Raw genomic sequence first — 50076 nt, 5'->3', positions numbered from 1 at the left:
GCTATTTTCCATTTCCGAAGTGTTTCATAAGACGGTATATTGAAAAGTGCTGCTGTTTCTCTGATAGATGTCCCGTGTTCATTCATATAATAAAGTACATCTAGTTTATACTGGGCTGGGTAGAATGTATAGCACTTTTCAAAGGCCTTTTCACCTGAAGACTCATATCGTCTAATCCACTCACGAAGTACGCTAGGGTTAACTCCTATAGATTTAGCAATTATTTTTCCACTTTCTGTACCATCTAAATATCGTTTCACCGCTTGGGTTTTTTCTTTTGAAGAAAATTTAGCCATAAAAAATGCACCTCCAATTGTTAGACTGTGTCTAACAATTGGGGTGCACTTCATCCTTAAAGAATGGCTTTTTTTATTATTGATAAATCTCTTTATATTTCTTATACTCTGCTTCAGAACATAGTACGAAATGCCCTGGGCGAATTTCACGCATTGTTGGCACTTCGCTACCGTAATCATGCTGCGATGGATCGTATACGATACGTTTACGATTGCGCTCATAATCTGGATCTGGTAGCGGAATTGCTGATAATAGTGATTTCGTATATGGATGAACTGGATTCGCATATAACTCTTCACTTGTTGTTAGCTCAACGATTTGACCACGGTACATTACACCGATGCGGTCACTAATGTATTTTACCATTGATAAATCATGGGCAATAAATAAGTATGTTAGACCTTTTTCTTTTTGTAGCTTTTTCAGTAAGTTTACAACTTGCGCCTGAATCGATACGTCAAGTGCTGAGATCGGCTCATCCGCAATGATAAATTCTGGTTCTACAGCAAGCGCTCGAGCGATACCGATACGCTGACGTTGTCCACCTGAGAATTCGTGCGGGAAACGGTTTGCGTGCTCTTTATTTAAACCAACTGTGTTTAATAGTTCATGAACACGGTCCATGCGCTCTTTTTTACTTTTCACTAATCCGTGAATATCAATACCTTCTGCGATAATATCCCCTACTGTCATACGAGGATTTAATGATGCGTATGGATCTTGGAAAATCATTTGCATTTTACGGTTGAATTTCTTCAATTCTGCGCGTGATTTCTTACCATGTACGTTTTCACCATCGAACAATACTTCACCAGCAGTTGCATCATATAAACGAATAATCGTTCTTCCAGTTGTTGATTTACCACAACCTGATTCTCCTACAAGACCAAATGTTTCTCCGCGGTAAATATCAAATGAAATATCATTAACCGCTTTGACAACACCACCACTCACGTCGAAGTGCTGCTTTACATTTTTTACTTCAATTAATTTCTCACGTTGTTTAGTCATGTTGTTCACCTGCTTTCATTTGAAGAATGCGTTTTTCAACGACTGCCGGTGGTTTTACTTCTGGAGCTTGCTCGTGAAGTAACCAAGTTGCCGCATAGTGTGTATCACTTACTTTAAATAAAGGTGGGTCCATTTCAAAATCAATTTTTAATGCCTGTGGGTTACGTGGTGCAAAAGCATCACCCTTCGGCGGCTTCAATAAATCCGGAGGCGTTCCAGGAATTGCGTATAACTCTTCCTCTGAGCCATCTAAACTTGGCATAGATGCGATTAAGCCCCAAGTATATGGATGTTTCGGATTATAGAAAATTTCATCTACAGTTCCAATTTCAACAACTTTACCAGCGTACATAACTGCCACTCGGTCAGCAACGTTTGCTACTACACCTAAGTCATGCGTAATGAAAATAATTGCCGCTTCTGTTTTTTGCTGAATGTCTTTCATAAGTTCTAAAATTTGTGCCTGAATCGTAACGTCTAGCGCTGTTGTCGGCTCATCGGCAATTAATAATTTCGGGTTACAAGCTAACGCCATCGCAATAACTACACGCTGTCTCATACCACCTGAGAACTGGTGAGGATATTGTTTTAAACGAGCTTCTGGATTTGGAATACCTACAAGGTCGATTAATTCTAAAGCAACTTTACGTGCGTCTGCTTTACTCATCCCTTGGTGTTTAATAAGGCCTTCCATAATTTGATTTCCAATTGTCATCGTTGGGTTTAATGATGTCATTGGATCTTGGAAAATCATCGCGATATCTTTACCACGTACTTGCTGCATTTCTTTTTCTGTTAATTTCGTTAAGTCACGACCTTCAAATACGATCTCACCATTTTTAATGCGTCCAGGAGGATTCGGAATTAATCCCATTAACGCTTTAGAAGTAACTGATTTCCCTGAACCAGATTCTCCTACAATCGCCAATGTCTCTCCTTTTTTCAAATCAAAAGTAACGCCGCGTACAGCTTGCACTTCACCTGCATGTGTATCAAAGGAGACTTGTAAATCTTTTACCTCTAACAATGTTTTCATCTTTGCCTCTCCCCTCTTTTACTTACGCATTTTTGGATCTAACGCGTCGCGTAATCCGTCTGCCATTAAGTTAAACGCTAAAATTAATATACTGATGACAACCGCAGGGATGAACATCATATGCGGATACGTTTGAATAGATTTATAACCATCATTTACAAGAGAACCTAGTGACGCAAATGGTGGCTGAATTCCTAAACCGATGAAACTTAAGAACGCTTCACCAAACACCGCTGATGGAATTGTAAACATTGTCATTACGATAATAGGTCCCATTACGTTTGGAATTAAATGTTTCACAATTAATTGTGTATTTGTTGCACCTAATGTACGAGATGCTAATACATATTCTTGGTTTTTTAATTTCAGGATTTGCCCACGAACGATACGCGACATCCCTATCCAACCTGTAATTGCCATTGCGAGTGTAATTGACCATATACCAGATCCCATAATGATTACCATTAAGATAACGATGATTAAGTATGGAATACCGTTAATAATCTCCATAATACGTTGCATAATATTATCTACTCTGCCGCCATAAAACGCCGAAATACCTCCGTATGCAACCCCAATTACTAAGTCAATTGCTGCTGCTAAAAGAGCGATATATAATGATACGCGTGTACCTTCCCATGTTCTTGTCCATAAATCACGACCAAGATCATCTGTACCAAACCAGAAGTACTCTTTAATATCACGTTTTTCATATTGGTCAACACCATATTGATCTGTACCGTCAAATGGTAACCAATGAACATTTTCAATAACTGGAATTTTGGGTGGCATTTTCGCACGACCTAAATCTTGCTCTTTATACGAGTGTTTACTTACCATCGGTCCAAAAATCGCTAGTAATATAATAAGGCTTAATAATACGAAACCAATCATCGCACCTTTATGTTGGAATAAACGTCTTCTTACATCTTGCCAAAACGTTAAGCTTGGACGGGCAATGACTTCATTATCAACATTATTTTGATTGGCTTGTTGAAATAAATCTGGAGATAATTTTTGTACATCTTTCATCATTTTTTCCCTCCCGCTAAACGAATACGAGGATCAATAATTCCGTATAAAATATCGACAATGAAAATAACTAAAATGAAGATAGCACTATAGAAAATCGTAGTTCCCATAATAACTGTATAGTCATTCACTGTAATAGATTTAACGAATTGTTCCCCAAGCCCTGGTACAGCATAAATTTGCTCGATAACAAGTGTTCCTGTAATTAATGCCGCAACCATTGGTCCTAAAATTGTTACTACTGGAATTAATGCGTTACGAAGTGCGTGTTTGACAATGATAACGCCTTGGCTAATTCCTTTTGCTTTTGCTGTTAAAATGTAATCGGCTTGCATAACTTCAATTAATTCTGCACGAGAGAAACGTGCGATTGTTGCGATAACTGCCATCGATAAAGCAATTGTAGGCATTACTGTAAACTCTGGTCCTTTCCAGAACGCTACTGGGAACCAACCAAGTTTTACCCCTACGAAATATTGTAGTAAAGCGGCGAATACGAATGATGGTACCGACATCCCGAGTACGGAAATAATTGTCGCTCCATAATCGACCCACGTATTGTTACGAAGTGCCGCAACGATTCCTAAAATTAAACCAATAAATGTTCCTAATATAATCGCTTGTAAACCAAGTTGTGCTGATGGTCCAATGCGATCCACAATCATATCTGTTACTGGACGGTTATCATATTGGAATGATACCCCTAAATCACCTTTTGCTAAGTTACCTAAGTAACGCGCATATTGAACTGGTACTGGATCATTTAAACCATATTTTTCAAGAATGATTTCTTTTTGTGCCGGTGATAGCTTCTCCTGGTTTTTAAGCGGAGAACCCGGAAGTAATTTCATCAAAAAGAAAGTCAGCGTAGTAATTAAAAATAATGTCAAAGCCATGTACACGAAACGTTTTAATACATAACGTCCCATAGTCAAGCACCTCCCCGTTTTTCTCAAAAGCAATAAGATAGTTTGAAATATTCTTACTTTTATTTTTTTAAAATAAGAGCATATGCCCATCATAGGCATATACCCCTGTAAACGATGGAAAAAAAGATTATTTTTGTTCAACAGATGCCCATTTGTAAGTTAATCTACCACCATAGTTGATTGGTATAATATCTTTTACAGCATCTTTTACTATATATGCTGAACCTTTTTGGAAGATTGGAGTGATAACTGCATCCTCTTTAATTAACATCTTCTCTACTTCTAAAAGGTTGTTCCAGCGTGCTTGTAAATCTTTTGTATCTGTTTTAGCTTTTAGAATTAACTCATCATATTTCTGATTAGAATACCCTGTTTTATTTTGAGAACCATTTGTAACAAACATATCTAAATATGAGATTGGATCTGGGAAATCTGGGCCCCAAATACCAAACGCAATATCATATTGCTGAGAATCTTCTAATTTATTTTTTTGTGCAAATGGCTGCTGTTTAATTTTAATTGATAAACCAGGTAAGTTTTTTTCCATCTCACCTTTTAAGAATTCACCAACCTTTTTTGCATCTTCATTATCAAAGTTTAAGAATTCTAGTTCGATTTTATCAGTGCCAAGCTCTTTCTTCGCTGTTTCCCAAAGCTTTTTCGCTTCTTTTGGATTCGTTTCAACTAGCTTTCCATTTTCAGATCGGAAATCTTTTTTATTCGGACCTTCAGCGAAATCTTTTCCAACAAATCCATAAGCTCCAATCGCACCATTATTTAAAATAACTTTCGCAATGTTATCACGATCAAAGGACATTGAAATTGCTTTTCTTAAGTTTTTATTACTTAAGTATTGATTACTTTGATTAAATCTTAGGTAAGCAACCCCTGCTTCTTTTCTTGTGTGGAATTCTGAGCTTTGTCTAAACTTATCAACAAATTCTGAAGTTAGAGCCGCACGATCAATCGAGTTTGTCTCATATAAATTTACATCAGTTGACGTATTTTTTACAATATTAAAGTTAATCTCTTCGATTTTAACCGTTTTATTATCCCAATATGATGGGTTCTTCTTAAACTGGAAGCTTTGCTCATGTTTCCAATCACTCATAACAAATGGCCCATTATATAATGTTGTATTTGCCTCTAACCCAAACTTATCACCTTGTGCTTTTACAAAGTTTTCATTTAGTGGGTAAAATACCGGATAAACTGTTAAATCAACAAAGTAAGGAACGGGATTGTCTAATTCCACTTCTAATGTATAATCATCAATCGCTTTTAAACCTAATTGGTCAGCAGGTAATTCTTTTTTATGAATTTTCTCTGCATTTTTAATATCAAACATAATGTACGAATACGTCGCTTTTGTATCTGGATTTACTGCTCTTTTCCATGAATACACAAAGTCTTTTGCTGTTACAGGCTCCCCATTCGACCATTTTGCATCTTTTCTTAATTTAAATATGTATTTCTTTCCGTCATCTAGCTTTTGAACATCTTCTGCAATTCCAGGCACTCTCTTTTGATCTTTGCCGATACGATATAAACCTTCCATCGTATTATTTAATGCTGTAGAAGATGCAGAGTCAGATGCTAGCGATGCATCCATTGACGGAATTTCAGATAACTCTGTTAAATTAAGAACCTGCTTTCCGTTACTACTACTCGTAGTTTTTTCTTTCCCTTTTGCTTTTGCGTCATCTTTTTGGTAGCTACACGCACCCAGCAACATACTTGCAGTTAAAGTCGATGCAAGTAATAACGGTATCTTTTTCTTCATGTTGTGTTGCCTCCCCTAATTGCACTTCCTGTACCCTCACTTGTTAAAAAGTAGAATTGAAAGAATAATCTCCAAGTTTCTACAATTTTCATTATACATATAATATAACAATTGTGAATATAGTTTTTTGTTTTTTTGTTAAAATTTTTAATAAAATGTTTATATTTTTATTTTTTTTGTAAAGGGATACGTTAACATTGATACCATCATCTTGAAATCAGACCTTTAATTGCGTATAATTTTCAAAAAATTAATTCTAGTACATATTATAGCTTTTATAGTATAATAATTCTAGTAATATTTTGACGGAGGGGAACATTTTGAATAAAGTTTTTTTTCATACTTGTATACTAATTTTCATAGCGATAATCGCTTCTAGTATTGGCGCATTCCTCATTTCATCGCAATTTTTGTTGAATTTTGTCAACATCTTGTTTTATATTGCACTGTTTTTTATTCTTATCGGCGGTTTTTTATACATATTTCAAAATGGTTTTTTCAATGTAACCATTTACGCATTCCAAAGAGTATTTGGTACGAACAAAAAGATTGACTCTTTAATTGAAGAAGTCGAGGAACCTACAGATAAGAAAGAACATATTTATAAAACATATTCATTCAAATGGACATATCCAATTTGTATTACAGGTATCGTTCTTGGGTTGTTCTCGACCCTTATTAGCTTTACTATTTTGATGTAGTTTGCAAACACTATCCCATATGATATAATAATCAGCAAAACATTTTGTTATAAAACTTTAGTTCTTTCATATTAAAAGAGCTCAAGTAACAATAAATAAATTTATATGTATGCGATGATAAAGAAGAGTACATATTGAGGCAATTTCAGAGAGCTTGTGGTCGGTGTGAACAAGTAATTGTACAGTATGGAATGGGCTTTTGAGCACCAAACCGAACCGAAAGTAGTAGGCTTTGGCGTTATATCCAAACGTTATTATGGATTAGAGAGACTTCACAGTGGTGAAATAATTAGGGTGGTACCGCGGTCCATTCGTCCCTATAGTTTTTGGGATGAATGGGCTTTTTTGTTTGCCTTCTCTTCCCCCATCACGCATTCAATTTTAGGAGGAATTACTTATGTCAGTTATCTTTTCTGGTATTCAGCCAAGTGGAACGATTACACTTGGAAACTATTTAGGAGCCATGAAGCAGTTTACAGAGCTTCAAAATGAACACGACTGTTATTTCTGTATTGTAAACCAACATGCGATTACAGTACCTCAAGATCCCGTACAACTTCGTAAAAACATCCGCAGTCTTGCTGCACTTTATGTGGCATGTGGCATTGACCCTGAAAAAGCTACTTTATTTGTACAATCAGAAGTACCAGCACACGCTCAACTAGGTTGGATCATGCAATCTGTTGCTTACGTTGGAGAATTAGAGCGTATGACGCAATATAAAGATAAAGCTTCTGGTAGAGATTCAGTTCCAGCTGGATTACTTACGTATCCACCACTAATGGCTGCTGATATTTTACTATACAATACTGAAATCGTGCCGGTTGGTGATGATCAAAAGCAACATATCGAATTAACACGTGACCTAGCAGAGCGTTTCAACAAACGTTACCGTGAAATCTTCACAATGCCTGAAATTCGTATTCCAAAAGTAGGAGCTCGCGTTATGTCCTTAACAGAACCTACGAAAAAAATGAGCAAATCTGATCCGAATCCAAAATCAATGATCAGTATGCTTGATGAGCCAAAAACAATTGAAAAGAAAATTAAGAGTGCTGTTACTGACTCTGAAGGTATTGTGAAATTTGATAAAGAAAACAAACCTGGTATCTCTAACTTATTAACAATCTACTCTTCATTCTCTGGAAAAACAGTTGAAGAAATTGAAGCAATGTACGAAGGAAAAGGATACGGTGACTTCAAAGGCGACCTAGCGCAAGTAGTCGTAGATGCAATTCGTCCAATCCAAGACAAATACAACGAACTAATCAGCTCACCAGAACTAGACGAAATTCTAGACAAAGGTGCCGAAAAAGCAAACCGTGTTGCATTCAAACAACTACGCAAAGTAGAAAATGCAATGGGGTTAAGTAGAAAACGTAGGTAACATATAAAGCGAAGGGCTAGGAGCCGGAGCTGGATTTCATATAAAGCGGAGGGCTTGCTACCGGAGCTAGGTTACTACAAAATTAAAAAACCGCCAATTGGCGGTTTTTTAATTTACCTTTTGCTCATTTTCCATTTCCCATAACTTTTCAAAAAATGGCTGTCCTTTTACGAGACGCTCGCATAATTGTTCATGTTTCTCAGACCAGCCAGCTTTCGCTTCATCATACAGTCTAGCCCAAATATCCTCGAACTCCATATGTTGAACCGTTCCATATGCTGATGGATCCCACTCTGTGTACCAATAGCGAATCTCTGCTGTATTTTTCGTTGTATGTAATTGATCTAACGCCATAAATAATAATTGTTTTAGCTGTCTTTCTTTACGAGTCAAGCCATTCATAATGAAAGGCGATGGTGATAAAATGTGGTGTTCTTTTTCTGTTTCTTCTACTTGGAACTCATACTTTTCTGCTTGTACGTTTTCTACCATCTCATATACCATCTGCTCTTGGCGTGGTATAAGTCTGCTTTTGCGAATTGGTACATTGTAACCAATTGTGTCAATCGCAATAATTCCTTTTCCATCTGTAACAACAAAGCAATACTCTTGCTGCAAACGTTCATGATTTTTACGAATATAAGCCTTATGATGTACGTCTTCCAGCATTTTTTGCGGAAGCTCTAACAATTCGTTCTCGATGTAATGATATAATGTGGCATCTACTTTTAATAATGGCACTTGATCTAATAGCTCAATCGTATCATCTTTCCGCCATTCGTAAAAATGACAAACGTTATACCCATTCTCTTCACCTTCAAACCAATTTACCCATACATCATGTAGATATAACATTCACTACCCCTCACTTCACTACTGTTTGTACCAATCATTATGTTCATTTTTGCTTAACTTTATTCCACTTGAGGAAATATATTCTAATTATTATTTTTTCTTCTATTAATACTAAAAAAAACAGGAAATAGAGCCCCTGTTTTTTTATATATGAAATGTATTTGCTTTATTCAATATTTCTTTTGCATCTATAGATAATAAAGAAAGTGTATCTCCTCCTTCCAAAGTTACACAATCTTTGACAATATGAAATCCAAGCGCATAGCCAAGCATCTTCGGATAAAAGTGAAAGCCATTTAATAAGATGTCATGTTCCCTTGTTCCTCGTTTTATACTTATTCTTTCATGTACAACATTTTTCCAATAATAAATAGCCTCTTCTTTTGAAAGATACTCCGTCCACGGTGCATTATTTTTTTCTGTATACCTTTCTGTTACTGCTTGCTCAGCTAGCCCTTCCATAATCATTGTATCAAGTAATGTATATTCTGTTTCTTTCGTCTCAATTTGATGTAACCTGCATATGTGATGGTATTCATGCGCCAATAACACTTTTAATTCTTCTACCGAATTCCGTCCACATACGAATAAGAAAATAACATGACGCATAGATAATCCAGCCCTACCGTTATACTCTTCTTGCACAGTTCGATTATAAGAATCTGATAATAAAATAAAGACAGGGACATCCGGACCTTTCAACCAATTTTTCAATTTATCATACTCCAGGCTCAACTCTTTCCAAATTTCCTTTTCCTCTAATTCTTTAATTTCCTTTTCCCCGCGCATGATCGGGCGATACATCCCTTTTGAAATTAAAAAGCGATACAACCTTTCTTTTGGCAACGGAATATACTTCGTAAATTTCTCACAAAGTTTCTCTGGCCGTCCATAATATAAATGTAGCCATTCAGCTGTTTCAACAATCCCCATCTTTATCCCTCCTTTTTCTTATGTATATGCTACAGGAGAAAAAGACGTAAAAATAAATAAGGAGTTTTTTCGCAATATCTTGCGGAAAAACTCCTTATTTTATCTATTATTTATACGATTTAAATACTAACACTGCGTTATGACCACCGAATCCTAATGAGTTACTTAATACTGCATTTACTTCTTGGTGTCTCGCTTGATTCGGTACGTAATCTAAGTCACATTCTGGATCTGGTGTCTCATAGTTAATTGTTGGAGGAATTACTCCGTCTGTAATTGATTTAATAGAGAAAATCGCTTCAACAGCACCAGCTGCTCCTAATAAGTGACCTGTCATTGATTTCGTTGAGCTAATTGCTACTTTATACGCATGCTCACCGAAAGTTTCTTTAATTGCCATCGTTTCATATTTTTCATTCGCATCCGTACTTGTACCATGCGCATTAATGTAATCAATATCTTCTGGCTGTAGGCCTGCATCAGCTAAAGCTTGACGCATTGCACGCACTCCGCCTTCACCACCAGGAGCAGGCATTGTAATATGGAATGCATCACCAGTTGCACCGTAACCAGCGATTTCCGCGTAAATGTGAGCACCACGAGCTAATGCGTGCTCTAATTCTTCAAGAATTAAAATACCTGAACCTTCACCCATTACGAAACCGCTACGGTTTTTATCAAACGGACGGCAAGCCGTTGCTGGGTCTTCATTAAATGTTAATGCTTTCGCTGAGCTAAATCCTGCGAATGCCATACTTGTTAGCGGCGCTTCTGCTCCACCTGTAATCATTGCATCAGCATCACCACGCTGAATTGCTTTAAATGCATCACCAATTGAGTTTGCACCAGATGCACAGGCCGTTACAGAACAAGTGTTAATTCCTTTTGCTCCTGTTGCGATTGATACTTGACCTGCTGCCATATCTGGAATCATCATCGGCACGAAGAATGGGCTCACGCGGCGTGGGCCTTTCTCAGTAAAAATCTTAAATTGTTCTTCGTATGTTTCCATACCACCAATACCAGATCCAATCCATACACCAATTCGAGGTCCGTTTTCTTCTGTAATTTCAAGCTTTGCATCTGCAACTGCCATTTTCGCTGCTGCTACTGCATATTGTGTAAAGCGATCCATACGGCGCGCTTCTTTTTTATCAATATATTTCTCGACTTCAAAGTCGTTAATTTCCGCTGCTACTTTTGCTGGAAATAGTTCTGGATCAATTCTTGTAAGTCGCCCGATTCCAGATACACCCTTTTTAATGTTTTCCCATGCTGTTTCAACATCTGTTCCGACCGGTGTAACAGCTCCTAGTCCTGTAATTACGACCCTCTTTTTTTCCATACAAAATACACTCCTTTTTTTCTCTCAGTCCTTATTTACCCCAACGAAGAGCAACTGCTCCCCATGTTAATCCGCCGCCAAAACCAACAAGTATAATTAAATCACCGTCTTGAATACGTCCGTTTTGCAATTCCTCTACCATTGCAATCGGAATGGAAGAAGCTGATGTATTACCGAACTTCTCAATTGTCATACTCATTTTTTCTTGTGGTAAATTTAACCTTTCTCTTGCAGATTCCATAATACGAATATTCGCTTGATGCGGTACTAAGAAATCCACATCTTCTTTCGTAAGACCAGCTTTATCTAAAACACGAAGACAAGATTCACCAAGTTGACGAACGGCAAATTTAAAGACTTCTCTGCCATTCATCATAACATACTCGTCTTGATATAGATGCTTGCCGCCGCTTCCGTCTGCTCCTAATTCGAAAGATAGAACGCCTCTTCCTTCTGAAACTGCTCCCATTACGATAGCACCGGCTCCGTCTCCAAATAATACCGCTGTATTTCGATCATTCCAGTCTACAATTTTAGATAGCTTATCACTACCAACTACTAATACGTTTTTATAAGTCCCCGTTTGAATAAATTGCTGCGCTGTAATCATTCCGTACATAAAACCAGCGCATGCTGCACCTACATCCATTGCAGCTGCATGTTTCGCTCCAATCGCTTCTTGAATGACACAAGCTACTGCTGGAAACGCACGATCTGGTGTTACTGTCGCTACTAAAATAAGATCGATATCTTCTCCGCTAATCCCTGCATCTTCAAGTGCTTTTTTTGCAGCCTCTACGGCCATATATGAAGTATCTATTGTATCATCGGCAATGCGTCTTTCTGCAATTCCCGTTCTCGTACGAATCCATTCATCGGATGTATCCATTATTTTTTCTAAATCGTGATTTGTGACTACTTTTTCTGGCACATATCTTCCGATCCCTAAAATGCCCACGTTCACATCGCAGCCCTCCGTTTTATATCAATTATTATGACTTGGTACTAATTTTAAAACATAAATGTATTTTTGTCTAGAATATATTTCGCATAAAACAGAAAGCTAACACATTATCCACTTTATTTTTCATTAAAAGAAACAGAATCATACCTTTTCGTGTTTCATTCCAAATAAAAAGGCCCGAACCGCTTCTACTCACGATTCGAGCCTCCCCTCCATCAAAAAAGAAGGATTTTATTCTTGATCTGCTTTTCTTCTAAACTAGAGAGTTCTCTTCACTACTTTTCCTTTATCCTATTCATATCTCTAGTTTTCCCCCAGGCGAGAATAAAAAAGGCCCTGACCGCTTCTATCCACGGTTCGGGCCTCTCTTCCATCTTAAAAAGATGCTTTTTATTCTTTATCTGCTTTCCCAAGCTCATAAGCTTCGTTCATAACTTTCATTAACAACTCTAACACCGGCTGTGCCTTCTCCATATCAATTGCAATTCCGTTATCATCTAAAATTGCCTTCGCTTCCGGTAAATGCTTCATTGCGATTTGTAAAAACTGCATGCTTTTTTCGTTCATATTATACTCTTCCTCTCCATTAAAACTTTCACATACAATAGTGTAACACGCGTGCTACTCTTCGTATAACTCTTTATATTTTTTCATGTGTGCCAGTTGCTTATTTAAACCGTATTCTAACGGAGTATTTCTTTTTATCGAAATGACTTCAATAGCCTCATCTCTTATTTCATTATTATTTTTATTTACTTTATCATCCGCGCGTAAAAGATTCATACCTTTTTCCCATAATGACTGTTTACCACTAAGTAAATTGTATATACCAAGATGCGCCCCGTTCGTTCCATTTTCCCATAAGTATTCACATACATCTTCAATGTAAAGCAAATCACTTCCTTTTTCCTCACTCGTACAACGGCACTCTTTTTCGTCTAATTCTGATAAAATGAGCTGATGATACATCATAAAGGATGGTTGCCACGGTCCATATAATGTAGGAACTCGAAATACACTATATTTTAAATTCCCTTTTTTCAATCCTTCTTCTACTTTCAAAAATAGGCGCTTATTTTCGGATTCACCTGTACTACTTACTTCAATAGAAGAAATTAAATTTAACTTCACTTTTTGTTCTTCACACATTCTTATAATTCGCTTTAAATATTGTAATATGACTCTTTCATTCCGAAATCCACATTGCTGATTTGGCTCATATAAGCAAAAGTAGACAGTATCGAATCTCTCTTCCTCTACCGATCTCCATCCATCTTCATCTCTTATCGAATAATACGTAAATAACGCATTTCGCCCAATTAACAATAACTTCTCTTCATTAATTTTGGTCATACTATCGAATTCATCAAAATCAAGACCATACACTTCTACTTCTTCTGCGATCATTTTATTCACAAGGTGATAACCTACAAACGTAAGTGCACCTATTATCAGCACGCGTTCCATACCACCAACCCTTTCCCTTTGAAACAAATAGCTCCTCATTTATGTATATGGGAGCTTCACAATTCTTCTTCATATTTTTTAAAGAAATCGGTCGTTTGCCTAACCATTTTATATTTCACATCTTGCAGATGGAATAAGACAGAAGTATCACATTGATTTAATTGCCTCATTTTCTCATATCTCCGCAACTGCTGTTTTCTTCCTCTTTTTTCTTGTGTTGATACGAAAATTTTAACAGGTACACAAGATGGAAGAAGCGTAAATGATTTCTTATTTATTTTTAAATCTAATTCTTCTTCTTTGGAATCATACGCCAAACTTAATTCCTTCACGAGTCTCTTGTAAAAAAACTTATGCTCTTTCTCAAAACCCACATATTCTGGTAAATCTAAACACGGATTTAACATAACAACAGAACGAATACATTCAGGATATTTGTTCATCATTTCAAGTGCCACAAGCGCTCCCATACCATCTGCCATAATGTGCATCTTCGCATTTAACGTCTCTTTTCTCAAAACAACATCATATAAACGTTTTGCCAGACGAACAGATTGATCGTTCCCCCAATGTCTTCCGTATAAATTAGAGGAAAAGACCGTGTAGCCTTGCTCAATAAGACCATGTAAGAAATAAGATTTACCCGCATGTTGTGTCCATAAACTTGTACCATTCTCAATAAAGTAGTTATAATCACCGAGGAGCATAACAGAAAATCCATTTGGCTTCTCCGGTAAATAAATGACACATGGTTCTTTTTCTAAGTAAAAAAAACGTTCCGTAATACTCATTTTTCCCCCGCCTTATTTTCTAAACATATAAAACCACTCTTTTATAATGTATGAACGGAATGCAAATTTGCGTTGAAAAATCTACAAATATTTTTCTATATTCTTTTTTCAATTGTGTTACAATAAGGACAGATTGAACGAATAGAGGTGTAAAATATGCGTTTCATTTGGGCATTAATTTGGTCGTTCTTACTTGTACATATGATGAGCTACGTAATTGGCTCTATGACTGGCGGTACATACGACTTTAACCAAGCGTCTATTTTCTCAGTTGTTCTTGCTGTATTAGTACTCGCAATTTCAGCTGCAATTCCAAACGAGCCAGTAGAACAACACTAAAAAAAGAGTCCGGATTTTATCCGAACTCTTTTTTATTTTCATTTCACATGAACGACTAATTCGTTATTTTCTACATCAACAACTACGTGACTATTGTCTGTAATTATTCCTGCAATTAATTCTCTTGCTAATTTCGTTTCCACTTGACGTTGTACGTATCGTTTTAATGGACGAGCTCCGTACATTGGGTCGAAACCAGCTTCTACAACAAATTCTTTTGCTGCATCTGTTAATTCTACTGTAATGTGACGGTCAGCTAGACGGCCTTGTAGTTCTTTTACAATTTTATCAACAATGCCTTTAATTTCATTCGTTGTAAGAGGTTTGAATAAAATAATTTCATCAACACGGTTTAAAAATTCAGGGCGGAAATGTCCTCTTAATTGCCCCATTACAAGGTCTCTTGATTCCTCTTTAATCGAACCATCTTCTTCTAATCCCTCTAGTAAATGAGCAGATCCAATATTTGAAGTCATAATAATAACTGTGTTTTTAAAGTCCACTGTTCTTCCTTGTGAATCTGTAATACGTCCATCATCTAACATTTGTAATAAAATGTTGAATACTTCTGGATGTGCTTTTTCGATTTCGTCTAACAAAATAACTGAATATGGTTTACGTCTTACCGCTTCTGTTAATTGACCGCCCTCTTCATATCCTACATATCCAGGAGGCGCACCAATTAAGCGTGACACAGCGTGTTTCTCCATATACTCAGACATGTCAATACGAATCATTTGCTCTTCACTATCGAATAAAGACTGCGCTAACGTTTTTGCAAGTTCTGTTTTACCAACACCCGTAGGGCCTAAGAAAATGAAGGAACCAATTGGACGATTCGGGTCTTTAATACCAGCGCGTGCACGAAGAACCGCGTCTGATACTAGGCTTACTGCTTCCTCTTGTCCGATGACACGCTCTGATAAGATTTGCTCTAAGCGTAATAATTTCTCGCGTTCACCTTCCACGAGTTTCGCAACAGGAATACCCGTCCAGCGTGAAACAATATCTGCAATTTCTTCTTCACTTACTTCCTCACGTAATAAACGATTTTCTTGTTTATTATGCGCGCCCATTTCTTCCGCTTCTTTTAACTCTTTTTCAATTGCTGGAATTTTCCCGTGACGAAGTTCGGCTGCTTTATTTAAATCGTAATTACCTTCTGCTTCTTCTAATTCACGACGCAGACGTTCTAAATGTTCACGTAAGTCACGAACTTTGTGAATGTCTTCTTTTTCTTTCTCCCACTTTGCTCTCATACCACTTGCAACTTCTTTTAAATCCGATAATTCACGTTGCAATGTTTTTAGACGCTCTTGGCTACCACGATCCGTTTCTTTTCCAAGAGCCGCTTCTTCAATTTCCAGCTGCATAATGCGGCGCGTTACTTCATCTAATTCTGTTGGCATAGAATCGATTTCTGTACGAATTGTTGCACACGCTTCATCAACAAGGTCAATTGCTTTATCAGGTAAGAATCGATCTGAAATATATCGATCTGATAAAACTGACGCTGCTACAATCGCACGGTCATGAATATTTACACCGTGATAAATTTCAAAGCGTTCTTTTAATCCACGTAAAATTGAAATTGTATCTTCAACAGTTGGTTCTTCTGCTAATACTTGTTGGAAACGTCTTTCTAGCGCTGGATCTTTCTCAATATATTTGCGATATTCATCGAGCGTCGTCGCCCCGATACAATGCAGTTCACCACGCGCAAGCATCGGTTTTAACATATTTCCTGCATCCATGGCTCCTTCTGTTTTACCAGCTCCAACTATTGTATGAAGTTCATCAATGAATAATAAAATGCGTCCTTCACTCTTTTTAATTTCATTTAATACAGCTTGCAGACGCTCTTCGAACTCACCACGGAATTTCGCACCAGCTACGAGTGCACTCATATCTAACGCAAAAATCGTTCTATCTTTCAATCCTTCAGGTACATCCTTTTTCACAATACGCTGGGCTAGCCCTTCAACAATTGCTGTTTTACCAACACCTGGCTCCCCAATTAAAACCGGATTGTTTTTCGTTTTACGTGAAAGAATACGGATTACACGTCGTATTTCACTATCACGGCCGATTACAGGATCGATTTTCCCTGCTCTCACTTCCGCCACTAAATCACGACCATATTTTTCTAACGCTTCATAAGTTGCTTCTGGATTTTGACTCGTCACTCTTTGATTCCCCCGAACTGTCATTAAAGACTGTAATAAGTTATCTTTCGTAATATGCAATCTTGTAAATAATTGATTTATATCGCCTTTTTCTTCAGAAAAAGCAAGCAACACATGTTCTACTGAAATGTAATCATCCTGCAGTTTTTCTGCTTCTTTCCCTGCTCTTACAAGCAGTTGTTGCAGAGCGCTCGTTACATACAATTTTCCAACTTCTGCACCGCTCCCCGTTACAGAAGGTTTCTTTTTAATTAAACTTTCAGCACCTTGCTTTAATGCTTCTATATCAACATTCATTTTTTGAAATATACGTACTGCTAATCCATCTTGCTCTTCTAATAATGCAAGTAATAGATGAACAGTATCCACCTCTTGGTGATGATGAGATACCGCTAAAGATTGGGCACTCATAATCGCCTCTTGTGTTTTTGTTGTCATTTGATTTAAGTCCATCTTTACAGCCCTCCAAAAGTTTGACTTTCTTTGACCTTTGATTTGATTATACGCCAACTGACTTTTTTATACAATAATTTTGCCTATGTATTTTCAAACTTATTATTGGAAAAAGAAAACAGGAACATTCATTACGCTGCTCAAAACAGTACGGTAAATGAAATTATAATGTGTCATGACAAAAAAGCCGCAATAAAGATTGCGGCTTCTGTTACGGTTTTCTTTTATATGTCCACTGACGGTTATGATTCGTATTATCTGGAAACTTTTCACCGGCAGTTAATTGTACCATTTGCGGATTTTTCACCATACTTCCCGTTTCACCAATTTCTACATAAACCCCATCATTTGGCGCTTTTTGTCCAGAACGAAACCTGCGATTTTGTCCCATTTTCATTCTCCTTCCATGACGTCTTTGCCTCATTAGTATATCCATTTTAAAAGAAAGCTTTTCTGTCATGTTTAGGAAACAGTACTACATCTCGTTCTTGTACATATATATGAATGACACAAGCGTAAGCAGGGATTTCTTTCCTACTTGTAGAAAAAAAAGAAACCAACCTACTCTAGGCTAGTTTCAAAGGAGAGTCAAACATATACGAGAAGATTACATGTTCATTATAAGTCTCATCACACGGGCAATGTAACCCTTTTCACAATTTGTACATAATGAAAGAAACATTGTTTGAACTTTCTAAAAAGATGTTGACTTTTCTTAATTTCCAACGAGAAATAGTAGACACCGCAGCACTTTGAGACGTAAGATGGATATATAGTGAAATTTTCATCTATGGTCATTTCACCAGGTCTAACCTCTTATTTCTGCATATTAAAAACGGAAATACAGATAGATACAAAAAAATTATTATAAGAGGTGAAATTATGAACAAACAACATTTAATCGCATTAGACTTAGACGGTACTTTATTAACAGACAACAAAATAATTTCCACTCGAACGAAACATACAATTGCAAAAGCAAAGGAACAGGGACATATTGTTGTTATTTCAACAGGACGTCCATTCCGTGCTAGTTATGATTACTATAAAGAACTTGCTCTTAACACACCTATCGTAAACTTTAACGGTGCTTACGTACATCATCCTCTTGATTCAAGCTGGGGAACACATCACTCTCCTCTTGAGCTAGCAACAGCGCAAGAAATTGTACGAGCTTGCTTTGATTTCGGCGTAAAAAATATATACGCGGAAGTAATGGACGATGTGTATGTTCGTGAAATTGATGAAGATAAAAAACATATTTTCGAATTCGGCTCTCCTAAGATTTTTACGGGAGACTTATTAAATATTTTAAACGATCATCCAACTTGCTTATTAATTGATGCACATGACGAGCATTCCACTGCAATTCGTCAACATTTAACGGATATGCACGCGGAAGTAATCGATCATAGAAAATGGGGCGCACCTTGGCCGATTATTGAGATTGTGAAAAGCGGATTAAATAAAGCGGTTGGATTACAAAAAATTTCTAGTCATTACAACATTCCACAAGAGCGAATTATCGCTTTCGGTGACGAAGATAATGATTTTGAAATGATTGAATTTGCTGGTCACGGCATCGCAATGGGGAATGCCATCCCTGAATTAAAATCACTCGCAAACCATACGACGTTAACGAACGAAGAAGATGGTATCGCTTTATATTTAGAAGAGGTTCTTGGGTTGTAATCTAAAAATTCCCTACTTATAGTTTCCTGCCAAATGTCCATACTATAAGTAGACGCAAGAGACATCGCGTCGATTGTTTTCAGCTAAATAAAGGGGGTTTTTCGAATGGGTAAAAAGAACAAATCAAAACGTTTTATCCAACAAGGAGCCGATGCTGTTATGAAGCATGATGCAAGATTCCCGTACAGAGGTACATTAGCTGAGGCAGAAAAAGCAAGAAGTAACTCTTCTTTTGGAGGGGTTTAAATGGGGAACTTACTATTCCAACAAGCTAGAGATGCTGTTGAAAATGCCGTATCTTGTTCAAGCGGTACTGAGCAACAAGATCTCGTGTATAGAGCAAAAAATGCTTTGCAATCCGCTTACGCAAACTCTTCAACTGCTGAAAAAGTTCAGCTCCGTGAAATGCAAGAGCAATTGCAAAACATTACGAATTTACATTAAAAAAGAGGACCAACTTTGGTCCTCTTTAATCTTTCCGAAACAATCCGAACACCCCAACTGTTTGCAATATATTTGTAAATGCACCTGGGTCCACTTGTCTAATAATCCTCTCTAATTCGTATAACTCGTAACGGGTAATAACCATCATTAACATTTCTTTATTTTCATTCGTATAAGCACCTGTTGCTGGTATCGTTGTAATCCCTCTTACTAATCGCGAGTGAATCGCCTTTCTTACGTCTGCCCCATTCTTCGTAACAATTAATGCTGTAATCTTTACATGACGAGTATGAATTGCATCAATAATTCTCGTCGATACATATAAAGTCACTAACGTATATAACGCTTTTTCCCATCCATATACATAGCCAGCAGCGATAATGATAATTGCATTAAAAAAGAAAAAGTATGTACCAACAGGCTTATCTTTTATTTTTGATAAAATCATAGCGATAATATCTAATCCACCTGTAGAAGCACCCCACTTTAAAGCAATCCCTACTCCAATTGCCGAAATAATCCCGCCAAAAATCGCATTTAATATGATATCATTCGAAACCGCTCTAACAGGGATGATTTCTAGAAACAAAGTCATAAATATAACACAAAGAAAACTAAAAAAGGTGAAGGCCTTTCCAACCTTTTTCCACGCTAAAATAACGACAGGAATATTAAATAAGCTAAACAATACTCCCGTAGATATGTGAATCGATAAAAAATCACCTAATATTTGTGATAATAATTGAGACAATCCAGCAAAGCCGCTCGCATACACTTTCGCTGGCGTTAAAAATAAATTCATCCCAATCGCGTTTAATAAACCTGCGATGATTACAACGATTAACTTCTTTATAAGTTCAGTATAATTCAACTTCAAATCCATTTCGAATCCACCTTTACCCTTCATAAATGCACCGCTATACATAGTCTTTACGAAAAAGGAAATGATAAACGTACAACGTTTAGAAATGGAGTTGATACATATGCCACATACGAGTGATAACGACAAAAAAGCACGCGATAATAATGCAAAACGCACACAAAAAAATGAGCAAGAGCAAAAAAATATTCAGCAAGGTAAACGTGCATACTCTAAAAAGACCGATCACCTTTGATTCCATCGTACATCAACAATTATGTTGATGTACTTTTTTACATTTTAAAGGAAAAAACATTAAAAATTCACTTCATGTTCACTTCTATATTCTACAATAGCGATAACATATTCGGATGAGGTGTTGGCATGAGAGGGAAACATATTTTCATTATTACTGCACTAATAAGTATATTGATGCTATCTGCTTGCGGACAAAAAAACGGCTCAGCTACAGTCGCCACAGCAACAGACTCGACTGTTACGAAGGACGACTTCGAAAAACAATTGAAAGATCGTTACGGAAAAGACATGCTATACGAAATGATGGCACAAGACGTCATCACAAAAAAATATAAAGTACCTGATGAAGAGGTAAATAAAGAAGTAGAAAAAGTAAAAAAACAATATGGAGATCAATTCAAAAAAGTATTAGAAAATTATGGTTTAAAAGATGAAGAGGATTTCAAAAATCAAATTAAGTTCAAACTTGCTATGAATGAAGCGATTAAGAAAAGCATTACAGAGAAAGACGTAAAAGACCACTATAAGCCAGAAATTAAAGCGAGTCACATTTTAGTAAGTGACGAAAATGAAGCGAAAGAAATAAAGAGTAAACTAGATGCTGGTGCTTCATTTGAAGAATTAGCAAAACAAGAATCACAAGATCTGCTATCAAAAGATAAAGGTGGAGACCTTGGATACTTCAATTCAGGTACAATGGCTCCTGAATTCGAAACCGCTGCCTACAAACTAAATGTTGGACAAATTAGCAATCCCGTAAAATCATCAAACGGTTATCACGTTATTAAATTAACTGATAAAAAAGCTTTAAAGCCTTATGATGAAGTGAAAGACTCTATTCGCAAAAACTTAGAGGAAGAACGTACTGCTGATCCTGTATTCAGCAAAAAATTGTTACAAGAGGAATTAAAAAAGGCAAATATTAAAATAAATGATAGTGATTTGAAAGATACGTTTACTCTTGTTTCACCGCAAGGAAATTAAAAAAGCACAACCTTATCTTTTTAAATAAGGTTGTGCTTTTTAATCTTCTATCTTATTTCTTAAAGTAAGTCCAACCTTCTTCTTGGTAAACTTTTTCTTCTTTCATCAATTTACCAAGTGCGCGCTTAAATGCAGCTTTACTCATGTTAAAGCGTTCTTTAATATCTTCCGGATGGCTCTTATCCCAAAACGGCATTGCTCCGCCTCGTTCTTCCATATATGCATAAATTACTGCCGCATCGTCTTCCATTCCTTCTTCTTTACGAGGAAGAAGTGAAATGTTAATTGTACCATCATCTTTCACGTCAATAATACGGCCCGTTACACGCTCACCGATGCGAACTTGTTCTTTTCTTTCTGTATGGTGTAAGAAAGCACGGAAATGCTCATCAGTTAGTATGAATGAACCAACTTGAAGCGAACGATATACACGTCCATTTACGTTTTTATTACGCATAGATGGCGTTGCATCTACGATAATTTCTTGCATATCACTGTCTCTTGCCGGAAGAGCAATTAAACGATCACGATTCGTTAATTTTAACGTACAATATAATTCGTCGCCTACTTCTGGCCATACCGGCATATAAATTGGGAATTCATCAGCTGGAATTAGTATATCTTTTGATACACCAATATCAACAAACACACCTAAACTAGGAATGACTTCTACAACCTTTACCCAGTTCCAATCATAAGTTGTAATAATCGGTTCCTTCATTGTTGCTGAAATACGATTTTGGTGATCAAGGTATAAGAATACATCAATCGTATCACCTTCTTCAATTTCTCCAGCTACTTCGTTTTTATGTAGGAAAATTTCTTCTTCTTCATTCCCAACCATATATCCGATTTCCGTTTCGCGTAAAACAGTTACCTGTTCAATCGATCCTATTTGCAAATACATATTTTTTAATTCCCTTCTATATATATAAAATTATCTTTTTTATCATTCCAAACAAAAGTTAATTATAACATGATTTTTCCTGTATTTGTCCAACTGCCCAAAATTCACTATAATAAAATGAGGTTCCATGAATATAAGTACGAAAACACTTAAGTCTAGACTCGTTTTCAGCTATACTTTAGTATGTACAGTACATAACAAGATTAGAAATTTATTTGGAGGTGCTAACTATGGCAAAAGATAGTTCTTTTGACATCGTTTCGAAAGTAGAATTACCTGAAGTAACAAATGCAATTAATATCGCATTAAAAGAAATCCAAAACCGATATGACTTTAAAGGAAGTAAAAGTGATATTAAATTAGAAAAAGAAGTACTAGTTTTAACTTCTGACGACGAGTTCAAATTAGACCAAGTAAAAGACGTTTTAATTTCTAAACTTGTAAAACGTAACGTTCCAATTAAGAACTTAGATTACGGAAAAGTTGAAGCTGCAACTGGCAACACAGTTCGCCAACGCGCAACACTCCAACAAGGTATCGATAAAGATAACGCTAAAAAAATTAACAACATCATTAAAGAAATGAAATTAAAAGTAAAAACACAAGTACAAGACGATCAAGTACGTGTTACAGCGAAAAGCCGTGATGACTTACAAGCCGTAATCGCAGCTGTTCGTAGCGCTGATTTACCAATCGACGTACAGTTCATTAACTACCGCTAAAAAAACTCCTCTTAATTAGAGGAGTTTTCTTTTTAGCCCTGCAGAGACAATATTACAAGAACAAACCATAGAAAAAGGGTATGTGCGGTAAAAATCGCTAAGTAAATTGAAAATAAGGAAAAGACACCTTAAGACGTTTTCCCTTCGATTTGAATTACTTTTCTTAGTAATTACATCCTAGGCCAAAGTCATCTTAAAAATTGCTATAACTCATAATTCCTCTCCTCGCCAAAACGTAACAATTTATGAGTATAAGAATATTTTCCAACCTTTAATGTAATGTAAAATTAATAAGTATTTTAAAAAATGTTAATTAAAAAAGAGTTAGAAGTGGTTATTTGAAGAAATTAATATTATGGTTTTTATTAGCCACATTCTCCCTAAATACTGTAGGATGTTCTAATAATACGAATACACTAACGGATAAGTCTAACTGTATCAACAAAGCTTGGTACAAAAAAAATATGTCATGTAATCATTTAAAAAAACATTAAATAGTTAATGATAAAGGTCATAAAAAAAGACACCTCAAAGTGCCTTCCTCCGACTTGAATCATCTCAATTTTAACAATATTTGGTTGTAATTAAAAAGAAGCATAAATTGTTAATAAAGATGCAGACTTCAAAATAAAAAGTACACTAAGTAAACTCTTATTCAAAAATTTATATTAAACACTAATATTTTAGAAGCAAGTTTATAAGTGTAAAACCTACAGGGATTTCCCCTGTAGGCTTTATTATATTTCAAGTGATTTCCAAATGTATTATGAGTGGCTTTTTTCAGTTTGGTTTTCAAAATATTTTTCTTTAACCATTTTTATCAGATTTTCTTTTTCTGTTAGTTCAAATATAAATAATGCTTTTTTCATGTTATTTGCAATATCTTCTTCATTCTGTTGTTTAAATCTTAATAAATTCCATCCTTTTAAATAGTAAAGTTCACCTAATAAGTATAGAGTATTTAGATTAATAGCTAATTTGATGCCCTTATCAATGTATTTTACCGCTTCTTCATATTGATAGGTCATACCTAAACATTTCGCTAAATTAAAAATGATTTTTAATTTAATCGCTTTATCTCTCGGAAAATCTAACTTATTAAAATTAGTTAAACATCTTCCTAATATAGTAATACTTTTATCATATTCTTTATTTTCCGCATAAAATATAGACATTGTCTGCATAATATCTATTTCTCTTTCTGATAAAAAATCAACATTGGTTAAAGTTAGTTTTAATGCATTATTTAAAAGCTTTAAAGCAGTTTTTATGGATCTGTTCACCTCAAATACAGCAATTGCTTCATGCCATAGGAGAAATTGTTTATCTTCTTTTGCCTGAAAATTTTTTTCATCTTTCTCTTTTTTCACGATTTCATAAAGTTCTTTATATTGTTTTTGCTTTAAGCAATCTTTTATTACACATTTTACATTTTCTACATATTTTAACTTTTTGTTTTGAGTTAATGCAAATATATTATTTGGGTCAATACCAAGTCTTTCTGATAATTGATATAACAATATACTAGATGGATAAATCATACCTTTTTCTATTTTGCTAATTTGACTTTGCGAACATATTCCATGACATAATTCGGATTGTGATATATTTTTTTTAATTCTAAGCTCTTTAATGGTAATACCCAAATCGTAAAATTCCATTTTCCCACCTACTATTTAGTACTATATTAGTATAAGAGTATTCTCTAACTTTTAATGTAATGTAAAATTAATATAGTTGCAATTATTGTTTGTTTCAAAGGTCTTTCTCTATCCGTATTGACACAAAAACAGGCTAGGAAGAAGACTTTCTCCCTAACCTGGCCCCACCGAACAAACTTACAAATCCAATAAGAAGACATGAACATAGAGTGCGTAACTTCTCATCTCATCTACGTTTCCTTTTAACTGCAATTAAAAACGCAATAAATAATACATTCACACCAACGATTAAGGAGATAAATAACCAATTCACACCTGTTTCTCTGTTAACTTTATACACGTTTGATTCTTCACGCTTTAAAACGAGATAAAATTTTCCGTTTTCCTCTCTTATAATTTCATCCTGCAACAATCCTCTTAACTCTTGTTTTTCACCAATTGTACTTGCAGGTAAGGAGACTTTTTGTGTTTCTTTCGTATTATTAATTGCTACTAAAGTTACTTCATTTTTATATTTTCGTTTTAGTATGCTCATCCCGCTCTTATCATACAGTAGCTCAAACGTACCGTGTCGTAAAGACGGTCTCACCTGTCTAAGTTCACCTAGTTTTGTTATGTGCTGCATAAATTTTTCGTCTGACTTAAAATCCATTAATCGTCTATTATCGGGTACACTTCCTCCATCTAATGCAATTTCAGTTCCGTAATAAAAATTCGGAATTCCAGGTGATGTTAACAAATATGTAAGCGCCAGTTTTAAACGTGATGGCGGATAATACATATTTTCTTTTGCAATACGCGCATATCTTTTTGTTTCTTGATCATCTAAAAACGTAACAAATTCCCCTTCTTTTTTACTCACATCGTATAACGATTTCACCGATACATCCACTTTGGAAAACGATTCTACTATTTTTTCGTTGTATTCACTATCCTCCTTTGTCATAATACGAAAATCTTTCTTTATCACTTGCATATCTTTTTGCGCGTTATCCCAAAAGGAACGTGGCTTTTTTTCACTATGTATAACATAACTTCCATCTAAATCAACTTCTTTTATCCACCATTTCATTGCATCAATTACCTGTTGTTCGTTTTCTCCAAGCGGAAATTGAAATACAACTTTCATTCCTTTTGCATGAGCTTCTTTTACAAGTTCTTTTACATCATTTTCTGTCCCGAAATGTTCATTTACCTTTTTAAAATTTCGCACGTCTAATCCATCGTACTTTCCACTTTCAAAAAGTGGCGAAAGCATAACGGTAGTAAAACCCATTTCTTTTATGTAATCCAACCTTTTTATAATTCCTCTTATATCCCCGCCTTGATACCCTTCTAAATTACCGACTTCTAATTGTTTGTCATTTTTCGGTTCTCCATTATTGAAGCGATCAATCATAATGGAGTATATAGCTTCATCTTTCCACTCTCTTTTTTCGTCTGCAAAAGTATGTATTGGTACAAACAAAACAAAAGCTAAGCAAAAACAAATGAATAGTTTCCTAGTCCGTATTTTTCCCACACGCATCCCCCAAGTTTTCTAATTATAAGAATATTATACCAATTTTCTGAATGAAACGCATATGTCGATTTCAACCCTCACAAAATAATACATGTTAGATTTCCTAACATCATGTATATAATTTTCTGAATTTTTAGTTGATTTTTAGTTTAATTTCGAATATGATATGAAACATAACAAAATGATGTTATTTTTTCTAACATTACAGGAGGGAAAATCATGAATATGGGAGATACGGTTTTTATGTTTGTAACGACAGTAATGGTCATGTTAATGACACCAGGATTGGCACTTTTTTATGGAGGTATGGTTCGCAGCAAAAATGTACTCAGTACAACGATGCATAGTTATAGCGCAATGGCTATCGTTTCGATTCAATGGATTGTTATCGGCTATTCTTTATCATTCGGACCAGATTGGCACGGGATTATCGGTACACTTGATTGGTTCGGTCTAAACGGAGTTACCTACGCACCAAATCCAGACTACTCATCTACTATTCCTCACAATTTATTCATGATGTTTCAACTCATGTTCGCCATTTTAACTCCAGCTTTAATTTCAGGTGCATTCGCTGAAAGAATGCGATTTTCTGCCTTTCTTATTTTTATCCTTCTATGGACAACGATCGTTTACAATCCTGTCGCTCATTGGGTATGGGGCGTCGGCGGGTGGCTAAGGGAACTTGGGGCACTAGACTTCGCTGGCGGAAACGTCGTTCACATCACTTCCGGAGTTGCTGGTCTTGTATTAGCTATTTTCCTTGGAAAACGAAAAGACATAAATGGTTCTTCTCCTCACCATTTGCCATTTACAATGTTAGGCGCAGGCTTATTATGGTTTGGCTGGTTCGGTTTTAACGTCGGCAGCGCATTATCCTTAAACGACGTAGCTTTAACTGCATTTATTAATACAAATATAGCCGCTGCTGCCTCCGCTCTAACTTGGATGCTTTCTGAATGGTTCTTCCAATCAAAACCGACTGCGATGGGAGCTGCTTGCGGAGTTGTTTCTGGTCTAGTCGCTATTACACCAGCTTGCGGGTTCGTTACACCTTTCTCCGCTCTTCTTATCGGAGCAATTGGTGGTATATTATGCTTTGGCGCCGTTTTCTTCTTAAAAACAAAATTCGGGTATGACGATACACTTGATGCCTTTGGATGCCACGGTATCGGAGGAACTTGGGGCGGTATTGCAACAGGACTATTTGCAACTACTACCGTAAACGGGGATGGTGCGAACGGATTGTTTTACGGAAACGCCGCTTTACTGTTTAAACAACTTATAGCGATTGGCGCAACATATGCATTCACCATCATCATGACGTATGCCATTATTAAAGCGATTAACTTCTTCCTCCCTGTTCGCGTCGATGAACATGAAGAACACATGGGTCTTGATATTTCAATGCACGGCGAGAAGGCTTATGAACATGCAGAGCGAGCAAACTAAAAAAGAGACGCAATCTATTGATAGTAGATTGCATCTCTTTTTTGCGTACTAGGCAACATACCCCACCTAGTATAAATGTAAATATATCATCGGTTTTTTGGATATATCAACGATTTTTCAAATATATCGATTGTTTCTTTCAATATATCAACGGTTCGACACAACATATCGATTTACAAACAAATTCCGACATAATTTACAAGCAAAATACCCCACATAACGTTATAGAAAAAAGACGACCGAAACCCGGTCGTCTTTTCCTATTTATTTCGGAGCATTTCCTACATATTGCGTAATATCAACATTTAATGCCTGCGCTAAACGCATACCGTATTCTTGATCTGCACGGAAGAAGTTACAAACAGCTAATAATTTTGTGCGTTCATTTACGTCTTTTAGATCATTTGTTAAGTTTGCAATTAAGTTATCTTGCTCTTCTTTAGAGAATGAACGGTAACGCTCACCTGCTTGTTTGAAGTCATTTGGTTTCTCGATTTTTTCACGAGATACATAGCCTTCTACTTTCATAGTTGAATCGCGGTAAGCTTTGTCTTCAACCGGATTCTCTGCATGACGGCTCGGTTCGTAGTTGATTGTAGATGGGTTTTGATTTACTTGCATCGCACCATCACGTTGTTGATTATGAACAGCTGCGTATGGGCAGTTTACAGGAATTTGTAAGTAATTTGCACCAAGACGATAACGCTGTGTATCTGGGTAAGAGAATAAACGACCTTGTAATAATTTATCTTCCGATGGCTCAATACCATTTACAGTTGCACTTGGAGAGAACGCTACTTGTTCTACTTCTGCAAAGAAATTTTTCGGATTACGATTTAACGTCATCGTCCCTACTTCCATTAATGGGAAGCGATCTTCTGGCCATACTTTCGTTGGATCTAATGGATCAAAGTCTAAAGAGTCCATTTCATCTAATTGCATAACTTGTACGTGTAAATCCCATTTCGGGTGATTTCCTTTTTCGATTGCGTCGAACAAGTCACGAGTTGCATGATTGAAGTCTTTCCCTTGTACTTCTTGCACTTCTTTCGCATTTAAGTTACGTACACCTTGCTGTGGTTTCCAGTGGTATTTAATATAAACAATTTTACCTTCTTCATTAATCCATTTAAATGAATGGACGCCGAAACCTTCCATTTCACGATAACTTGCTGGTGTACCGTAATCAGAAAATACCCATGTCATCATGTGTGTAGATTCTGGAGTTAACGTCATGAAATCCCAGTAACGATCTGGCGTTTGAATATTCGTATCAGGTGCTGGTTTTAAAGAATGTACCATATCAGGGAATTTAATTGCATCACGAATGAAGAAAACCGGTAAATGATTACCTACGATATCGTAGTTTCCTTCTTCTGTATAAAATTTAACAGCAAACCCACGTGGGTCACGTGCTGTTTCAGGAGAACCTTGACCATGAATAACCGTTGAAAAACGAACAAATACAGGCGTTTCAGTTCCTTCATTTTGTAAAAATGCCGCTTTCGTATATTGCTTCATACTATTTTTCGTTACGAATACACCGTGAGCACCTGCACCACGTGCATGCACAACACGCTCCGGAATACGTTCACGATCAAAGTGCGCAAGTTTTTCTACTAAATGATAGTCTTCTAATAATACTGGTCCACGACGACCAGCTGTACGAGAATTTTGGTTATCTCCAACTGGAGCACCTTGGTTTGTTGTTAAGCGATTATTTGGATTCATCTAGGGGGATCCTCCTCTTTCTTTCATAGTAATTATTGTTTATTTAAAATTATTATAAACTAATTATTATTCAAAACTAAACCTTTGTCAACTATTTCCTTCACTTTTTTTGAAACAATTTCAGCCAAACAGTCGATAAATGCAGATTGTGCATTCGGCATACTTGGTCTAAAATATTTGGCATTTAATTCATCAGTTACAACTTTACATTCATAATCGTTGTCATATAAAACTTCTAAATGCTCCGCTACAAAACCAACTGGGCAATATACGAAAGATTCGTACCCATGCTCTGCATATAAATCTTTCGTTAAATCTTGCACATCTGGACCAATCCATGAATCAGGAGTATTCCCAGCACTTTGCCAACCGATTGTATAGTTTTGAATATTTGCAGCTTCTGCAATTAAATCTGCCGTATACTTTAGTTGTTCTACATATGGGTCTCCTGCTGTAATAATCTTTTCTGGCAAACTATGCGCTGAGAAAATTACGACTGCTTTCTCTTTATCATCAATTTCTGTAAACGTTTCTTTTATTTTGTCTGCCCAATACGAAATAAATTTCGGTTCATCATACCATTGTTCAATTGGTTCAATAACAGGACCACCGATTTCTTTTGAAAGACGAATAGCACGATCATCATACGCTTTAATGCTAAATGTAGAATAGTGCGGTGCTAATACGATACTAATCGCCTGCTCAATTCCATCTCGCTTCATTTCCTCTACAGCATCTTCTATAAATGGCGCAGTATGTTTTAAACCTAAGTAACAAGTAAATTCATACTCTGTAAATATGTTATTCATTGAATCTGTTAATTTATGCGCCTGCTCTTTCGTAATTTTTGCAAGCGGCGAAATTCCACCAATCGCTTTATAGCGCTCAATTAAATCTTCAAGCGCTTCTTCTGACGGCTTACGCCCGTGACGGATATGTGTATAATATGCCTCTACATCGTCTAATGATTCTGGTGTTCCATACGCCATTACGAGTAAACCTATTTTTTTCTTTGTCATCTATATAACACCTCAATTTTATAAATGAGAATCCTTTTCAGAACGTTTGTTTCCAATTATAATAAGCAATAATAAGTACGTCAAAATAATAATTCTAATTAAGTATTATTTATAAGGTGATTTTGAATTTTATATGACAATTTCTTTAATAAAAAGCGACTTACATAATTGTAAGCCGCTTTTCCCTTATTCCTTAATATTTACCCCATATTCTTTAAACCAAACGTGAATTTGTGCTAAATGAGCTAAAAGCTGTGGCCCAGTCATCAATTGACCAAACCATGGTGTTTGAAATGCACTGCCACCAGACTGAATTAATCCGTTCAACTGCTCTTTATCAAACAATTCGTGTAAAATTGAACCTTTATCCGTTAATAGATTTTGAAGCCATACTGTTACTGCTTTTGTATAGTGTGGATTGTGCGTTTTCGGATAAGGACTCTTCTTTCTATATAAGATGTCATGTGGAAGTACATCTTCTAACGCTTTACGTAATAGACCTTTTTCGCGGTTTTTATACATTTTCATTTCCCAAGGAATATTCCACGCATATTCGACAAGACGATGATCTGCAAATGGAACACGTACTTCTAAACTTGCCCCCATACTCATGCGGTCTTTTCTGTCTAATAATGTTGTCATAAACCATACCATATTTAAATAAAATAATTGGCGTCTTTTTGCTTCTAGCGGACTTTCTCCCTCTAAAATAGGAACTTCTTGAATCGACTCTTCATAGCGCCTTTGTACATATTGTTGTAAATTTAATTTATTTCTCCATTCTTTCTTTAGCAGTTGTTCACGTGCTTCTGTAGAGCGCATCCACGGAAAGGCACTCGATTGTAAATCATCTTCTCTATAAAACCACGGATATCCACCAAATATTTCATCTGCACATTCCCCAGATAAACCGACGACAAAATCTTGTTTAATTTCACGACAAAACCATAATAATGACGAATCGATATCTGCCATACCAGGCAAATCACGAACGAGTACTGCTTCAGTTAAATACTCTGCTAATTTTTCATTCGAAATGACGCAGCGATGATGGGTTGTTTGAAATGTCTCAGTCATTAAATTAATAAACGGAGCATCTGAATTTGGCTGGAACGCATTCGCTTTAAAGTATTTGTCATTATCTTCGTAATCAATAGAATACGTGTGTAATTGCCCTTTTCCTGATCTCTCGTATTCTTTCGCTGCGATAGCTGTAATAGCGCTCGAATCTACACCACCTGATAAAAAAGTACATAGTGGTACATCAGAAACAAGCTGTCTTGTAATGGCATCTTGTAATAAAAAGCGCGTTTTCTCTACGGTTTCTTCAAAAGAGTCTTCATGTTTTTTACTTTCTACATTCCAATATCTCCATATACATAAACCGTTCTTTGAAAATGTCATCGCATGACCTGGACGTAATTCTTTTATACCAGCATAAATACCATGGCCAGGCGTTCTTGACGGTCCGAGGCCGAATATTTCGGATAACCCTTCTAACGTTACTTGCGCCTTCACATCTGGATGAGCCAGTATCGCTTTTAACTCTGAACCAAATAGTAATCGCCCACTATCATATTTATAAAATAGCGGTTTTACACCTAGTCGATCTCGCGCAATAAATACTTGTTCTTTCTGTTCATCCCATACAGCAAACGCATATATACCGTTTAAATGATCGACACATTCTTCTTTCCATTCAATATAAGAAGCTAATAATACTTCTGTATCAGAATGACCTTTGAACGTATATCCTCTTCTTAATAATTCCTTTCGAATGTCTTCTGTGTTATAAAGTTCACCGTTATAGCAAATGGCGTAATTCGTTTCATCTTTTAAACAAGTCATCGGTTGTTTCCCGCCCTCAGGGTCCACAACGATTAAACGTTTATGCCCAAATGCGACATTGCCTTTAATCCAAACTTTATTATCATCCGGCCCACGTTTGGCTAACGTCTCAGCCATCTTCGTAACGACATCTCTTTCTCCTTCTAATGAGCGTTTATAATCCACCCATCCTGTAATCCCGCACATATAAATCATCCTTCCATCTTATTTCTTTTCTTGAACGTGCAGTAATCCCCACCCTAAGAGTGCGGATCAAAAAATGGAAAACTTGACGATAACCTACTATCCACATATGGAATAGCATTCTCACTCAGTAAAACGTGTTTTATTGTATGCCCACCTATGTCTAGATGTGTCTAGTTATAAAGAATGCACGAACTGTCTATAACAGGAATAACTACTTTTTATAAAGGAGAAATCATGTATGATACAACGTAACCATATTTTATATAACCAGCCCCGCGCTCATACAGTCGGTAATGTAGAATATATAAACAATGAATGGGTATTCTTTGATGATGAAAATGATGAAGCATTTTTATTAGAAGATATTGCCGAAGATGGTTTTGAGATTTTATATAACAACAACTGGCTACCAGCTCGTTTCTATGAACAAGATATATTACAAATCGCCAACGAACAGCACCACCTGCAAAACGGGGAAATGATACGTATTCGAAAAAAATTACTTCTTAGCTATAATGAATGGCTCGAGGAATTACCTGACTCTGTGTTCACATTATTAACCGAATCATTGCAATCACTTCACTACTCTTTATATGATTGCATGTATTGTCATAATTATTTATCTTTCTTACCGAAAGAGGAGTCACGCGAAGGAGTAAATATTCTTTTGTTTGATAACGAAGAGATGATCTGTACACTACAGCATCATTTCGTCCGTCACACTACATCCAATAAAAACATGTTCCGTTTTACGAAAGTAAATGGAGAAGAGTTACATATCGATGCGACATAAAAAGTAAAAACCACCTTAGCTCCCAAGTCTTTGAGATTATAAGGTGGTTTTATTTTCTTTATTAGAATACTTGCCAACCAATCGGTAATTTCAGTCCAAGGTAAAATACTGCTACTAATGCAACAATAAATAGCCCCCAAACTGCCCCTGTTGCTTTGTTCTTGCTCATTTTCACAAGAACCATTTCCATTCCACCGATAACTAAAATACCAGCTATCATTTTTAAACCATACCACATGTGCATGTTACTTGTTGCAGTCTTCATAATCCCCATGTACAACATGAAACCTGTCACAATAATGATAATGTACATAAGACGAAGCCCCATATGTACACCTTTACCTTTTCTTCCTGCTGAATAAAGTGAATACGCAACGAAGAATAAAATTAAACCTAACGCCCATGCTGTAATATGCATATGTACCATCGTATCCCTTACCTCCTCTTTTCACACTTTTTCACTCTATATGATAACATGTTCATTTATTTTCAGGAAATGTTTCGCTTTTTTACATTTAAATGCTATAATATTTAGAGTATTTACAAACTTCTTGTAATAACAAAAGGGGGAACAATCATGATTCAAACTAAGGATATTATCGAACTTACAGACACATATGGAGCAAATAACTATCACCCACTTCCAATCGTTATTTCTAAAGCAGAAGGTGTTTGGGTAGAAGATCCTGAAGGAAACCGCTATATGGACTTATTAAGTGCATATTCTGCAGTAAACCAAGGTCATCGTCACCCGAAAATTATTAACGCTTTAATTGACCAAGCTAATCGTGTTACGTTAACTTCTCGTGCTTTCCATAGCGATCAATTAGGTCCTTGGTACGAAAAAGTTGCGAAACTAACTAATAAAGAAATGGTACTTCCAATGAATACAGGTGCTGAAGCTGTTGAAACTGCAATTAAAACAGTTCGTCGCTGGGCTTATGATGTGAAGAAAGTAGAAGCAAACCGTGCTGAAATCATCGTTTGTGAAGATAACTTCCACGGACGTACAATGGGTTCTGTTTCTATGTCTTCAAATGAAGAGTACAAGCGTGGATTTGGTCCAATGCTTCCTGGCATCGTTGTAATTCCTTACGGTGATTTAGAAGCATTAAAAGCCGCAATTACACCAAACACAGCAGCATTCATTTTAGAGCCAATTCAAGGTGAAGCAGGAATTAACATCCCACCAGCTGGTTACTTAAAAGAAGCTCTTGAAGTATGTAAAAAAGAAAACGTTTTATTCGTAGCAGATGAAATCCAAACAGGCTTAGGCCGTACTGGTAAAGTATTCGCTTGTGACTGGGACGATGTAACTCCTGACATGTACATACTTGGTAAAGCCCTTGGTGGCGGTGTGTTCCCGATCTCTTGTGTTGCAGCAAACCGCGACATTTTAGGTGTATTTGAGCCAGGTTCTCATGGTTCTACATTCGGCGGTAACCCACTTGCATGTGCTGTTTCTATCGCAGCTCTTGAAGTTTTAGAAGAAGAAAAATTAACAGAGCGTTCTCTTCAATTAGGAGAAAAATTAGTTGGGCAATTAAAAGAAATTGATAACCCAATGATTACTGAAGTTCGCGGTAAAGGTTTATTCATCGGTATCGAATTAAACGAGCCAGCTCGTCCTTACTGTGAACAACTAAAAGCAGCTGGTCTACTATGTAAAGAAACACACGAAAACGTAATTCGTATCGCACCACCTCTAGTAATCTCTGAAGAAGATTTAGAGTGGGCATTCCAAAAAATTAAAGCTGTATTATCGTAATAATAGAGAGGTTGTCCAACATGTTGGGACAACCTCTTTCTTTTTATATTCAATTATATTAAGATAAAATTGTAATCTTCTGTATTTTAAATTCATAAAGGAGGTGCGATATGCTACTAAGATATGGTAAACATATTAACTATTTAGCTACAGCGTTTATTTTAGTTACATTCTTTAGTTTCCTACTTTCCACAACATGGCTTCATTACTCAACTCCTACTACACTCACACTACTGAAAGCATCATTTTGGACTGCTGTTATTCTTACTATTATTGGATTTGGACGAGAAAAAAGCGCACTTGCGGTTATATTATTTGGCATTTGTACACTTGCATTAATTGGTCTTTACACTTTTGCCGTTATAGATTATCTCTATAATCCGAGACCATAGAAAAGAGCTATCTTTATACAAGATAGCTCTTTTCTCATTTCACTACATTTCGCAAAGTACCAATTCTTTCCACTGTAATGACCACTTCATCACCAGCATGTAAAAACCTCGGTGGTGTAAAACCTTTTCCGACACCAGCCGGCGTTCCTGTTGCGATAATATCGCCTGGTTCTAAAGTCATTCCTTTGCTTATCGTTGAAATAATTTCTTCTATTGAAAAAATCATTTTATTTGTGTTGGAAGTTTGCCTTACTTCTCCATTTACTACCGTTTCAATGTGTAATGCATTCGGCGTTTCAACCACCGATTTATGAATTAAATACGGTCCCATCGGACAAAATGTATCGAAGCTTTTCCCAAGGAAAAACTGTTTATGTTTTCTTTGAATGTCTCGAGCTGTTACATCATTTATAATCGTATAACCAAAAACATGCTCAAGCGCTTTTTCTTTTTTAATTTGCTTCCCTCGCTTACCAATAATGATAGCTAGTTCTCCTTCGTAATCTAGTTCGTCCGTTGCGTGAGGGTGACCATTAATTTGCTCATTTATGCCAATAACTGTTGTTGGTGCTTTCGTAAAGATCATTATATTTTCTGGAATAGACTCTACTCCGCCCATTTCTACCGCATGCTCACGATAGTTTTTTCCAACGCACAAAATATTCTTTCTTGGCCTTGGAATCGGCGCTAATATTTTCACCTCTGTTAACGGATAATACGCCGCTTCCCCGTTCTCTTTTGCCCAATTTACAATTTCACATACTTTCTCAAAGCATTCAGTCCCTCTTTCAATACACTCTAACATTGTAATAGGGATTGTAACCTTTTCCCCTTTTTGTCTTTGCGCTTCTCTTAAGTGTAATACCTTTTCTTCTTCTTCATCCACAATACCTACAAATACCTTTTCTTCTTTCTTCGCCGTTACAAAACGCAATATTTCCACTCTCCATCCTAAAACTCATACCTTTTAATTGTATTCGCATCCGCAAGAAAAAAACCTTCTCATGCACGCTAATTTTTACAATATTCTTCTCGCACTTATTCGTTACTTATTCATTATTTAGCATAAAATGTAGAAATTTTACTTTTTTTAGCGAAGGTATTTCTTTTTTATGGAGTTTTTGTATAATATGTACTACATATATACTAAAAATTTCATTTAGAGATGGAGCCGATTTCAATGTTTGAGCAAGCTATTGAAAAAAAACGTGAAAAAATGATCTATTTTGCTGAACGCTATGGAATGACTTCTCAAAGAACAGTGGATTGTAGCCAAGAACTGGACAGGCTCTTAAATGTAATTTGTCATGTACATACGGATTTACACCCTACTCAAACGTTCAACACACACACGCAATAACGCGTGTGTTTCTTTTATTTCAAAAAAACACACATTTTATTGGAAACGCCCATACAATAGTAGAAAAGAAAATTTTAAAAACGAAGGGTGTTTTGTATGCCAGCTATGGTCGGACATATTCGTATCGTCAATATTGGATCAAGTGGTATTTTTCATATTGGAGATGTATTTGCGATTAGGCCTATTAGTTACTCACGTGCTTTCGCCGGGGCCGGCTCTTTCAACGTTGGAGATAATGTTTCTGTCTACAATTATCAAAGTGCAACGACTGTCAACGATTCAGATGTAATCGATCAAGCGATAATTGGCTCAACTTAAAGGAGGCAATTGCATTGAATTTTTATGTAAACCAAAGTATCATCATCAACAGTATTAAAATTGATAGTATTACAACCTCTTCTGTGTTCCAAATTGGTACTGCCGGAAGTATTAAAGCCCTATCTAAATTTTCAAATACGGGCGGATTTACGGAGCCGCTTCGCCCATTACAGGCAAAAGGACAAATTATTTCTATCAAACCATCAACTAGTTCTTCTTAAGACATCCTTGTCATAAATATATAGCAGGAATATTTTTACCCTCCCTATTGAAAAGGAGGTTTCACAAATGAATCAAGATATATATACTTACTTACACCAACTTCAACAAGCTCTTCAAACACAACAAGCAGCCATCCTAAATTTAGAAGAACAAGTGCGCCAACTCCAAGAAGAGCTTAACGAATTAAAAAATCGCCCCTCCTCTTCTGTAGGAAAAGTGGAATACAAATTCGATCAATTAAAAGTCGAAAATTTAAATGGTACTTTAAATATTGGTTTAAACCCATTTTCAGCAAAAGGACAACAAATTGAAGATTTTCAAGTAGATACAGAAACATTGAAGGTAAACCCTGAAACCGAAACAAACCCAGACTTTTATCAAGGTATCCTCCAAGAAATGCATCGATACTTAGATGAAGAAGCATATAATCGTATTCTCCATTTTGAACAAGAAGAGAGAACACCGCTTGATGAAATGTATCGACAAATGATGGTAGATGACATAAAAAAACAGATGGAGCATCGACTCCCTTATTATTTATCACAAGCGCAATCATATGAAGGTATTTCAACAGATCCAGATTATTTACGAGATATCATTATTCAGGCAATGAAACAAGATATTGACAAAGCCTTTCTCTCCTTTATTCAGCACATACCGGGAAATTTCCGAAAGGAGTAAGTATGTATGAACCTTAACGTTGTAAACCGTGAGTTAAAAGTCGGACAGATTAAAATGAACGGTGTATCGTCGTCCGCACTCTTTTTAATTGGAGATGCAAATCTCCTCATTCTATCTTCTATTCTCGATACACCATTTGAAACAGTTACAGAGGGTCCATTTGTACCATTAGTAACAGATGTCCCTCCTACTCCAGGTTAAGGAGACTGAGAAATTATGTTGCATCATGTGTCCATTGTCCAAAATGTTTCTATTATTTCTTTAGGAATTACTGCCGTATTGCAAGTTGGAGATGCAAACCAAATGGAATTAAAAAGTAGAGCTCTTGCCGTCCACCGTGAAATTCCTTGTTATATAAGGGGAGAAGGTCGTTTTGATGCTTTTGAAATCTTTACAGATGAACACATTACAATTCCAAAACGAACGACAGATGTAAATTTAAATATTGTAAATGAATGCCCTTTTATTGAAGTTAATAACGTTGAATTACGGACACTTTTAAATTCTGGTTGCTTTCAAATTGGAAATGTTGATTATGTTTTTAATAACTCTCGTATTATGCAAATCCGCCAATATATTACAGATGAACCTTCCGCACAATAATTCATATAGTAATTAAAAAGCTTAGTAAAGTAGGTGGATGGTATGCCTTCGGTTGTAGGAAATCTCGTCGTTCAAAACAGTAACGGCTCTTTCAACTTAGGAGATTTTTATAACGTATCTCCGAAAGAAAACACGAAAGCTTATAATGGATCCGGAGCTTCTAATGTTGGATTTGTCGTGAATACTTTTAACGGTGTTAGTGCAACAAATACGTTTGATTCTGATGTGGCGGATCAAGATCAGATTGGAACAGCGTAAAAAAAGTAGGAGATATTCTCCTACTTTTTTCTTTTATCTAATTCAAATTATTAAAATGAAATTTTAATCAGCAAGAGCTTTACTGTTCACAAATAGTGGTATAAACAAGTAAGTAGTGAAGAGGCACTATTTCATTTTATTTAAATGATAATCCGCTCTCCTCCAAAGCTTGTCTAAGCTTCGGCAAAGACGCAGGTCCCATACCATGCAGTTTTAAAATTTCTTTGTCACTATATTTTGAGAGTTCTTCTACAGTTTGAATTCCATGGTGTTCTAATGCCCTTCTTGCTGGCGCTGAAAGAAGAGAGAGAAAACCTTCTTTTGGTTTTCTCTCTTTCTCACAGGTTGGGCAAGTTGGACAATCGCTACTTTTATAGTACTCGTGTCCCTGTTCACAAGTTTTTAACGTTGTCATTTTTTATAGCCCCCTTCTGTTGTCTATCCTTCAATATTTACAACGTGATTCCCATCAAAGAAATATAAACATTTCTCTTTGACAGGATGTTGTAAGCTTTTCTCGAGTGCTTTTGCATATAACGAAAGTTGCACTTTATATCGATCTTCTAAAATTGGTTTTGCTTGTTGGAATCCGCCTGGGAATTTCCCTTCAATCGTATCTGTTTTGAAGTCGATTAACGTAATGCCATCTTCCTCTTCAATCATGCAGTCGATAACCCCTTGGACAAGAATCGTTTCTTCACTCTTCCCTTGCCAATCTTGATATGCTTCTTCTGCTGCAAGCATCATCGTAAATGGTACTTCACGCTCAACACTTTTCGCCGCTAATACCCTTTTACCTAAGTCACTGTCAAAGAATGAAATTACTTTTTCAATTGCTATTTCTTCCGCCTGCTCGAATGTTAATAATTCCTTATTTACCATTCCTGCGATTTGTTCTTGTAGCGTTTCGGCCGTAATCGGTTTCTTCAAATCTACATGCTGCATAACGGCATGGACTGCTGTTCCACGCTCTGCGTACGTTAACCCTTTTTTCTCCATAAAGCGCGGACGTGTTTTAATTGGTGCACGTAGTTTTTTAATAAAGGCGTTATCGCTACCTTCTTCAGATTGATAATTTCTCTTTATTTCTGTAACAGATTGCTTCGCACGATGAGATGTCGCATCCTCATATCCGTACTTCCACATTAATCTGTCGTACACTTCTTCTTTCCGTTTACTTTGCAGGGGAACAGCCTTTTTCTCACGAAGCGCTTCTAACAATTCTTGTTTCTCTTCTTGAACTGGCTCTGGTGCAAGTAGCGTGTTACCGTCCACAACTTCTACTTTCCAGCTAGTGTCATACCCGTAAATTTCATCCGGAATGCTTCCTTGTCCTAATTCAAGAAGCATTTCACTATCACGATGTCTATATAATGAAGGTGCAATCCAGTCTAAATAACAAGACGCTCCGGCACGTATGTGATCTGGTAATAACCATTCATTATGTTCCCTCGCATCAAGCCATTTTTCCATTTCCTTAGTTGCATCCTTAACTGTTCCGATTAAAATTAGCTTCTCTTTCGCACGCGTTAACGCTACGTATAATACGCGCATTTCTTCTGCAATTAATTCCATTTTCATTTTACGCTTAATCGCAAGCTGTGATAATGTCGTATATTTAATTCGTTTACGCGGATCGATAAATTGTGAACCGAAACCGAAATCTTTATGCAGTAAGAAACGCTTCATTAAGTCTTGTGTATTAAAACGACGACCGAGTCCAGCTACAAATACGACCGGGAACTCTAGCCCTTTACTTTTATGAATCGTCATAATGCGAACGACGTCTTCTTGTTCACCAAGAGCTCTTGCCGTACCCATATCATCACCGCGTTCTAAAATACGTTCAATAAAACGCAAGAAGCGGAATAACCCTCTAAATGATGTTGCTTCATATTGTCTTGCACGGTCATATAGCACGCGCAAGTTTGCCTGCCTTTGCTTTCCTGCTGGTAAACCGCCAACGAAGTCGTAATAACCTGTCTCACCGTACACTTTCCAAATTAAATCAGAAAGGGATTGTTGACGGGCAAATTCACGCCATCCTTGAAGTAAATTATAAAACCACTCTAATTTATCATGAAGTTCTTGCTCTTCTTCAAGCGGTGCTCCTTTTAAGAACGAGCTCATTACTTCATAAAATGACCCTTTCTTCCCATGAGCACGAAGCGTCGCAAGGTCTTCATCATTTAGTCCCACAATCGGTGAACGAAGTACAGCTGCAAGCGGAATATCTTGCATCGGATTATCAATAACGCGGAATACGTTCATCATAATATTTACTTCTGTCGCTTCAAAATAACCAGTCGCAAGGTCAGCATATACTGGAATTCCTTGCAATTTTAACTCTTCCATAATTTGCGGCGCCCACGGCATCGAGCGGAGTAAAATAACGAAATCACGGTATTGTACAGGGCGCATACTATCCGTTTTACGATCATACACTTCATAACCTGAATCAACCATCGCTTTAATACGCTGCGCCATAAGACGAGCTTCTAGCTGTGCTTTTTCGACTTCTGCACCTTCTTCTCCATCCATTACTTCTTCTTCCGTTTGCTGAATACATAGTAATTCTGCTGCTACATCTTCACCTTCTGGATAGGTAGCACCTAGCTTTAGTTCAGCGTCAGCATCGTAGTCAATTTCCCCAACTTCTTCGCCCATAATTTGTTTAAAAATAAAGTTCGTACCTGCTAGTACTTCATGACGACTACGGAAGTTTTTCGCTAAGTCAATCTTCATTCCGCCGCCCAATCCTTCTTGTGTGAAGCGTTTATATTTTCCTAGGAATAGTCCTGGCTCGGCTAGTCGGAAACGATAAATCGACTGCTTTACGTCACCAACCATGAACAAGTTTCCTTCACTCTCAGAATCTTTCGTTACGAATTTAATAATGGATTCCTGTACAAAGTTCGTGTCTTGATATTCATCGACTAATACTTCAGCAAATTTATTACGATATTGGAGCGCCACTGCTGACGGATTCATTTCACCATTTTCACTTTGTTCACTTAAAATTTGTAAACAGAAATGCTCTAAATCTGTAAAATCGACCATTCCTTTATCTCGCTTCATCGCTTGGAAACGCTCTGTAAATACTTTTACAAGTTGAACAAGCTTTTCTAATACTGGGTGCATATCTTGAAAATCTCGTAAGAAACTTTCCGGTTTGCGGCTAAATAACTCTTCCTGTAATTTCTTCACTTCATCTTTCGCTTTATTACGAAGAGAGTCTACTTGTTTTACAACATCTTCATTGTAATCACTTTTCTTAATACGCTTTAACGTTTGCCACGATACGTTTTGCATCGCTTCATACAATCTTGTCCACGACTCACGAGCAGCTGATGATAGCGTTCCAAGTAAAGCTACATCTGCTTGCAGGGTTTCAATGCGAGGCGCTGGACCGTCAGGAAGCATTGCGAGTTCAGTTGCCTTACGAATATGCTGTTCCGCTGTTTCAAGCTGGAATTTCACATCTTCTAATAAATAAGAAGCATATACTAAATCCTCAATTGTCTTTCCTTCTACGTCATATGCTTCTACTAATTTATCAAGCCATTTTTCCGGATTTGGATGCGCTCTTGATTCTGTATGAAGCGCTAAAATCATACGTTGTAAGTCATCATCACTACGGTCACTCGTATAACGATCAACGAGTTCAAAGAATATCGTATTATCTTCGATGCCATACTCTTCTTCTAATATGTCATCTAGCACTTCTTCTTTTAACAATTCATTTTCTGTTTGATTCGCAATACGGAAACGAGGATCAACATCAAGCATGTAGTAATATCCTCTAATTACTTGTAAACAGAATGAGTGAATTGTTGAAATGGAAGCTTTATTTAATAGGCTCAGCTGCTTTCTTACGTGTTGAGAGCCTGGTTCATCAATTAATACCTTTTCTAACGCTTCCCCGATTCGGTTTTTCATCTCTTGCGCTGCTGCATTCGTAAATGTTACAACGAGCAGGCGGTCGACATCGACTGGGTTCTCTTCATTAATAATCTTTTTAATAATACGTTCAACTAATACTGCTGTTTTACCTGATCCAGCTGCAGCCGCAACTAAAATATCACGTCCGTTCGCTACAACAGCTTTCCACTGGTCATCTGTCCATTGACTACCTTCTGGTTTTTTAGGCCAATTTTCTATCATTCTCCGCCAACCTCCTCTCTTATTTTCTCCATCGCTTCGCTATCTTTCATATCTTTTAACGATCGGAACTGATTATCTTCAAGTGACTCATCAAATTGACAAACAGATTTGAAGTTACAGAACGTACATGCTGCTTTATTTCCCATTTTATAAGGAGCAATATCGATAACACCTTCTGTAATATCTTTTCCAATATTTTCAAACGTATGGTGTACATATTTTTGCAGTACGTTAAACTCTTGCTCACTTGCAATACTTGAACGCGCACTAAAGCTACCGTCTTTTTTCAGGCCAGCAGAAATAATATCTGAGCTTCCTGTTGAAAGTTTGTTATCCATTAAACGAACAACGTCAGCATCTCCTAATACGAGTCCTTTCATTTTAAATTTCTTTAAAATTTCTTTTTCAATTTCAGCTTCAGATGCGTCACCTTTCATCTCAACGATTGGGTTATGAATATGGAAATACAATACACCAGCTGGTGATGCTGCGTGGCCTTTTTTCATCCACGTCTGTGCATTCGAAGTAACAACATCTAAATACGTTAACATTTGAAGTGCTAATCCGTAATACACTTCCGTTAAATCTAACGCTTTTGAACTTGATTTATAATCAATAATACGTAAGAACGTCCCGTTTTCATCTTCTGCCTTATCAACACGGTCAATACGACCGACTACTTCCATCTTTACACCATTTGGTAATGAGAATTCCATTGGCGGAAGTGACCCTGTACCACCCATACCGAACGGCACCTCTAAATCAACTGGTACGAATCCGCTCGACTTCGCATGTTCACGAAGAATGATTGACGTGCGGAAAATAATTTGTTGTAGTTTTTGTTTTAAATAGAAATGACGATTTGAACTTAATAAAATTTGTCGTTGTAATAACGGTGCAATTTCTTCTATTACTAAAACAGAAAGATGTTCACATTCTTTTATTGATAAATCCGCCCAAGTGCGGTTTTCACGCAATAACTTGTCCGCAATTTTCTTTAATGCCGCATGGAATAATTCGCCGATATCTGGCGCATCAAGTTTGAAAATATCACGCTCTCTAAGCGACAAACCATGCTGCGCGAAATGAGCGTATGCACAACGATTAAATAGTTCCATACGAGAGACGCTTCCTTTAATTGTATCTCCGTATAAATCTCTACTTACTGCTGTACTTAGTTTCTGCGCACGATTTCGGTAAAATAAACTTGATAGCACGCGACTACTTTTTTGTTTCCATTCATCTGACGTTACGTAGAAATTATATACATCCCACCAAAAATCTAAATTCCCTTCAAATCCGTATCGTTTCCACGTTTGTAGTTGCTGCATAACGTAAGATAACGTCACTTCTGGCGTTGCTACATATGAAATTTGTTCTGAGCGTGATAAGTCGTTTACATCATTCGTAATAAACGAATCTTTCACATTAGGGAACATTCTTTTTATTTTCTTAATAAAGCTAGACGCAAGTAACGTCTTTCCTTCTTCATCTGCAAGCGGGCATGAAATGTATAACTTCTCAGATGCTCTCGTTACCATTTGATACATAACGAACTGTTCTTCTAACAAAGTTTGTCTCGTCGTTGGCGCTAATTCAATCCCTGCTGCACCAAGAACTTCTCTTTCCTCATCAGAAAGCATACCTTCATCCATAGGTGCTGCTGGAATGACACCCTCATTTACACCTATAATAAACGTTGCTCTCACATCAGATAACCTGGAGTGATCAATATTAGCAATTAACACTTGGTCTAATGACGGCGGAATGTTAGCAAATTGAAGTGCCTCAAGACCTGTCGACATAACGTCAGTAAACATAGAAAGAGACATTTTCTCTTCCCCAAGCATCTCTACAAATGTATCAAGAAGGCTCATTACTTCTTCCCATACTTGTTCATGATCTGTCGCAAATAAGAAATCTCCACTTTCTTCTGCACGTATACGTAATTCTTCTAGTTTCTTCGGAACATCCAGTTCTTCTAAAAACAAGTAAACTGCTTCACACATTTGCATAACTGTTCCTGCACGCTTTAACCTTTTTTGCATGCGAATAACAGGTGTTCTTACAACGTCACGTAGCCTATTTATTTTCTCTTCCATTTCACGTTCACTGTCTGTAATCATCCCGTTCGTATCATCAAGAGAACGATAACGGCGATACATCCATGGATCTTCAGCAGTCCATCTCTTTCCTTGTACACCGTACGCTAAACAGTAATTTTCAAATTCATCCATTTCTTCACGCATCGCTTCTTTTCTTACGTCTAATGGATATAAAAGCTCTGTTTTCACGCAACGGAACACCGCATCATAACGCCAATTCCCACTAATAATCTCGAGTGCAGAACGAATACATTCTACCAATGGGTGGTGTGACATCGGGCGCTTTTCATCGATGAAGTGCGGGATATTGTAATCTGTAAATAACGTTCGCATCACATCGTAATAACTTTCCCCATTACGAAGAAGCACTGCAATATCTCGGTAACGATATTTTTCGTCCGCAACAAGTTTACGAATTTCACGAGCAACACCTTCTACCTCCGCTCGTAAATTCGCAGCTGTACTAATCGTTACACTCGCTTCACCGTTAAATTTTTCATTCGGACGCGCTTCATAATGAGCTTCTAAATGCGCTAATGCTGGAGAATGAAAACGCGGCTGTTCCATAAGTGGAATTGTTTTTTCAATTTCTATTTTCTCTTCACGCGCTACTTGTTTTATTTTTTCATACGTTAACGTCGTTTCATAAAATAAATCGAGTTCATTTACTGGCTGTGCTAACGTTTTTTCATCTATCGTTAACGTGATCGTAACTTTCGCTCCGCAAATCATAAGCTGTCTTACAATCTCTAACTCTTGCGGGGAGAATGAATGAAATCCATCTATATAAATTTCCGCACCATTTACATATTCAGACTGCGGAAGCTTTTCCACTAGCAATTGCAGGTAGTCTTCTGAATCTAAGTATTTTCCAATTAAAGCACGTTCAAAATCATCGTATAGTAACTGTAAATCATACACTTTATTCGCTAGTAACTTTTGTTCGGCACTGCTACTATGCGCATCTAATTGTTGCCACATTTCATATACGTTAGATGGCGTTACATTGTAACGTTTAAACTCCGCGATCATACTGCCAAGATGTTCAAAGAAACCGTTTTGCTCCGCTGCTTTTTGGAACACCGATAATCCATCTTTACGAGACTCTACAATTTTACGGAGTAACATATGTACACCAGCTTCATCAATATGAAGACGACTCGCTCCGCCAACTTCTTGCAGCACCTTCCACGCTAATCGTGAAAAACTAAAAACTTGTGCCCGAATAGAACCTCTTACATCCTCACTTCCAATTAACGCCTGCTGCGTCTGGAATGTCATCTGTTCTGGCACAAGATATAATATTGTTTTCCCTCTCGGGCGCTGTTTTAACTCTTCTTGCACTTCGCGTAAACAAAGTGTACTTTTTCCACTTCCCGCTCTACCAATCACAAATCGAAGTGACATGTAACCCCACCTTTCACTTACATAACGAACGTTAGTTTGCTACTATAATTGTATTATAGTACACGAAAAAAGACAAACTGAGTTGTTTGTCTTTTCTATACTTCTACTTCATTATATCAACCTTTTGAAAAATTCGTTTGCACCTCTTGAATTGGCCAATATCGCAAATCAACTTTACCGACGACTGTATCAGCTTTTACAAAGCCAAAGTGTCTACTATCCCAGCTCCCGAGCCGGTTATCACCTACTACAAAAATAAACCCGGGTGGCACCAGCTTTTCTTTCGTTAACTCTTCTAATGTAAAGTCGCCTGTTAGTTGCCTTCCATTTATCTCTTTCTTATACTTCTCTAGATACGGCTCATCAATAAATTGTCCATTTATATATAACTTATCATGCTTATATTCAATATGATCTCCAGGTAAACCGATAATTCGCTTTACATAGTCCTCTTTTTTATTCGCATGAAACACCACAACGTCAAATCTGTTCAAGTCCCCAACTTGATAACTCACCTTATTTACAACGAGCATATTGCCATCTTGCAATGTCGGCATCATTGACTTCCCCTCTACAACATACGTTGAAAAGAAAAACGTTCGAAAAAATACAGCTAATAATACACCAATTAAAATTGTTCGTATCCACTCTATGCCTTCTTTTTTCAAAGTTTTCTTCATCTGCTTCTCCCCTTATCCTTTAATACTGAAGCTTTCCTTTACAAAGAAGACTATTCTTAATGTAGTTCTAATTTTACTTCAATTTTCTTACCGACATACCATAGAATAAAAATACCAATCGCTACAATGACTGATTTCACCGGATTATGAATAAATGACATTAAATCATGACCGATATACGTTAAAATAAAAATCATCACAAGTTTTCCGAATGCTAACGCTAGTCCAAACTGTTTTACACTAATTCGGGATAAACCAGCGACAACATTTATTAGCGCTGACGGTGTAAACGGAAAACAAAATATAACAAAAATCGGTGCGAATCCTTTCCTTTCAATCCACCCCATTGCTTTTCGTACTCTCTCATGCTTATTTACAAACGAAAAGAAACGGCTGCGGCCAAAATGGCGGATGATGAAAAAGACAAGTAATGCACCCATTACTGATCCAATCCATGAATAAAGAAAACCGAGCCAAAAGCCAAATGCAACAGCATTCGCCAGTACAAATACAATAAGCGGTAATGCTGGAATCAACGCCTCTATCATCGGTAAACCAATACCAAGAAGTGGTCCGAACGCTTTATAACTCTCAACAATATGATCCATATTTTCTGGTGAAAAATACTCTTTGATTGTCTGAAAATCCATTCTACACTTTACCCCTTTACTCTAAATACTATCCCTACTGTATCATTGCTTATATGAAAGAGGAAATGGTAGATACGACATATGGAGATGTATTTATTAAAGTTTCCATATCTTTCATAAGAATTCCTTCATTATTTAGCTATGATAATCTATCAATATTTGACAATATATTACATATTAATAACACCCTATCCAACAATATCCTTATATCTCTTCAAAAATAGTATATTACAAATAATTTATTTAAATATAAAAAAATAGTATTTTTTACATTTTTTATTAAAATAACAACATAAATCTGTTATACTAAATATCGCAATATATTTATTTTATGTTTTTAGGAGGAAATACTTTGAAAGACACAGTAAAATTATTAAAATGGGTTACTGGTGCCTTAGAGGCTTTACTGGGAATACCTGTACTCGGAGGAACTATTGTTGTTTCTTTACTTTGGTTACCACTTCTTTTCATGCTAGTATTACATATCGTTACTTTAGTATTGGCTAAAAAAGTTAATATGAGTGCTAACGGTAATGTGCTAGGAATTGTAACTTCTTGCCTTGCATGGATTCCGTTTGTAGGAATGATTTTGCATATTTTATCAGCTATCTTCATTATGATGGATGCTGCCCGTAAGGAAGAAACTTATTAATATTTAAATAGCAAAAAAAGCTGTCCTAGAATGCCACTTAAGGCAACATTCTAGAGGCAGCTTTTTCTATATTACACTTCTTCTTCTCTAACAACATACACTTTCTCATAAGCTGGTCTTAATGTTGATTCTTCACTTTTATCAATTTCTTTAAAACACGGATTCCCTTGTTTTTTCCTACGATCTTCATATTCAGTACGTAATTTCGCTGTACGATTTTGTTGATTTTCAAAACTAGTTTTTGATATTTCTAATTTCACAGCAAAGCCATTTATAAATCTAATAATAAGATTTCCATCTTTTAATTCTTTATTACTTTCAATATAAAAATGAGACAACCAAGCGCACTCTTTTCTAGAGTAAGAATAGGTAGGGAAAAAATAAAGTTGATCTGTAGGACTAATCGCAATTGGTGCTTTATGTGTAATATGAGTTAACTCTTTCGTTCCTTCTTTTCTGCCTAAGAAACTCGAGCCATGCTTGCGGCAACTTCTTTCTATAATATCTAGAGGTTTTTGAAATACGAAAAAAGAATCATTCATTTCAACGACTCGAGTAACAATTTTCTTTTCACTTAGAATAACAGGAAGTAAGGCCATCGTATTTTTCGTTACAACATAATTTTCGACATAGCGTTCCACTTTACTTTCCATGCTCTATTATCTCCTTTTTTCCATTTATATTAGCAGCTGCATATATAATTTTAGCACCTATGAAAAGAAAACGGATTGCATATTCCACTATTTTACATAGATTTATTATTTATCAACCATTCTTTAAATTTAAAATTAACTATATAATAATAAAAAGATAATAATGTACACAAAAAACATTTATACTACTATAAATATTTGAAATCACTTCCTCATTTCACATCATTACAACAACTAACTTTGCTATAATTAAAATATAAATCCAATATATGGAGGGCCACTATGGAAGAAAAAGAAATCCAACCATCGATTCAAATGAAAAATAGCAGCGTCATTATCGTGAAAAACTCAGCTAGTATTATATTCGGTTTATTTTTCATTCTTCTATTCTTTTCCAAACCATTTCGTAAATCAAAATGTCCAGAATGTAAAAAACGTGAGAAGAAAAAATTAGAGCAAGAACAATAAAAGGCCTTCCTTTATGGAATGCCTTTTTACATTTGTAGTATCATTTTATTTATTCTTCTTCATCCTAAAAAACAACTATATTTTCTTCCAAGATTCTCTACATCTTTT

General features: G+C 36.4%; 52 protein-coding genes and 1 other annotated feature. Of the genes, 22 read left to right on the top strand and 30 right to left on the bottom strand.

The window, feature by feature from the left end; genetic code table 11:
• From ATL10_RS11000 to ATL10_RS10975, 6 genes are all read right to left on the bottom strand, one after another.
• Positions 1–296: helix-turn-helix domain-containing protein (locus ATL10_RS11000; protein ID WP_142669950.1), on the bottom strand; the 296-nt coding region annotated here is incomplete at its 3' end.
• Between the two features lie 76 nt (positions 297–372).
• Positions 373–1308, bottom strand: coding sequence for an ABC transporter ATP-binding protein (locus tag ATL10_RS10995; RefSeq protein ID WP_000166351.1), 936 nt, complete (start codon positions 1306–1308; stop codon positions 373–375).
• The gene (locus ATL10_RS10990; RefSeq protein WP_000854346.1) at positions 1301–2344 is read right to left on the bottom strand and encodes an ABC transporter ATP-binding protein; all 1044 of its coding nucleotides are present in this window, start codon (positions 2342–2344) and stop codon (positions 1301–1303) included. Before ATL10_RS10990 ends, ATL10_RS10995 begins: the two co-directional genes overlap by 8 nt.
• Before the next feature lie 18 nt (positions 2345–2362).
• Positions 2363–3379, bottom strand: coding sequence for an oligopeptide ABC transporter permease (gene opp3C, locus ATL10_RS10985; protein ID WP_000974103.1), 1017 nt, complete (start codon positions 3377–3379; stop codon positions 2363–2365).
• On the bottom strand, positions 3376–4305 hold the full coding sequence (gene opp3b, locus ATL10_RS10980) for an oligopeptide ABC transporter permease (RefSeq protein WP_000534166.1): 930 nt from the start codon (positions 4303–4305) through the stop codon (positions 3376–3378). The genes opp3C and opp3b overlap by 4 nt, the downstream gene beginning before the upstream one ends.
• Positions 4306–4432: 127 nt before the next feature.
• Positions 4433–6088: a peptide ABC transporter substrate-binding protein gene (locus ATL10_RS10975; protein WP_110496903.1), complete on the bottom strand. Its 1656-nt coding sequence runs from the start codon at positions 6086–6088 to the stop codon at positions 4433–4435.
• A gap of 320 nt (positions 6089–6408) precedes the next feature.
• On the opposite strand from ATL10_RS10975, the gene ATL10_RS10965 reads away from it, so the two are divergent.
• Together ATL10_RS10965 and trpS are read left to right on the top strand one after the other, a co-directional pair.
• Entirely contained in the window at positions 6409–6789 is a 381-nt protein-coding gene (locus ATL10_RS10965; protein WP_110496901.1) for a DUF3899 domain-containing protein, read from the top strand.
• Between the two features lie 105 nt (positions 6790–6894).
• Positions 6895–7111 (top strand) — a binding site (T-box leader).
• A gap of 75 nt (positions 7112–7186) precedes the next feature.
• Positions 7187–8176, top strand: a complete 990-nt coding sequence (gene trpS / locus ATL10_RS10960) for a tryptophan--tRNA ligase (protein ID WP_000110989.1) — start codon at positions 7187–7189, stop codon at positions 8174–8176.
• Positions 8177–8284: 108 nt separating this feature from the next.
• Here the strand turns inward: trpS and ATL10_RS10955 are convergent, their stop codons facing one another.
• The 7 genes from ATL10_RS10955 to ATL10_RS10925 all read right to left on the bottom strand — a co-directional run bounded on the left by ATL10_RS10955 (position 8285) and on the right by ATL10_RS10925 (position 14531).
• The gene (locus ATL10_RS10955) at positions 8285–9031 is read right to left on the bottom strand and encodes a YjbA family protein (RefSeq protein ID WP_000966129.1); all 747 of its coding nucleotides are present in this window, start codon (positions 9029–9031) and stop codon (positions 8285–8287) included.
• A 144-nt stretch (positions 9032–9175) separates the two neighbouring features.
• Positions 9176–9964 (bottom strand): DUF2268 domain-containing putative Zn-dependent protease, encoded by a 789-nt coding sequence (locus ATL10_RS10950; protein ID WP_110496899.1) that lies wholly within the window; start codon positions 9962–9964, stop codon positions 9176–9178.
• Between the two features lie 106 nt (positions 9965–10070).
• Complete coding sequence (gene fabF / locus ATL10_RS10945; protein ID WP_000412656.1) at positions 10071–11309, bottom strand: beta-ketoacyl-ACP synthase II; 1239 nt, start codon at positions 11307–11309, stop codon at positions 10071–10073.
• Between the two features lie 31 nt (positions 11310–11340).
• Positions 11341–12273 carry a beta-ketoacyl-ACP synthase III gene (gene fabH, locus ATL10_RS10940; RefSeq protein WP_071713724.1) on the bottom strand — a complete coding sequence of 311 codons (933 nt, stop codon included), beginning with the start codon at positions 12271–12273 and terminating at the stop codon, positions 11341–11343.
• 390 nt (positions 12274–12663) lie between these two features.
• Positions 12664–12840, bottom strand: a complete 177-nt coding sequence (locus ATL10_RS10935) for a ComZ family protein (protein WP_110496897.1) — start codon at positions 12838–12840, stop codon at positions 12664–12666.
• 54 nt (positions 12841–12894) lie between these two features.
• Positions 12895–13767, bottom strand: coding sequence for an NAD-dependent epimerase/dehydratase family protein (locus ATL10_RS10930; protein ID WP_000487723.1), 873 nt, complete (start codon positions 13765–13767; stop codon positions 12895–12897).
• A gap of 29 nt (positions 13768–13796) precedes the next feature.
• Positions 13797–14531: a lipase family protein gene (locus ATL10_RS10925; protein WP_000028690.1), complete on the bottom strand. Its 735-nt coding sequence runs from the start codon at positions 14529–14531 to the stop codon at positions 13797–13799.
• 156 nt (positions 14532–14687) lie between these two features.
• Between ATL10_RS10925 and ATL10_RS10920 the strand changes: the two genes are divergently transcribed.
• Positions 14688–14870, top strand: a complete 183-nt coding sequence (locus tag ATL10_RS10920; protein WP_001211116.1) for a YjzD family protein — start codon at positions 14688–14690, stop codon at positions 14868–14870.
• 38 nt (positions 14871–14908) lie between these two features.
• On the opposite strand, the gene clpB is transcribed toward ATL10_RS10920, so the two are convergent.
• Complete coding sequence (gene clpB / locus ATL10_RS10915) at positions 14909–17509, bottom strand: ATP-dependent chaperone ClpB (RefSeq protein ID WP_110496896.1); 2601 nt, start codon at positions 17507–17509, stop codon at positions 14909–14911.
• Between the two features lie 211 nt (positions 17510–17720).
• The gene (locus tag ATL10_RS10910) at positions 17721–17900 is read right to left on the bottom strand and encodes a YjzC family protein (RefSeq protein WP_016082481.1); all 180 of its coding nucleotides are present in this window, start codon (positions 17898–17900) and stop codon (positions 17721–17723) included.
• A gap of 491 nt (positions 17901–18391) precedes the next feature.
• On the opposite strand from ATL10_RS10910, the gene ATL10_RS10900 reads away from it, so the two are divergent.
• The 3 genes from ATL10_RS10900 to ATL10_RS10890 all read left to right on the top strand — a co-directional run bounded on the left by ATL10_RS10900 (position 18392) and on the right by ATL10_RS10890 (position 19645).
• A complete protein-coding gene (locus tag ATL10_RS10900) occupies positions 18392–19201 on the top strand; it encodes a Cof-type HAD-IIB family hydrolase (RefSeq protein ID WP_001041231.1) in 810 nt (269 codons plus the stop codon).
• A gap of 105 nt (positions 19202–19306) precedes the next feature.
• Positions 19307–19447 (top strand): hypothetical protein, encoded by a 141-nt coding sequence (locus ATL10_RS10895; RefSeq protein ID WP_000516816.1) that lies wholly within the window; start codon positions 19307–19309, stop codon positions 19445–19447.
• Entirely contained in the window at positions 19448–19645 is a 198-nt protein-coding gene (locus ATL10_RS10890; protein ID WP_000527407.1) for a DUF3813 domain-containing protein, read from the top strand. It abuts the gene before it with no gap.
• A 25-nt stretch (positions 19646–19670) separates the two neighbouring features.
• Here the strand turns inward: ATL10_RS10890 and ATL10_RS10885 are convergent, their stop codons facing one another.
• On the bottom strand, positions 19671–20528 hold the full coding sequence (locus tag ATL10_RS10885) for a YitT family protein (protein WP_000364432.1): 858 nt from the start codon (positions 20526–20528) through the stop codon (positions 19671–19673).
• 100 nt (positions 20529–20628) lie between these two features.
• Between ATL10_RS10885 and ATL10_RS10880 the strand changes: the two genes are divergently transcribed.
• A complete protein-coding gene (locus ATL10_RS10880; RefSeq protein ID WP_001120851.1) occupies positions 20629–20760 on the top strand; it encodes a DUF3941 domain-containing protein in 132 nt (43 codons plus the stop codon).
• Positions 20761–20888: 128 nt separating this feature from the next.
• Complete coding sequence (prsA, locus tag ATL10_RS10875; protein ID WP_097987120.1) at positions 20889–21746, top strand: peptidylprolyl isomerase PrsA; 858 nt, start codon at positions 20889–20891, stop codon at positions 21744–21746.
• Between the two features lie 52 nt (positions 21747–21798).
• Here prsA and ATL10_RS10870 read toward each other — a convergent pair whose 3' ends face one another.
• Entirely contained in the window at positions 21799–22653 is an 855-nt protein-coding gene (locus ATL10_RS10870; RefSeq protein WP_000281259.1) for a CvfB family protein, read from the bottom strand.
• Positions 22654–22883: 230 nt separating this feature from the next.
• On the opposite strand from ATL10_RS10870, the gene ATL10_RS10865 reads away from it, so the two are divergent.
• Complete coding sequence (locus ATL10_RS10865; RefSeq protein ID WP_001040146.1) at positions 22884–23375, top strand: YajQ family cyclic di-GMP-binding protein; 492 nt, start codon at positions 22884–22886, stop codon at positions 23373–23375.
• 764 nt (positions 23376–24139) lie between these two features.
• On the opposite strand, the gene ATL10_RS10855 is transcribed toward ATL10_RS10865, so the two are convergent.
• Both ATL10_RS10855 and ATL10_RS10850 read right to left on the bottom strand, forming a co-directional pair.
• Positions 24140–25036 (bottom strand): helix-turn-helix domain-containing protein, encoded by an 897-nt coding sequence (locus ATL10_RS10855; protein WP_000397875.1) that lies wholly within the window; start codon positions 25034–25036, stop codon positions 24140–24142.
• Between the two features lie 226 nt (positions 25037–25262).
• The gene (locus tag ATL10_RS10850) at positions 25263–26564 is read right to left on the bottom strand and encodes an alpha-amylase family glycosyl hydrolase (protein WP_258375770.1); all 1302 of its coding nucleotides are present in this window, start codon (positions 26562–26564) and stop codon (positions 25263–25265) included.
• 213 nt (positions 26565–26777) lie between these two features.
• On the opposite strand from ATL10_RS10850, the gene ATL10_RS10845 reads away from it, so the two are divergent.
• Positions 26778–28010, top strand: coding sequence for an ammonium transporter (locus ATL10_RS10845; RefSeq protein WP_110496894.1), 1233 nt, complete (start codon positions 26778–26780; stop codon positions 28008–28010).
• Positions 28011–28274: 264 nt separating this feature from the next.
• Here ATL10_RS10845 and katB read toward each other — a convergent pair whose 3' ends face one another.
• From katB to asnB, 3 genes are all read right to left on the bottom strand, one after another.
• Entirely contained in the window at positions 28275–29741 is a 1467-nt protein-coding gene (gene katB, locus ATL10_RS10840) for a catalase KatB (protein ID WP_001069184.1), read from the bottom strand.
• Positions 29742–29800: 59 nt separating this feature from the next.
• Complete coding sequence (gene hemH / locus ATL10_RS10835; RefSeq protein WP_110496892.1) at positions 29801–30760, bottom strand: ferrochelatase; 960 nt, start codon at positions 30758–30760, stop codon at positions 29801–29803.
• Positions 30761–30946: 186 nt separating this feature from the next.
• Entirely contained in the window at positions 30947–32794 is a 1848-nt protein-coding gene (asnB, locus tag ATL10_RS10830; RefSeq protein ID WP_110496890.1) for an asparagine synthase (glutamine-hydrolyzing), read from the bottom strand.
• A 238-nt stretch (positions 32795–33032) separates the two neighbouring features.
• On the opposite strand from asnB, the gene ATL10_RS10825 reads away from it, so the two are divergent.
• Positions 33033–33587, top strand: a complete 555-nt coding sequence (locus ATL10_RS10825; protein ID WP_000616066.1) for a DUF2777 domain-containing protein — start codon at positions 33033–33035, stop codon at positions 33585–33587.
• Positions 33588–33648: 61 nt separating this feature from the next.
• Here ATL10_RS10825 and ATL10_RS10820 read toward each other — a convergent pair whose 3' ends face one another.
• A complete protein-coding gene (locus tag ATL10_RS10820; protein WP_000233490.1) occupies positions 33649–34014 on the bottom strand; it encodes a YisL family protein in 366 nt (121 codons plus the stop codon).
• 150 nt (positions 34015–34164) lie between these two features.
• Here ATL10_RS10820 and rocD point away from each other — a divergent pair, with 150 nt between their 5' ends.
• Positions 34165–35355 (top strand): ornithine aminotransferase, encoded by a 1191-nt coding sequence (gene rocD, locus ATL10_RS10815; RefSeq protein ID WP_000616660.1) that lies wholly within the window; start codon positions 34165–34167, stop codon positions 35353–35355.
• 110 nt (positions 35356–35465) lie between these two features.
• A complete protein-coding gene (locus ATL10_RS10810; RefSeq protein WP_000926859.1) occupies positions 35466–35747 on the top strand; it encodes a hypothetical protein in 282 nt (93 codons plus the stop codon).
• A 34-nt stretch (positions 35748–35781) separates the two neighbouring features.
• Here ATL10_RS10810 and ATL10_RS10805 read toward each other — a convergent pair whose 3' ends face one another.
• Entirely contained in the window at positions 35782–36681 is a 900-nt protein-coding gene (locus tag ATL10_RS10805) for a fumarylacetoacetate hydrolase family protein (protein ID WP_064532885.1), read from the bottom strand.
• 246 nt (positions 36682–36927) lie between these two features.
• Between ATL10_RS10805 and ATL10_RS10800 the strand changes: the two genes are divergently transcribed.
• From ATL10_RS10800 to gerPF, 7 genes are all read left to right on the top strand, one after another.
• The gene (locus ATL10_RS10800; protein WP_000462857.1) at positions 36928–37107 is read left to right on the top strand and encodes an aspartyl-phosphate phosphatase Spo0E family protein; all 180 of its coding nucleotides are present in this window, start codon (positions 36928–36930) and stop codon (positions 37105–37107) included.
• Positions 37108–37203: 96 nt separating this feature from the next.
• Positions 37204–37425: a spore germination protein GerPA gene (gerPA, locus tag ATL10_RS10795; RefSeq protein ID WP_001111187.1), complete on the top strand. Its 222-nt coding sequence runs from the start codon at positions 37204–37206 to the stop codon at positions 37423–37425.
• A 14-nt stretch (positions 37426–37439) separates the two neighbouring features.
• Positions 37440–37646, top strand: a complete 207-nt coding sequence (gene gerPB / locus ATL10_RS10790; RefSeq protein ID WP_001012508.1) for a spore germination protein GerPB — start codon at positions 37440–37442, stop codon at positions 37644–37646.
• Between the two features lie 67 nt (positions 37647–37713).
• The gene (gene gerPC, locus ATL10_RS10785; RefSeq protein WP_001070763.1) at positions 37714–38328 is read left to right on the top strand and encodes a spore germination protein GerPC; all 615 of its coding nucleotides are present in this window, start codon (positions 37714–37716) and stop codon (positions 38326–38328) included.
• Positions 38329–38334: 6 nt separating this feature from the next.
• A complete protein-coding gene (gene gerPD, locus ATL10_RS10780) occupies positions 38335–38529 on the top strand; it encodes a spore germination protein GerPD (protein WP_001052807.1) in 195 nt (64 codons plus the stop codon).
• 15 nt (positions 38530–38544) lie between these two features.
• Positions 38545–38931: a spore germination protein GerPE gene (locus tag ATL10_RS10775; protein ID WP_090975802.1), complete on the top strand. Its 387-nt coding sequence runs from the start codon at positions 38545–38547 to the stop codon at positions 38929–38931.
• Between the two features lie 42 nt (positions 38932–38973).
• Positions 38974–39189 (top strand): spore germination protein GerPF, encoded by a 216-nt coding sequence (gene gerPF, locus ATL10_RS10770; protein WP_001141566.1) that lies wholly within the window; start codon positions 38974–38976, stop codon positions 39187–39189.
• 136 nt (positions 39190–39325) lie between these two features.
• On the opposite strand, the gene ATL10_RS10765 is transcribed toward gerPF, so the two are convergent.
• The 5 genes from ATL10_RS10765 to ATL10_RS10745 form a co-directional block, all read right to left on the bottom strand.
• Positions 39326–39604, bottom strand: a complete 279-nt coding sequence (locus ATL10_RS10765) for an RNA polymerase alpha subunit C-terminal domain-containing protein (RefSeq protein WP_090975801.1) — start codon at positions 39602–39604, stop codon at positions 39326–39328.
• 23 nt (positions 39605–39627) lie between these two features.
• Positions 39628–43353 (bottom strand): helicase-exonuclease AddAB subunit AddA, encoded by a 3726-nt coding sequence (gene addA, locus ATL10_RS10760; RefSeq protein ID WP_090975799.1) that lies wholly within the window; start codon positions 43351–43353, stop codon positions 39628–39630.
• A complete protein-coding gene (gene addB / locus ATL10_RS10755) occupies positions 43350–46865 on the bottom strand; it encodes a helicase-exonuclease AddAB subunit AddB (protein WP_086422207.1) in 3516 nt (1171 codons plus the stop codon). Before addB ends, addA begins: the two co-directional genes overlap by 4 nt.
• 116 nt (positions 46866–46981) lie before the next feature.
• Positions 46982–47545 (bottom strand): signal peptidase I, encoded by a 564-nt coding sequence (lepB, locus tag ATL10_RS10750; protein ID WP_000751897.1) that lies wholly within the window; start codon positions 47543–47545, stop codon positions 46982–46984.
• 56 nt (positions 47546–47601) lie between these two features.
• Complete coding sequence (locus tag ATL10_RS10745) at positions 47602–48195, bottom strand: TVP38/TMEM64 family protein (RefSeq protein WP_071714132.1); 594 nt, start codon at positions 48193–48195, stop codon at positions 47602–47604.
• A 352-nt stretch (positions 48196–48547) separates the two neighbouring features.
• On the opposite strand from ATL10_RS10745, the gene ATL10_RS10740 reads away from it, so the two are divergent.
• A complete protein-coding gene (locus ATL10_RS10740; RefSeq protein WP_080476084.1) occupies positions 48548–48847 on the top strand; it encodes a hypothetical protein in 300 nt (99 codons plus the stop codon).
• 71 nt (positions 48848–48918) lie between these two features.
• Here the strand turns inward: ATL10_RS10740 and ATL10_RS10735 are convergent, their stop codons facing one another.
• A complete protein-coding gene (locus tag ATL10_RS10735; RefSeq protein ID WP_071714131.1) occupies positions 48919–49500 on the bottom strand; it encodes a competence protein ComK in 582 nt (193 codons plus the stop codon).
• A gap of 282 nt (positions 49501–49782) precedes the next feature.
• Here ATL10_RS10735 and ATL10_RS10730 point away from each other — a divergent pair, with 282 nt between their 5' ends.
• Positions 49783–49968, top strand: a complete 186-nt coding sequence (locus tag ATL10_RS10730; protein WP_000391377.1) for a hypothetical protein — start codon at positions 49783–49785, stop codon at positions 49966–49968.
• Positions 49969–50076 lie beyond the last annotated feature (108 nt).

It is taken from the genome of Bacillus sp. 196mf (genome assembly GCF_003217275.1).
Lineage (GTDB): Bacteria > Bacillota > Bacilli > Bacillales > Bacillaceae_G > Bacillus_A > Bacillus_A thuringiensis_S.
This window is presented reverse-complemented; position numbering and strand designations above follow the sequence as displayed.

Excerpts from the sequence above, each read along its gene's own strand:
- ATL10_RS10995 (WP_000166351.1), bottom strand. The coding sequence starts at position 1,308 with ATGACTAAACAACGTGAGAAATTAATTGAAGTAAAAAATGTAAAGCAG.
- ATL10_RS10990 (WP_000854346.1), bottom strand. The coding sequence starts at position 2,344 with ATGAAAACATTGTTAGAGGTAAAAGATTTACAAGTCTCCTTTGATACA.
- opp3C (WP_000974103.1), bottom strand. The coding sequence starts at position 3,379 with ATGATGAAAGATGTACAAAAATTATCTCCAGATTTATTTCAACAAGCC.
- opp3b (WP_000534166.1), bottom strand. The coding sequence starts at position 4,305 with ATGGGACGTTATGTATTAAAACGTTTCGTGTACATGGCTTTGACATTA.
- ATL10_RS10975 (WP_110496903.1), bottom strand. The coding sequence starts at position 6,088 with ATGAAGAAAAAGATACCGTTATTACTTGCATCGACTTTAACTGCAAGT.
- trpS (WP_000110989.1), top strand. The coding sequence starts at position 7,187 with ATGTCAGTTATCTTTTCTGGTATTCAGCCAAGTGGAACGATTACACTT.
- ATL10_RS10955 (WP_000966129.1), bottom strand. The coding sequence starts at position 9,031 with ATGTTATATCTACATGATGTATGGGTAAATTGGTTTGAAGGTGAAGAG.
- ATL10_RS10950 (WP_110496899.1), bottom strand. The coding sequence starts at position 9,964 with ATGGGGATTGTTGAAACAGCTGAATGGCTACATTTATATTATGGACGG.
- fabF (WP_000412656.1), bottom strand. The coding sequence starts at position 11,309 with ATGGAAAAAAAGAGGGTCGTAATTACAGGACTAGGAGCTGTTACACCG.
- ATL10_RS10935 (WP_110496897.1), bottom strand. The coding sequence starts at position 12,840 with ATGAACGAAAAAAGCATGCAGTTTTTACAAATCGCAATGAAGCATTTA.
- ATL10_RS10925 (WP_000028690.1), bottom strand. The coding sequence starts at position 14,531 with ATGAGTATTACGGAACGTTTTTTTTACTTAGAAAAAGAACCATGTGTC.
- ATL10_RS10920 (WP_001211116.1), top strand. The coding sequence starts at position 14,688 with ATGCGTTTCATTTGGGCATTAATTTGGTCGTTCTTACTTGTACATATG.
- clpB (WP_110496896.1), bottom strand. The coding sequence starts at position 17,509 with ATGGACTTAAATCAAATGACAACAAAAACACAAGAGGCGATTATGAGT.
- ATL10_RS10910 (WP_016082481.1), bottom strand. The coding sequence starts at position 17,900 with ATGGGACAAAATCGCAGGTTTCGTTCTGGACAAAAAGCGCCAAATGAT.
- ATL10_RS10900 (WP_001041231.1), top strand. The coding sequence starts at position 18,392 with ATGAACAAACAACATTTAATCGCATTAGACTTAGACGGTACTTTATTA.
- ATL10_RS10895 (WP_000516816.1), top strand. The coding sequence starts at position 19,307 with ATGGGTAAAAAGAACAAATCAAAACGTTTTATCCAACAAGGAGCCGAT.
- ATL10_RS10890 (WP_000527407.1), top strand. The coding sequence starts at position 19,448 with ATGGGGAACTTACTATTCCAACAAGCTAGAGATGCTGTTGAAAATGCC.
- ATL10_RS10885 (WP_000364432.1), bottom strand. The coding sequence starts at position 20,528 with ATGGATTTGAAGTTGAATTATACTGAACTTATAAAGAAGTTAATCGTT.
- ATL10_RS10880 (WP_001120851.1), top strand. The coding sequence starts at position 20,629 with ATGCCACATACGAGTGATAACGACAAAAAAGCACGCGATAATAATGCA.
- prsA (WP_097987120.1), top strand. The coding sequence starts at position 20,889 with ATGAGAGGGAAACATATTTTCATTATTACTGCACTAATAAGTATATTG.
- ATL10_RS10870 (WP_000281259.1), bottom strand. The coding sequence starts at position 22,653 with ATGTATTTGCAAATAGGATCGATTGAACAGGTAACTGTTTTACGCGAA.
- ATL10_RS10865 (WP_001040146.1), top strand. The coding sequence starts at position 22,884 with ATGGCAAAAGATAGTTCTTTTGACATCGTTTCGAAAGTAGAATTACCT.
- ATL10_RS10855 (WP_000397875.1), bottom strand. The coding sequence starts at position 25,036 with ATGGAATTTTACGATTTGGGTATTACCATTAAAGAGCTTAGAATTAAA.
- ATL10_RS10850 (WP_258375770.1), bottom strand. The coding sequence starts at position 26,564 with ATGCGTGTGGGAAAAATACGGACTAGGAAACTATTCATTTGTTTTTGC.
- ATL10_RS10845 (WP_110496894.1), top strand. The coding sequence starts at position 26,778 with ATGAATATGGGAGATACGGTTTTTATGTTTGTAACGACAGTAATGGTC.
- katB (WP_001069184.1), bottom strand. The coding sequence starts at position 29,741 with ATGAATCCAAATAATCGCTTAACAACAAACCAAGGTGCTCCAGTTGGA.
- hemH (WP_110496892.1), bottom strand. The coding sequence starts at position 30,760 with ATGACAAAGAAAAAAATAGGTTTACTCGTAATGGCGTATGGAACACCA.
- asnB (WP_110496890.1), bottom strand. The coding sequence starts at position 32,794 with ATGTGCGGGATTACAGGATGGGTGGATTATAAACGCTCATTAGAAGGA.
- ATL10_RS10825 (WP_000616066.1), top strand. The coding sequence starts at position 33,033 with ATGATACAACGTAACCATATTTTATATAACCAGCCCCGCGCTCATACA.
- ATL10_RS10820 (WP_000233490.1), bottom strand. The coding sequence starts at position 34,014 with ATGGTACATATGCATATTACAGCATGGGCGTTAGGTTTAATTTTATTC.
- rocD (WP_000616660.1), top strand. The coding sequence starts at position 34,165 with ATGATTCAAACTAAGGATATTATCGAACTTACAGACACATATGGAGCA.
- ATL10_RS10810 (WP_000926859.1), top strand. The coding sequence starts at position 35,466 with ATGCTACTAAGATATGGTAAACATATTAACTATTTAGCTACAGCGTTT.
- ATL10_RS10800 (WP_000462857.1), top strand. The coding sequence starts at position 36,928 with ATGTTTGAGCAAGCTATTGAAAAAAAACGTGAAAAAATGATCTATTTT.
- gerPA (WP_001111187.1), top strand. The coding sequence starts at position 37,204 with ATGCCAGCTATGGTCGGACATATTCGTATCGTCAATATTGGATCAAGT.
- gerPC (WP_001070763.1), top strand. The coding sequence starts at position 37,714 with ATGAATCAAGATATATATACTTACTTACACCAACTTCAACAAGCTCTT.
- gerPD (WP_001052807.1), top strand. The coding sequence starts at position 38,335 with ATGAACCTTAACGTTGTAAACCGTGAGTTAAAAGTCGGACAGATTAAA.
- ATL10_RS10775 (WP_090975802.1), top strand. The coding sequence starts at position 38,545 with ATGTTGCATCATGTGTCCATTGTCCAAAATGTTTCTATTATTTCTTTA.
- gerPF (WP_001141566.1), top strand. The coding sequence starts at position 38,974 with ATGCCTTCGGTTGTAGGAAATCTCGTCGTTCAAAACAGTAACGGCTCT.
- ATL10_RS10765 (WP_090975801.1), bottom strand. The coding sequence starts at position 39,604 with ATGACAACGTTAAAAACTTGTGAACAGGGACACGAGTACTATAAAAGT.
- addA (WP_090975799.1), bottom strand. The coding sequence starts at position 43,353 with ATGATAGAAAATTGGCCTAAAAAACCAGAAGGTAGTCAATGGACAGAT.
- addB (WP_086422207.1), bottom strand. The coding sequence starts at position 46,865 with ATGTCACTTCGATTTGTGATTGGTAGAGCGGGAAGTGGAAAAAGTACA.
- lepB (WP_000751897.1), bottom strand. The coding sequence starts at position 47,545 with ATGAAGAAAACTTTGAAAAAAGAAGGCATAGAGTGGATACGAACAATT.
- ATL10_RS10745 (WP_071714132.1), bottom strand. The coding sequence starts at position 48,195 with ATGGATTTTCAGACAATCAAAGAGTATTTTTCACCAGAAAATATGGAT.
- ATL10_RS10735 (WP_071714131.1), bottom strand. The coding sequence starts at position 49,500 with ATGGAAAGTAAAGTGGAACGCTATGTCGAAAATTATGTTGTAACGAAA.
- ATL10_RS10730 (WP_000391377.1), top strand. The coding sequence starts at position 49,783 with ATGGAAGAAAAAGAAATCCAACCATCGATTCAAATGAAAAATAGCAGC.